Raw genomic sequence first — 55,410 nt, forward strand, 5'->3', positions numbered from 1 at the left:
CACCGGCATTCAGGTTGTGGCGTCGGAACGCTCTCTGCCCTTGTGGCAATGAACGGTTCGATGAAAAAGCTTCAAAAAAAGCTTCCACAAATGTGAACAGGCAGGTATGATAGGCGGCTCGGTAACACGGGGCCATAGCTCAGCTGGGAGAGCGCCTGCATGGCATGCAGGAGGTCAGCGGTTCGATCCCGCTTGGCTCCACCACTTTCGGCATTAGGCCGTCGAAAGTTCTACAACTTGAAGTTTTTCGTGCGTCCCCATCGTCTAGAGGCCTAGGACATCACCCTTTCACGGTGGCGACCGGGGTTCGAATCCCCGTGGGGACGCCAATCTTTGAAACCCCGGCTTCGGCCGGGGTTTTTCTTTGTCTGCGATTCCGCGGTGACCGCACCTCAGAACCGGCGATACATGCCGATCGAGGCTGGCGCGGTCGGCGCAAAGCCAAACTGCGCATACAGCCGATGCGCTTCGCCATCGGCCAACAGACTCACGTACGCCGACGGCGGCAGGTTGCCCTGCATCCAGTCGCTCAGACGCTGCATCACCGCCTTGCCCAGACCCTGACCCTGCAGACGAGGCAGCACGGCGATATCGCAGACCTGCAGATGGCAACCGCCATCGCCGATGATCCGGCCCATCGCTACCAGCTCGCTGCCCTGGTAGGCACAGACGCCGAAGACGGTGTTGGGCAATGCCCGCGTCGCCGCCTCATGCGTCTTTGCGCTGAGGCCGGCCAATGCGCGCAGCTGGCAGTAGTCCTCGACCGTCGGCACCGCCTCGCGGAACTGGATCGTCTGTGGATCATTCATGCAACGTCTCCTTGAAGGTCGGGCTATCCTGCCGCATCCACGTCGCAGCCGCTGCGACCCATCTTCCGGCAGAGTCCCATGTGCTATTCCGCCCTGATCCGCGCCGACTACGCCAAGCTGGTGCGCGAGTTCGGCGCCGTCCTCTCCCTGGAGGAATTCGCCGAACTCTATGCGCATGATCCCGGCAAGAAACGGCCGAAGACGCCGAAAGCCATGGACGATGGATTTGCAGGTGCGCGCACCGAACTAGGCCGCGACATCGTGGCGAAGATCCAGCAATGGCATGCACAGGAGCGGCAGCAGCTGCAGGCCGAACTGGAACGGCAGCTTGAACGTCGCGACATCGCCAATGCGACCCTGGCCACCCGACCCACGCAGAAGGCGCGCAATGACCTGCGCGTTGCCGGCAACCGCATCGACCGCGCGCAGGCACGGCTGGACGACCTGCATCGGGAACAGCTGCTGCCACGTGACAATCGTATTTTCCCCGGCACCTACGCACCGGTGATGGTCAGCGAGAATGGCCGGCGCGTGATCAAGCCCATGCGCTATCAATGCCGGCTGCCGGACAAGCCCGCGCGCAACGATGTGCTCTACCCGGGCACCTACAATGCGCGACGGGACAGCCTGGAAGGCTATTGGCGCGGGGCCTTCGGGCTGCGCCACGGCGTGGTGGTGGTACAGGCCTTCTACGAGCACGTACCACGCCATGCCATTGCCGGCCGCAGCCTGCACAACGACGAGAAGGCACAGGATGTGGTGCTGGAATTCCGCCCCGACCCGCCGCGCGACCTGCTGCTGGCCTGCCTGTGGGCCGAATGGGACGGTCCGGAAGGACGCCTGCTGTCTTTCGCCACCATCACCGATGCACCATCGATCGATGTCGCCGCTGCCGGCCATGACCGGGGTGTACTGCCGATCCGCGCCGAGCATCTGGACGCATGGCTCAACCCGGATCCGGACAACCTGGCTGCACAGTACGCCATCCTCGACGACCGCGAGGACATCCGTTACGTCTACGAGGAAGCCGCCTGAGCGGCTGGGTCAGGCGTTGGCGCTGGAACGCCCAACGGCGCGAACCAAGGCCTTGGACAGTTCCGCCGACAGGTAGGGCTTGATCAGCAGCACGCCGGATTGCATCGCGACCGGCAGTTGTTCAGCGGCCATGCCGGTGGCGAGCACGAACGGCACGCCGCGCGCAGCCAGCGCCGCAGCAACCGGTTCGCTGGTCTCGTTGTGGGCCAAGCGGTAATCCAGCAGGGCCACATCAGGGGCGGCCTCTTCCAGCAAGCGCAGCGCCTCGGCAACGGACGCGGCCAGGCCTACGACCAGAGCGCCGGACTGCACCAGCTGCATCTGCAGCAGGGCTGCACTCATTTCATCGTTTTCGACTACCAGCACCCGCAGGTCCTGCAACGCTGACATAGCGCTATCGCTCCTGTGCCTGTTAAGCCTTGCCAGTATAGCCAGCAGCCAGCCGATACCGACAATTCAACGCCATTTCGGCCCCGTTCGCCCGCGCCTCTATGAACACCCGCCGCGCTCGGGTACACTAGCCCGCTGCTGCCGGTGTGGCGGAATGGTATACGCAGCTGACTCAAAATCAGCCGGGGGTGACCCCATGAAGGTTCGAGTCCTTTCACCGGCACCACGATCAAAGGCCAGGTCCATGACCTGGCCTTTGTCGTTTCCGGCCTTGCCCTGCCCGACCGACGCCGCCGACACTGGAGCGATGGCATCACACCCCACTCCAATCCTTCCCGCAACGTTCCAGGCCCACCTGCGCCAACTGGTCCCGCAGGACGCCGTCGCCTGGTCGAACTACCTGTCGCTGCCGGGCGTGATCGAGCACACCAGCTGGGGCGATGTCTCTGTAGAGGCTCTGCAGCGGCAGATCGCCGACCCTGCGCGCAGCACGCGATGCCGCCGCTGGGCGATCCTCGACAGCGACGACCAGCTGCTCGGCACCGTCGGCCTCAACGACATCGACATCGAGCACCACCGCGCCGAACTGGCCTACGACCTGTCCCCTGACCACCAGGGACGCGGGCTGGCGACCGGGGCGGCGCGCGCGGTCATCGCCTGGGCGCATACCGCACTGGGTTGCGTGCGCATCCAGGCCACCGTACTCGACAGCAATCTGCGATCCATTGCCGTGCTCGAACGCGCAGGCATGCAACGCGAGGGATTGCTGCGGTCCTATCGCCATGTCGGTGGGCAACCGCGCGATTTCTGGATGTATGCGCACACTCACCCGCAGCTGCATGGCGGCCAGGGCGAGGGCCGCGCCGCCCCATAGGCCGGCGCGGTCCTGCGCGCTACACCACCCGCAGCGCCGACGCATGCACACCATGACCATGGCCCGCCCCTGCCCCCGCGTGCACACGGAACCCCGCCACCGTCCGCAACAGTTGCGACGACTGCTCCTCCATGCTGCGCGCAGCCGCTGAGGCCTCTTCCACCAGCGCCGCATTCTGCTGCGTGCCCTGGTCGATCAGATCCACCGCATGGTTCATCTGCTGGATGTCGTCGCTCTGCTGTTGCGCAGCGGCGCTGATCTCGGTCATCAGGTCACTGACCCGGCGCACGTCGACCACGATCTCGTCCATGGTCCGCCCTGCACTCTCGACCTGCGCCGTTCCGGCGCCGACGTTGGCAACCGACGCATCGATCAGCTGCTTGATTTCCTTCGCCGCACCCGCCGAGCGCTGCGAGAGCTCGCGGATCTCGGTGGCGACCACGGCGAAACCACGACCATGCTCACCGGCACGCGCTGCTTCCACTGCCGCGTTGAGCGCCAGGATGTTGGTCTGGAACGCAATGCCATCGATCACGCCAATGATGTCGACGATGCGACGCGAAGAGGCATTGATCACCGCCATCGTCGAGACCACTTCATGTACCACCTGACCACCCCGTGCGGCCACATCGGCGGCGCCGCCCGCCAGTTGGCTGGCCTGGCGCGCGTTGGTCGCAGTGCGCTGCACGGTCTCGGCCAGCCCCTTCATCGACACTGCGGTCTCTTCCAGCGACGCCGCCTGCTGCTCGGTGCGCTGGGACAGGTCGTTGTTGCCTTCGGCGATTTCGCTCGCACCCACCGCAATGGTGTCCGCGGCGAACTTGATCTGACCGATGATTCCGGCCATTGCATCGACCAGGGCATTGACGCCGCCACACAGTTCGGCGATCGGGCCGCTCTTGTCGGCCATGGCGATGCTCCGGGTCAGGTCGCCCTCCTTTGCCGACGCCACCACCTCGCGCGTCTGCGCCACGGCACGCTGCATGGCCTGGCTCTCATGCACCTGCGCGGTGATGTCGGTGGCGTACTTGACGACCTTGAACGGCCGCCCGCCCGCATCGAGGATCGGGTTGTACGACGCCTGGATCCACACTTCGCGGCCACCTTTGCCCAGCCGCCGGTACTGGCCTGCGTCGTACTCGCCAGAGCCGAGCTTTTCCCAGAACCGGCGATACTCGACACTGGCCCGGTAGTCGGGCTCGACGAACAGCGAATGATGCTGGCCGCGCACTTCTTCCAGCGTATAGCCGGTGGCGGCCAGGAAGTTCGCATTGGCGGCCAGGATGCGACCATCCATGCTGAACTCGATCACCGCCTGCGATTTGTCGATGGCCGCGAGCTGCCCCGTCGACTCGGCTGCCTGCTGCTTCTGCGCCGTGATGTCAGTCGCGAACTTGACCACCTTGTATGGTCGCCCGTGCTGGTCAAGCACCGGGTTGTAGGAGGCCTGGATCCAGATCTCACGCCCACCCTTGCCGAAGCGCCGGTACTGTCCTGCATCGAATTCACCGCGGCCCAGCCGCGCCCAGAAGTCGCGGTATCCGGTACTGCGCGCGTCCTCGGGATCAACGAACAGGGAGTGATGCCTGCCCTGGATCTCATCCAGGCGATATCCCACTGCCTGCAGGAAGTTGTCATTGGCCTGCAGGATGGTGCCGTCGAGCGCGAACTCGATGACCGCCTGCACCCGATGCAGTGCAGCAACCTGGGCCTCAAGCTCGACGTGCCGCCGATGCTGCTCGGCCACCTCCGTGGCGCGGCGCTGCCTGCCCAACACCCCCTGCAGCGCGCGCAGGGGAAACCAACGGGTGAGCACTTCGGCCGGCGCCTGAGCACCTTCCATGGAGCCTGAAATAAGCATCGTCTGATCCTCGGTGTCCGGGTAGCGGTTGCGACCCGCCGGGCGGGATGCCCGGCGGCAACTTCGATTGCCTGGGACTGCAGACGCCGGAAGGCGTCACTCGAGCGACTGGCAGAAACGGTACGGCAGCTGCGATCGTCATCAAACAGCGGCGGAGCACACGGCACGGGCCGCCCATCGGAGGCAGCCTCGGGTCCGGCAGCGGGAGCCAGCAGCGGGCTCCAGAGAAGGTATCGGCGGGGCGGCCAACAACTTTAGGGAGCCAGCCCCTGGTCGGCAGCGCGCCGCAGAACCCAGCGCAGCAGCAACGTTGCCAGCACCGCCGGCAGGTAGCCCACACTGCCGCAGACGACCAGCAGCGAGGGCTCCACCAGCGGCCCGCCGCCACCGAAGATCCAGCTGCGGGTGGCGAGGACATACAGCGCGAACGGCACCAGCAGCAACGGTGCCAGGCGCACCAGGTGCCACCGCCATCTGCCTGGCCCGATCCAGCCAGCCAGTGCACCCAGCACGGCACCTGCGGCTACGATGGTGGCGATTTCATCCATGAGGCGCTTCCGGAAGTCTTCCAGCCACCATTCTGGACCAGCGCCGACGGAAAGGGGGATGCAGCAGGCGCGCAGAAGGTTGCAATGACCATCGGGACATCCCCTGCCGGCACGCTGCCGGCAGCATGCGCCCACTTACTGGATTTTTCCTGGGAGGCAGCATGCTTCGACGCTTGAGCGCCATCATCATCCTCAGCCTGGGCAGTGCCGGCGCAGTGGCCAGCGACGCGGGGTTCCGTCCCAACTTCCATCCCGACCAGCTGAAGGGACCACCCGCCGGTCGCCACAACGAAGTACTGGTGCTTGGGACAGCACATCTGTCGGAACTGCCAAAGACCTTCGAGCCGGCCCTGCTGGAGCCCTTGCTGGAGCGTTTGGCACGTTGGCGTCCGGAGGCGATTGCCACCGAAAACCTGTCCGGCCTGCAGTGCGACTTCATGCGTCGCAATCCCAGCCGCTATGCCGAAAGCGTTGAAACCTACTGCTACGACACCGATGAGGCCCGCGTCGCCACCGGCCTCGACGTGCCCAGCGCCAACGCCGAGATGGGACGCCTGCTGTCGGCATGGCCTGCAAGCCCGACAGCAGCGCAGCGTCGGCACCTGGCCGCGGTGTTCCTGGCCGCTGGCGAGCGCGGATCGGCGCAGGTGCAATGGCTGCGTCTGCCTGTGCAGGAGCGCATCGCCGGCGACGGCCTGGATGCTGCGCTGGTGGAGATTCTCGACAAGAGCCTGACCCGCCGCAATGAAACCAACCTGGTGGCGGCAGTCCTCGCTGCCCGCCTGGGGCTGGAGCGCCTGTGGGCAGTGGACGACCATACCGCCGATTCGCCCACCCCGCCCGAGGACGAGAAGGCGGCACGCGAAGCGATGATGAAGGCCTGGGACAACCCGCACGCAAACGCACGGCGCGACGCCGACGAGCCGCTGTATGCAAATGTCGACAAGGTCGGTGGCGTGCTGGACCTGTACCGTGCCTACAACCGCCCCGACGTCGGCTTGCAGGCCTACCAGGCGGACTTCGGCGCGGCGCTGGTCGAGCCCTCCTCCCAGGGCTTTGGTCGCAACTATGTGGGCTACTGGGAAACCCGCAACCTGCGCATGGTCGCCAACATCCGCGAAGTGCTGGGCCAGCAGCCGGGAACGCGTCTGCTGGCGATCGTTGGCGCCTCGCACAAGGGCTATTACGAGGCCTACCTCAACATGATGCACGACGTGCAGCTGGTCAGCTCGGACGAAGTGCTGCGTTGACAGAGGAAACGCTGGGTGCGGTATCGTGGATGGGACTGTCCACTGGAAGGAACCGTTATGAAGAAATGGATCCCTGCCGCATTCGTGGCATTCGGCTTGGCCGCGGCGCTGCAGGCCGCTGCTTGTGACCTCACTCTCGACAACGGCGGCGACCTTGCTGGCGCGGTCGCCAGCGCGCCAGGCAAGAAGATCTGCCTCAGGCCAGGCCAGTACGTCGCCGGCCCAGCGCCTCTGGAGATTCCTGCCGGGACCACCATTGAAGGACTTGGAGCCACCATGGCCGAGGTGGTGGTCTCAGCCTACGGCGCACCACAGAAGGCCATAGGCCTCGGCAGCAACACAATGCTGCACAACTTCACGCTGACGACCGGGGCAGGCGGAAACTTCGGCGTGCTGGCCTACCACCAGGACGGCGTCATCATCTGGAGTCTGGATATCGTCGGCTTCCAGATCAGCGCTGGTGTGGTTGGAGGCAATGGCGTGGAGATCTGGGATACGTTCATGCGTGGAAACGGCATTGCCGGCAATGCGACGGCGGATCCCAATCTATGGATCACCGACTCCCGCGACGTCACGATCCTTTACGGACAGCTCACAGGCCGCAAGGATGGCCCAGGCGGCGATGGTGAGATGGCCATATACAACTCCAGCAACGTCATGATTGACGGCACACGGGTCATCGATTCGGGGGCCAGCGCCATCTATCTAGTGAACTGTGTCGACTGCACCGTCAAGAACTCGGTGATTGAACGGCCAGGAGAATGGGGTATCGACGTCGTGCAAGGGTCACACCGATTCCTCGCCGACAACAACTACGTCAACGGCGCGAACTATGGTGGTGCGGTGTTTGAAACTTCCGGCGGCGCCACCGCAACGTTCCGCTCGAACCGATTTATTCTCAATCGACGCATGGGCGTGGGCAACTGCAACGGCATCAATGCAAAGGGAGGTACTGCAGGCATTCAGTCGATCGGCAATACATCCATGCCGTCGGGCGATCTCTGCTCATTCCCCTGAAGCACGGGCAAGGGGGCAGAAGCCATAGGCGCCTCGTCCCTGCCCGCTTTCCACAGAACGATGCTGGCCACACATATACAGGCCAGCGTCACTACCAGCAACACCAATGCTCCGCCCTGCAGAATGGGCAGAACAGCCTGCGCGCGCAGGTCATCGCGCAGCTGCTCCAGGCGCAGGCAGGCAGCCGAGGTCAGGCACCAACCGACCAGAGCAGGAGCAAAGGCGCGCATCGCCGCCGAGTCGCAGAAGTTCATCTGATCACCTGAGGATGTGGGCGTTGGCGCAGTATTCGCCGCGCCCCTCTCACAGGTTGAGATCAGCCGTCGCCGAGGTCGCTGCCGTCCGCCGGCGAGCCGCCGGGCAGTTCACTGGTTTCGCCCTGCACCTGCACGTTGTTGCGGCCCATCGCCTTGGCCCGGTAGCACTGGGCATCGGCGGCCGCGACGGCCTGGTCCACGCTCATGCCGGCAGCAAGCGGCGCGATGCCGATGCTGGCGCCGATCCGCAGCTGATGCTGGTCCCACGGAATGGACAGGCTGGACAGGGTATGCAGCAGTTCACCACCTATGCGTGCCGCGCGCCGCGGGCTGCACCCGGACAGGATCACCGCGAATTCGTCACCGCCCAGGCGCGCCACCACATCCGAATCGCGTACACCATGACGCAGCACGCTGGCCACGGCCCACAGCACTGCGTCGCCGGCCAGGTGCCCAAAGGTATCGTTGACTGGCTTGAACCGGTCCAGGTCGATATACATCAGCGAAGCCGCCTGGCCCGTCCGCTCGACCCGGGTGATCGCCTGCTGCAGGTGCACTTCGAAGCCGCGGCGGTTACCCAGTTCGGTCAGCGGGTCCATCTCCGCCAGGTGTCTCGCCTCGCGTTCCCGTGCACGCTGCTGCGTATCATCGCGCAACACCCACACGGCGCCGCGCACCTGCCCTTCGTCGTCACGCAACCAGGCCCGGGTGAGATCCACGGGCACTGTCGCCGCCCCCATCCGCAGCAGCAGGTCGGCATGCAGGTCCACGGCATTGCTTTCCGGATCCAACAGTACGCTGACGTCGAGCTGCGATTGCGGTGCGTATTCGGTGGTCAACGACAGCACGTCCTGCACGAGATGCCCGGCCAGCGACAGTGCGCCATCGCCGGCGAGCATTCGCACGGCAGCCGCATTTGCATATTCGATGCGTCCATCCAAGGCAACACTGAGCACCAGGTCAGCGACGGCATCCAAGGTGATGCGGCTGCGCTGTTCGCTTTCGAACAGGCGCTGCTCGCTGCTGCGCTGGGCGCTGACATCCTGGATCTGCGACACGAAATGCAGCGGTTCGCCGCGCTCATTGCGTACCAGCGATACCGACAGCCGCGCCCATATGGTGTTGCCTTCACGGCCCACGTAGCGCTTTTCAAGGTGATAGTGCGTGCGTCGCCCCGCCAGCAGATCCTGCACCAGGGCCAGGTCGGTCTGCAGATCGGCCGGGTGGGTCAACCGCTGGAAATCGACCTGCAGCAGCTCCTCGCGTGGGTAGCCAAGAATGCGGCACAGCGCATCGTTGACATCCAGCCATCGCCCTTCCAGTGACACCAGTGCCATGCCCAGTGCCGCCGAGGTGAACGCACCGGCGAACTTGTCCGCCGCAAGACGTGCCTCGGCGCGGGCCTGCAGGATTTCAGTGATGTCGATGGCCATGCCGACATAGCCGATGCGCTCGCCATCGGCGCCATCCATGCGGCTGATCGACAGGCGCACCTGGCGACGCTGGCCATCCTTGCGCAGCAGCGTCCACTGCCGCGAATACGTCTGGCCGTCGGCGCGCGCACTGAGTGCCTCGAACACGCCGGGAACCTGTCCGTCAACGGTCGCCAGCGGTCGCAGCCACGCCTGCAGTTCAACCGGGTCGTGGAAGGCGTCCAGCCGGCGCCCACCCACTACTTCAGCAGCGGTATAGCCGAGCAGCCGCTGCGCACCCGTGTTGAACAGGGTGATGGTGCCGTGGGTGTCGGTGGCGATCACCGCCACTTCGTCGGATGCATCCACCACTGCCTGCAGGCGCTGGCGCATTTCGGCCGCGTCCTGGCGCGCCCGCTGCAGTTCGGTCACATCGGCATGGGCACCGGCCATCCATAGCGGCCTGCCCTGCCCGTCCCACTCGAACACCCGTCCGCGGTCGTGGATCCAGATCCATTCGCCATTCCTGTGGCGCATCCGCAACAGGCAGACATAGTGGTCGGTGCGGCCATCGAAGTGGTCCTGCAGCGCCGCATCGGACAGCGCCAGATCATCCGGATGGACCAGCGCGATGAACGTCTTCTGGCAGATCGGCTCCAGCTCGTCCAACCGGTAGCCGACGATCTCGGCCCAGCGTTCGTTGACCCGCATCTGCCCGCTCTGGACGTTCCATTCCCAGGTGCCGGCCGCAGTGCCCTCGATGATCATCGCCAGGCGACGGCGCTCTTCGGCCAGTTCCTGCAGCCGGCGCTCCAGCAGTGCGTTGCCGCTGTTGCCCTGATCGGCCATCAGCCGCCTCCCCTGCAGACGCAGCTGCCCGCAGGCCGTGGCGAGGCGCCACAGCGGTCACGGAACAAGGCGGATGGTGCTGACGGCATGGCCTCCCCAGCGACAGCAGGGGCCCAGGCGCCCCTTCCGGCGCAAGTGTGCGCATTGCCGGGGAACATCGACAAGTCCCCCGCCCGGATCGCGCCGGGAGGGGGACGGCGGACTCAACTGCGCTTGGCCCGGGCGAACGCCTCGGCCAGGGCATTGTTGGCCGGCGGCGCGGCCGGTGCCGGGCGTCCGCCGGTGCCCGGGTTGCGCCCCTGGCCACGTCCCTGCCCTGGGTTGCCGGCGTCGCGGCGCGGCGCCTGCCCCTGGCTGCGTTCGTCACGGCTGCCCGGGCGGCTGGTGGCCTGGCCGGGCGTGTCGTCCAGACGACGGGTCAGGGCGATGCGCTTGCGCGACACATCCACCTCCAGCACTTTCACCTTGACGATGTCGCCGGCCTTGACCACGTCGCGCGGATCTTTCACGTAGGTATCGGACAGCGCCGAGATGTGGATCAGGCCGTCCTGGTGCACGCCGATATCGACGAACGCACCGAACGCGGCAACGTTGCTGACCACACCCTCCAGCACCATGCCCTCGCGCAGGTCCTTGATGTCCTCGACGCCATCGGCAAAACGAGCTGCCTTGAACTCCGGGCGCGGATCGCGGCCGGGCTTTTCCAGTTCCTTGAGGATGTCGCGCACGGTCGGCACACCAAACGTTTCGTCGGTGAACTGCTCGGCCTTCAACCCACGCAGGAAACTGCCATCGCCGATCAGCGCCTTGATCGGGCGCGCAGTGCTGGCCACGATGCGCTCGACCACCGGGTAGGCTTCCGGATGCACCGACGATGCGTCCAGCGGCTCATCACCATCGGCGATACGCAGGAAGCCCGCACATTGCTCGAACGTCTTCTCGCCCAAGCGCGACACCTTCAACAGGTCCTTGCGACGCTTGAACGGGCCGTTGTCATCGCGGTGGCGCACGATGTTCTCGGCCACCGTCGACGACAGGCCCGACACGCGCGACAACAGTGCCGCCGACGCCGTGTTGACGTACACGCCGACAGCGTTCACGCAGTCCTCCACGCGCGCATCCAGCGCACGCGCCAGGCGGTACTGATCCACGTCGTGCTGGTACTGCCCGACACCGATCGCCTTCGGCTCGATCTTCACCAGCTCGGCCAGCGGATCCTGCAGGCGGCGCGCGATCGATACCGCGCCACGGATCGACACGTCCAGATCGGGGAACTCCTTGGCCGCCGTTTCCGACGCCGAGTACACCGAAGCCCCGGCTTCGCTGACCACGATTTTCTGCGGTGCGTTGTCACCCAGCGCTTTGATGGCTTCACCGGCCAGCTTGTCGGTCTCGCGGCTGGCAGTGCCGTTGCCGATCGCGATCAGCTGTACGTTGTGCTTGGTGCACAACTGCTTGATCGTCTGCAGCGACTGCTCCCACTGCCGGCGGGGTTCGTGCGGGTAGATGGTATCGGTGGCGACCAGCTTTCCGGTGGCGTCAACCACAGCGATCTTGCAGCCGGTGCGGATGCCCGGATCCAGGCCCAGCACGCTTTTCGGGCCAGCCGGCGCGGCCAGCAGCAGATCCTTGAGATTGTCGCCGAACACCGCGATGGCTTCGGCCTCCGCCTTCTCGCGGGCCTGGTTGAACAGGTCCAGCAGCAGGTGCATGTGCAGCTTGGCCCGCCAGGTCAGGCGGCAGGCATCGAGCAGCCAGCGATCACCGGGGCGCCCCGCATCGCGAATGCCGGCGTTGTGCGCCACGCGCCCTTCAGCGTACTGATGTCCCGCCTCGGCATCCTTGCCCGGGTCCAGTTCCAGGAACAGGATCTCCTCGCGGCGCGCGCGGAACAACGCCAGCAACCGGTGCGAGGGGATCTTCGCCAGCGACTCGGCGTGTTCGAAGTAATCGCGGTACTTGGCGCCCTCGGTTTCCTTGCCCTCGGCAACGCGGGCGCGGATCACGCCCTGCTCGCTCAACCAGCTGCGCAGTTCACCCACCAGCGTGGCGTCCTCGCCCCAGCGCTCCATCAGGATCGCGCGGGCACCTTCCAGCGCGGCCTTGGTATCGGCCACGCTCTTGTCGGCATCCACGAACGTGGCAGCAAAGACCTGCGGATCCCGTGTCGGATCGCCCAGCAGGCCGTCGGCCAGCGGTTCCAACCCGGCTTCGCGGGCGATCTGCGCGCGGGTACGGCGCTTGGGCTTGTACGGCAGGTACAGGTCTTCCAGCCGGCTCTTGGTGTCGGCAGCGAGGATCTCGTTGCGCAGCTCATCGCTGAGCTTGCCCTGTTCGCCGATGCTGGCCAGCACCGCCGCACGGCGGTCTTCCAGTTCGCGCAGGTAGGTCAGGCGGGTTTCCAGGTTGCGCAGCTGGGTATCGTCCAGGCCGCCGGTGACTTCCTTGCGGTAGCGGGCGATGAACGGAACGCTGGCGCCTTCATCAAGCAAACCGACGGCGGCGCTGACCTGGGCGGTCTGGGCACCGATTTCTTCGGCGATGGTCTGGGCGATCTGCTGGGCGAGCTGGCGCTGGGCGTGCTTGGCGTCGTGCATTGTTTCCGGCCTGGGCCGCATTGCGGGAAAGGCCCATTCTTGCAATGCGCGGGCGGCAGGGACAAGGCGTTGACAGAACGGCGGTTCAGGCGGCGGGTCCGGATCGGACGCCGGCATCCTGGCAAGTGGGGCTCGGACTGGCCCCGGGGCTGGGATGCCGGCGCGGACGCGCGATGGTGGGGCGCGTCCTGCCGCGTAGTGCGAAGGTCAGCGGTAGTGGCGGGCGGCACGCTGCATGACGATGTCGTCACGCAGGCTCTCAAGCGCCATCAGGCGGACCTTGCCGACACCCTGCAGTTCCATGAACCGCTCCGTGTAGAACTCCGGCCCCAGCGCGGTATCGGCGCGGGATTTGCTGAAGCCGTAGGGCACCACGCCCTTCTCGCCATCCTTGCTACCACCGACATAAAGAACGATTGCCATGTGATGTCTTCCTCCAAATTGCTACTGCGTACTGCACACGATGAGCGGTACTTGCGAGCCCATCGGGGTAGAGCTTACCGCGACCAAGCTGACTGGAACGTCACGAAGACTAATGACGATCGGTTGCATGCAGATGACTGCGGGATCGCAGCAGAATGCTTACGGATCTTTAACTTCCGGCTAACGAATAGGGGGATTTCCAGCCAACGGCGCAGCCCCTCGTGGCTGGGTTGGCTGGTCGGGGAATGCAAAAGCCGTCGCGCTGGTCGGCCGGGTTGGATTCGCGGGGGACGCCGTGAATCCGTCCCTGGAGGCTTGGCCGCGGCATCCATGCCGCGGACACCCCCGCGAACCCAACCCGCCCGTCCTCTGACAAATTTCTGCGGTCCGCCACCCACGGAAAAGAAAAAGAAGATCAAAAGCAAAAGCGGCTTGGCTGGCCGCTTTTTTGTAGAGCCGAGCCCACGCTCGGCTGCGTTCAAGCCAGTCCGCGAAGCCGAGCGCAGGCTCGGCTCTACACGAGCAAGCGCAGCGCGCGACCCGCTTCTGCTGTTCTTTTTCTTCTCCGTGGCTGGACGCACACGGAAACTATCAGGGGTCGGGCGGGTTGGGCGCGCGGGGGTGTCCGCGGCATGGATGCCGCGGCCAAGCCCCCACGGATGGGTTTACGGCGTCCCCCGCGCGCCCAACCCGCCCGGCCCAATCACATGATTCGCTCTACGCGACCACCCACGAGGGGGCTCCGCCGTTGGCTGCAAACTACGGCCACCAGCCATGCCCGAACCGCGCGTAATGATCAGCCGCACGCTCGAACGGATTGCGCGCGCTGACGCCGCCACACAGCAGATACACCGGCAAGTACAGCGGCCCCAGCACCAGGTACTGGTACACGTGCGCGCGCTCATGGTCATCCAGCCGGATCAACGGCTCCACGCCCCACCCTGCCTGATGTGCATAGGTACGGCAGCACATGCCCAGGTCGTAGCCGGTGTGCAGGATCACGTTGCCGAGGGTGATCGCTCCGCCCGGACCCCACGGCCAATGGTCGAAAACCACCGCACAATCACGACCGCTCCAGCGCATCTTCGCACCACCCAGCAGCCCGGCCAGACCGCCAAGCAGGCCGATCAGGGTATTGGGCACGGTCCACAGCGCGCCCAGCACCTGCAGCGCGCGCAGCCAGATCGGCCAGGGCCGGGACGCGGCGTTCAATCGGCCTCGTTGGGGATCAGCAGCCACAGCAGCAGGTAGATCAGGATGCCCGGGAAGGCGGCCGACGCCAGCGAGATCACCACGTACAGCACCCGTACCAGGGTCGGGTTCCAGCCGAAACGATGGGCGATGCCGCCCATCACCCCGGCGATCATGCGGTCGTTCAGCGAGCGCGACAGGGTGCGCGGCACAGCGTTCATGGCGAGGTCTCCCGGCTGACTGGCTGCGGCCACTGTAGCGCCAGCCGTGTCTACGGCGTGCGTTGGCGCAGCGCCTGCAGGCGCACGCCGAACCACGCCGCCGAGGTCTGTTCGGGCTGGCCGGGGCAGCGGATCCGGTACGCCTTGCCACTCATGCTGCTCTGGCTCGCCGCACGCTCGATGAACTGCTCGGCGGTGTCGACCATGTCCTTCTTCAGCAGGTAGTCGTACTTGCGCTGCAGGTGCGAACGCGCTTCGGCGGGACCGTACCAGCTGCCGTTACGCTGGAACTGGCACTGGGAGCCGTCCAGGCTGCCAATCAGCTGCGTGATCTCGCGGCGCGCTTCGGCGCTGGGCGCGGCGCCGGCAATGCCCGGTGCAAGGGCCAGCGCAAGCGCGACCAAGGGGAAATACTTCATGGCGTGCGTTCCTTCAGCCAGTTGTCGATGGTCGCCGGCACTTCGCGCTGCGCGCGGCCGGAGACGTAGATGCCGATGTGCCCACCGCGGAAACTGGATTCGGTGTAGTCCTGCGTGCCCAGCCGGCCACGCATCGCACGTGATGCATCCGGTGGCACCAGGTGATCCTGTTCGGCGTAGATGTTGAGCACGGGCAGGGTCACTTTGGCCAGGTCCACCGCCTCCTCACCGATATGCACGGTGCCGTTGACCAGTCCGTTGCCCTGGTAGAACTGCTTGATGAACTCGCGGAAGGCCTCGCCCGCCAGATCGGGCGAGTCGAAGATCCACTTTTCCATGCGCAGGAACTCTTCCAGTGCGGCCTTGTCATCGAGGATGTCGAGCAGGCCCACGTACTTCTGCACGTTCAGGCGGAACGGCTTGAGCATCAGGTAGCTGGCATTCATCAGATCGGCCGGGATATTGCCCAGCGTGTCCACCAGCAGATCCACGTCCACCTGCTGCGCCCAGTGCGACAGCATGTTGTCGGCGGTCTGGAAATCGACCGGGGTGACCATGGTGATCAGATTGCCCAGCTTCTGCCGGCGCAGCGCGGCGTAGCACAGCGCGAACACGCCGCCCTGGCAGATGCCGAGCATGTCGACCGGGCCACCGCTGCGCGCGCGCAGCGCATCCACCGCGCCATCGATGTAGCGCAGCAGGTAATCCTCAAGCGTCTGGTAACGCTCGGAACGATCCGGATAGCCCCAGTCCAGCACGTACACGTCCTGGCCCAGCGCCAGCAGCTTCTGCACCAGTGAGCGATCGGCCTGCAGGTCCACCATGTAGGGGCGGTTGACCAGCGCGTACACGATCAGCAGCGGCGTGCGCCGGACCGGTGCGTTCTCGCCGACGAAGCGATACAGCACCACCTTGCCATCGCGCCAGACTTCCTCGCGGGCGGTGGCGCCATAGTCGACATCCTCCACCTGCGGCAACAGCTTCAACCCTTCCATCAGCTTGCGCTGCATGGCCAGGGTCTCCTGCATCAGGTCATCGGCATTGAAGCCCAGCGGTCCTTTCATGGCTTACGACTTCCGCGTGGTGGTGCGCGAGGTGGCCTTCTTTGCTGGTGCCTTCTTCGCGGCAGGCTTGCGCGCGACGGGCTTCACCCTCGCAGGCGCCGGCTGGGCCACCGGGTCGACCGCATCGGTACCGGCAAGCACCGCCACCTGTGCCTGCAGCCGGCGCAGATTGCGCTCGAGCTCGGCGATGCGACGGTGGGCGGCATCCATCTCGGTGCGGGTCGGCAGGCCGATGCGTTCACTCATCTGTTCCACCTCGCGTTGCAGGCCCGCGCGCAGGCGCATCTGCGCATTGCCCAGCGCCGCGTAGATCTGCTGGAACGGTGCAGACATGGCGACCTTGGCATAGGCCTCCTCGGCGACTTCGATCCACAGATCGAACATCGCCCGTGCGCTGGTCAGCTGGCTGCCGGGCTGCTCATGGTCGGCCAAGCGCTGCTCGAACAGGTCGAACGCCTCTTCCAGCGCCTGCTTGATCTGCTCGACATAGGCCTGCGAGTGATGCTGGTACTCCTCCTGCGCGCGCAGCAGGGCCTGCCACCGCGCCTGGTGCTCGCGGCCGGGCCCGAACGCCGGGCTCTGCAGCCAGGGGCCGGCCAGCGTCTGCAACTGCTGGAACCACGCCGCGAACTCGGGCGGAGCAGCGCCGGCATGGGTGCTGCCACGGGCGCCCTGCAGCATCCACTGCAGCATGCCGTCGCCCTGACCCTTCACCGCTTCACGCCAGGCCTGGGCAACTTCGGCACTGCTGGCATCGCGGCCGGCAAAGCGTGCCGCCACTTCCTGCATGGTGCCGTACCAGCTACCAGCCTGTTCGCGGAACCGCCGCACCGCCTCTTCCGGTGCAGCCGCACCGGTCTCGGGCAGCAGTTGACCCCACCAGTCGAACAGGTGCTTCCAACTGCCCGGGTCGTCGCCAGCGGGGGCCCCCTGCACAGTCGCGTGGCGCAGGGCATCGCCCCAGGCACCGAAGTACTGCCGGGCCAGGTTCTCGAAATCGCTGCTGCCGGCGTCGTTGGCCGAGCTGGTCATCGCGCTCCTCCGCAGGGTTGGATCATGGCTTGGGAATGCGCAGGGTCTTGCTGATCATCAGCGACCCGGACAGCGCGAACAGCAGCACCAATGGATGCAGCTGCCAGGGGCCGATCTGCCACTGGCCCAGCCACAGGTCGTGGCCGATGGCATCGGTGCCGGCGGCGATCGCCAGCACAATCACCAGCGCCAGGCTGGTGGGGATCGGTGTTCCCTCGAAGTACTTCACCTTGCCTTCGTCACCGCTCATCGCCTCGGCGGTCACGTTGTAACGGGCCAGGCGGCTGACGCCGCAGCAGACGAAGTAGCTCAGCACCAGCCAGTCCCAGCCGCCTTGCATGCCACAGGCATAGGCCAGCGCTGCGGGTGCGACACCAAAGGAAATGACGTCCGACAGGGAGTCGAGCTCGCGGCCCAGGGTCGAGCTGGACTTGCGCCAGCGCGCGATGCGGCCGTCCAGTGCATCGAAAATGAAAGCCAGCGGGATCAGCGCCATGCCGAACAGCAGATAGCCGCGCTCGCCATCCTGCAGGAAACGCATCGCGGCAAACACCGCGCCGGTGCCGCAGAAAGCGTTGGCGAGGGTGAACCAGTCCGCCAGATGGAACTCGCGCAGCATCGAGAAGTGACGTTTCATGAAGTCTCACGGGGCATCAAGGCCCACAGGGTACCGCGAGCGCCGCCACCGGCAACAGCGTGGGCTGACCCCGCCCTTCACCCGTCACTCACCGATCCTCACCGGCGGTGAATTTTTCGCCACCCATCTTGACAGCCTAGGGGGGTGGCGCCTGCCAGTGCTTATCCACAAAGTTGCCCACGCGTAATCCACACCCCCTGTGGACAAGTGGCTCTCACCGACTGCGACGCTGGACATTTCCTGATCACCTCAAGCCGGGGTTTCCCTACTTCCCAAGCCGATCGGCTGGCGCTATGGTCTGCGGCGGACCCGCCGCCGCCACGTCCGACTCCCCACCCACGGACGATGTTGATGCTGGATGCACGCACCCTGGCCGCGCAGTTGCGGCAGCCCCATGGCGAGGCCGCGCTGGCCGTGGGCGAATCGATGAACCGCAGCAACGGCGCCCTCAACCAGGCCGCAATCGCGTTGCTGGCGGTCGCTCCCGGAGAGCAGGTGCTGGAGATCGGACCCGGCAACGCCGCCTTCGCGCCGCTGCTGCTGCAGGCAAGCGGCAGTCGCTACGTGGGCGTGGAGCTGTCCAGTGCCATGGTCGACGCCGGCAACCGGCATCTTGCCGCCAGCGGCCTGGCCGGGCGTGCCGTACTGCGCGAGGGCGATGCCCATGCCCTGCCCTTGGCGGATGCCTGCGTCGATGCTGCGCTGGCGGTCAACACCCTGTACTTCTGGCCGAACCTGGCGCCTGTGCTGGATGAACTGGCGCGGGTGCTGCATCGCGGCGGCCGGCTATGCCTGGCCTTCGGCGATGCTGGATTCATGCGCAGCCTGCCCTTCGCCGCCGACTTCGAACTGCATGAGCTGGATGCCGTCGAGCTGGCGCTGCGGGTGTCCGGTTTCAGCGTCACGGCATGGCGTTCGCATCGCGAATGCACAGCCGGCAATGACGGCCAGCAGCGGGAAAAGCACTTCCACCTGCTGCTGGCGCAGCGGCGCTGAAGCTCTCCCCGCCGGGCATGGCCCGGCGCTACCGAGGCTGCGCCGGATGGGTAGCGCCGGGCCATGCCCGGCGAGCGCAGCGGCCTCCGGAATGCCTCACAGCCGGCTGAAGGACCAGCTCTGCATGCGTCCATCCCGGTAAGGCATCACACCGTGGAACGGGCGCGGATCGGCATCGAACACCAGCGGCAGGAAGTTGCGGTCGCCCTCCCACATGGGCAGCGTGTCCAGCTTGTCCACGTCCACCCACTCCAGGGTGCCTTCGTGGTTGCCGCCGTGCGGGGCACCCTCGAAGCTGTCGATGACGAACACGAAACCGAACCAGTCCTCGCCGTGCTTGCCGAAGCCTGGCCAACTGATGGTGCCGCGCAGGCGCATGGCGGTGCAGTCGATGCCGGCTTCCTCGGCGATCTCACGGCGCATGCCGGCGGCCACGTCTTCGGTCGGTTCGACCTTGCCGCCCAGGCCGTTGTACTTGCCCAGGTGGTGGTCGCCCGGCCGGGTATTGCGATGGATCATCAGCACCTGGCGACGATCGGGCGAGAGCACATAGCCCAGGGTGGCGACGATCGGGGTATACGGCATGTGCGAATCCGGCGGCGGGTCAGCCGTGGATTATGGCCGATCAACGCACCAGCGACAGGCGACGATCGCCGGCACCCACGGTGTTGCCGTCAGGGTCACGGCGCAGGGTGGCCACGCCATGGCCGCGTTCTGCCAGGTATTCCAGCCATTTGCCGAGGAAGGTGTTCATCCGCATGCGATGGCTGATCAGCTCGGCCGGCGGCGGGTACAGGCCCATCGTGTCCTGCCAGCGGCGGCCGACGTAGCAGTGGGTGGTCTCGGCCTGGCGCGCGTCGCGGTACAGGCGGACGAAGGCCGATGGGTCCGGTTCACCGGTCACCGGGTCGGCCAGGTCGTAGGTCAGGCGCAGCTCCACCGTGTAGCGGTGGCACTCGATCACATCCAGGCGCACATCCAGGCCATCGCCCACCGAGGAGACGTAGCTTCCCGCCACCAGCTCGGCCGGCGCGAACAGGCGCACCAGGTGGCGGTAATTCTCCGCGTACAGCCCCATCAGCCAGCTCAGCCGGCTCAGGCGGGGAATGCGCTCGGTACGGGGCAATGCTCGGGCCATGGGTTGATCCTACACGTTGGCCCTTCAACGTGGGGACAGTTCAACCCGCAGCCAAGCCGCCAGCGGCGATCACCCCTGTAGAGCCGAGCCCATGCTCGGCTGCTCTTCGGCCAGAACCCGGTGGCCCAGCCGAGCGTGGGCTCGGCTCTACAGGGCGCAGTTGAAGCGCCCATTGGCAGTGCCGACCGCTGGCCGGCAGCGCAGCGCGGCGCGAGGGAAAGGATCAATACAGCTCGCGCTGCAGCCCCAGCGTGCCCAGCACCTTGCTGGAGATCTCCTCGATCGAGGTATGGGTGGTGCTGAGGGTCGGGATGCGTTCCATCTGGAACATGACCTCCGCTGCGGCCACCTCGCGCTTGCAGGTGTCCAGGTTGGCGTAGCGCGAATTGGGCCGGCGCTCCTGGCGGATCTGCTGCAGGCGGTCGGGGTCGATGGTCAGGCCGAACAGCTTGCGTCGGTAGTTGCGCAGCCGTGGCGGCAGGCGGTCGCTCTCCAGATCCTCGTCGGTCAACGGATAGTTGGCCGCGCGCACCCCGTAATGCAGGGCCAGGTAGATGCAGGTGGGCGTCTTGCCCGCCCGGGACACCGCCACCAGGATCACGTCGGCGTCGTCGTAATTCACCGCGATGCCATCGTCATGGGTCAGCGCGAAGTTCATCGCGTTGATGCGCCGGTGGTAGGTGTCGAAGTCGACCATGCCGTGGGCCTGGCCGACCCGGTTCAGCCGGGAACTGGACAGTTCGCGCTCCAACGGCTCGATGAACGGGGCGAACACATCCAGCATCAGCGCCCCGCTCTCGGACAGGATCACGCTCAGGCTCTGGTCCACGCAGGAGTTCACCACGATCGGCCGGACCTGGTACCGCTCCCCCGCCGCCTGGATCCGGGCACACGCTTCCCGGGCTTTTTCGGGGTCATCGACAAATGACATCCGGTCGGTAATGAAGCTGAACCCGGAGAACTGGGTCAACAGGCTATGCCCAATGGTTTCAGCGGTGATACCGGTTCCATCGGAAACGTAGAACACCGGACGGATGGTCGACATGCGCGCATTTACCCCCTACGAAGCCTAAAAGGGCCGCCAACACAAGCTTGTGCCGACGGTGGTCTGCCCGGCATCATATCGACTTCTTCCTACGGACGCGGCCATTCAGCCCGCCTCGGGCGATGGCCAAACGGAGCATCGCGCTTGAACGAGAACATCCTGTGGTTGCACGAACTGCGTCTGGCCGACCTGGCCCGCGTAGGCGGCAAGAATTCCTCGCTGGGCGAGATGATCGGCAACCTGGCCGGTCTGGGCGTCTCCGTTCCTGGAGGTTATGCGACCACGTCTGAAGCCTTCAAGGACTTCATCGCGCACAACGACCTGTCCAAGCGCATCTTCGACAAGCTGGCCACACTGGACGTCGAGGACGTCACCGCGCTGACCGCGGCCGGCAAGGAAATCCGTAGTTGGGTGATCGACGCGCCGCTGCAGCCGCAGCTGGACCAGGACATCCGCAGCGCCTACGCCAAGCTGAGCGCCGACAACGGTGGCGGCGACGTGGCTGTAGCCGTGCGTTCGTCGGCCACCGCCGAAGATCTGCCCGATGCCTCCTTCGCCGGTCAGCAGGAGACCTTCCTCAACGTCACCGGTGCCGACGATGTCGTGCACAAGGTCAAGGAAGTGTTCGCCTCGCTGTACAACGACCGTGCCATCGCCTACCGCGTGCACCATGGCTTCAAGCACGAAGACGTGTTCCTGTCGGCGGGCGTGCAGCTGATGGTGCGTTCCGGCGTCGGTTCCTCCGGCGTGCTGTTCACCCTGGACACCGAGTCCGGCTTCCGCGACGTGGTGTTCGTCACCTCCTCGTTCGGCCTGGGCGAAATGGTCGTGCAGGGCGCGGTCAACCCCGACGAGTTCTACGTCTACAAGCCCACCCTGCAGGCCGGCAAGCCGGCGATCCTGCGCCGTTCGCTCGGCAGCAAGGCGATCCGCATGGTGTATTCGGATGTCCCCGGCGAGCGCGTCAGGATCGAGGACACCCCGGCCGAACTGCGCACCACCTTCTCGATCAACGATGAAGACGTGGCCGAACTGTCGCGCCAGGCGCTGACCATCGAAAAGCACTATGGCCGCCCGATGGATATCGAGTGGGCCAAGGACGGTGTCAGCGGCAAGCTGTTCATCGTGCAGGCGCGCCCGGAAACCGTGAAGTCGCGCAGCCATGCCACCCAGATCGAGCGTTTCGCGCTGACCGAAAAGGGCGGCAACGTTCTCGCCGAAGGCCGCGCCGTCGGCGCCAAGATCGGTGCTGGCGTGGCCCGCGTGGTGAAGACGCTGGAAGACATGAACCGCGTGCAGCCGGGCGACGTGCTGATCGCCGACATGACCGATCCTGATTGGGAGCCGGTGATGAAGCGCGCATCGGCGATCGTCACCAACCGCGGTGGCCGTACCTGCCACGCCGCGATCATCGCCCGCGAGCTGGGCGTGCCGGCCGTGGTCGGTTCGGGCAACGCGACCAAGGTCATTGAAGATGGCCAGCTGGTCACCGTCAGCTGCGCTGAAGGTGATACCGGCTTCATCTACGAAGGCAAGCTCGGTTTCGAGCGCACCACCACCGATCTGGGCAACATGCCGCCGGCACCGTTGAAGATCATGATGAACGTGGCCAACCCGGAACGTGCCTTCGACTTCGGCCAGCTGCCGAACGCCGGCATCGGCCTGGCTCGCCTGGAAATGATCATCGCCAGCCACATCGGCATCCACCCCAACGCGCTGCTGGAATACGACCGCCAGGACGCCGCGACGAAGAAGAAGATCGACGAGAAGATCGCCGGTTATTCCGATCCGGTCGGCTTCTACGTGGACCGTCTGGCCGAAGGCATCGCTACCCTGACCGCTTCGGTCGCACCGAATCCGGTGATCGTGCGCCTGTCGGACTTCAAGTCCAACGAGTACGCCAACCTGATCGGCGGCAGCGGCTACGAGCCGCACGAAGAGAACCCGATGATCGGCTTCCGCGGCGCCAGCCGTTACGTCGACCCGAGCTTCTCGGCCGCCTTCGCACTGGAGTGCAAGGCCGTACTGCGCGTGCGCAACGAGATGGGCCTGGACAACCTGTGGGTCATGATCCCGTTCGTGCGCACCCTGGAGGAAGGCCGCAAGGTCGTCGAGGTGCTCGAACAGAATGGCCTGAAGCAGGGCGAGAACGGCCTGAAGATCATCATGATGTGCGAAGTGCCGTCCAACGCACTGCTCGCCGATGAGTTCCTGGAAATCTTCGACGGCTTCTCGATCGGCTCCAACGACCTGACCCAGCTGACCCTGGGCCTGGATCGTGACTCGTCGATCGTCGCGCACCTGTTCGATGAGCGGAACCCGGCGGTGAAGAAGCTGCTGTCGATGGCGATCAAGTCGGCACGTGCCAAGGGCAAGTACGTCGGCATCTGCGGCCAGGGCCCGTCCGATCATCCGGATCTGGCAGAGTGGTTGATGCAGGAAGGCATCGAGTCGGTGTCGCTGAACCCGGACACTGTGGTCGATACCTGGCTGCGTCTGGCCAAGTTGAAGGCCAAGGGTTGAGCCGTTGATGCTTGATGGCTGACGTCGCTTTCATCGACGTCGGCCCATACTGAAGTTGCACGCAAGCCCCGCCTTCGCGGGGCTTGCTGTTTCTGGCGTCCGCGCACGCCATGTTCCTGTCGTACATGTTCCCGTTGCAAAAGGAGTCCGCATGATCGCCGCTGCCCCACCCTCGCCCGCCACGACATCCTGGTTCCATTCGCTCGACTGGGAGCGTCTGCTGGAAACCTACGGCGTGCCGTTGCTCGCTGCCATCATCGTGTTGCTGGTCGGGATGTGGGTCGCACGCCGACTGTCCAATGCGATGCCCCGCGCGACCGCGCGGATGGGTGTGGACCCGATGCTGGGCAGCTTCCTGCGTAACGTGGTCTATGCGGCCTCGCTGGTGATCGTGGTGATCCTGGCCATCGGCACGCTGGGTGTGCAGATCACGCCGCTGCTGGCCGTGCTCGGCACCGCCGGTCTGGCCGTTGGCCTGGCACTGAAGGATTCGCTGTCGAACATCGCCTCGGGCGTGATGCTGGTGACCCTGCGTCCGTTCCGCGTGGGCGACGTGGTGACCATCGCAGGACAGACCGGCACCGTGCGCGAAGTGCGCATTTTCCAGACCGTGATCACCGGTGCCGACAACCAGCACACCACCATTCCGAACACGCTGATCACCGCCGCACCGATCATCAACCTTACGGCAGAGCCCACCCGCCGCGTTGAACTGGTGGTGGGCATCGGTTACGAAGACAACATCCAGCTGGCCCGCGATACCGCACTGGCGCTGATGAAGGCCGACCCGCGCGTGCTGCAGACACCCGCACCGGACGTGGTGGTGTACGAGCTGGGTGCGCACGCGATCAATCTGGGCATCCGCTGCTACGTGAAATCGGCCGATCACTTCGGCACCAAGGTCACCCTGCTGGAGCAGATCAAGCTGGGCTACGACAAGGCCGGCATCAACATCCCGTATCCGCAGCAGGACATGCACCTGTACCTGCATGGCAAGGATGGCGGCGTGGTCGAGGCAGACGCGCTGGTGCGCGACAAGCCGTGATCCATCCTGGTAGTGCCGACCAACGGTCGGCACCCACCCACCAGCATCGGTAGCGCCGGGCCATGCCCGGCGGACGCGGAATCAGGCCTCCACGGCCTCCTCCAGCACCGGATAGTCGGTGAACCCGACCGCACCACCGCCGAAGTACGTCGCGCGATCAGGAAGATTCAGCTCCGCGCCCACGCGCAGACGCTCAGGCAGATCCGGGTTGGCGATGAACGGCCGGCCGAAGCCGATCAGGTCGGCCCAGCCTTCCGCCAGCGCCTGCCCGGCACGCTCGGCGGTGTACTTGCCGGCGTAGATCAGCGTGCCCGGATAGATCATCCGCAGTGCCTGCTTGAACGCCACCGGCATCAACGGCGCATCCTCCCAGTCGGCCTCGGCGATGTGCAGGTAGCCCACACCCAGCTCGCCCAGCAGGTACGCGGCAGCCAGATAGGTCGCCTGCGGGGTGTCGTCCACCGCCCCCTGCAGCGTGGTCAACGGCGCCAGACGCACGCCGACACGCTCGCCGCCAGCGACATCGATCACCGCCTGCACCACCTCGCGCAGGAAGCGCAGGCGATTCTGCAGCGCGCCGCCGTAGCCATCGGTGCGCTGGTTGGCCTGCGAATCGATGAACTGGTTGATCAGATAACCGTTTGCACCGTGCAACTCAACGCCATCAAAGCCAGCGGCCAGTGCATTGCGGGTGGCCTGCGCATAGTCAGCTACGATGCCTGGGATCTCCTCTTCGCCCAGCGCGCGCGGCATCGAGTGCTGGATCATCTCGCCCACGCCGGATTCCGGTCCAGCGCCGGTCGGGTCAACGAAGACCTTCACCCCTTCGGCCAGCAGCGCCGAGGAAGAGACCGGCGCCGCGCCGTCCGGCTGCAGGGCGACATGGGACACCCGGCCTACATGCCAGAGCTGGGCGTAGATGCGACCACCGGCCGCGTGCACGGCATCGGTGACCCTGCGCCAGCCCTGCACCTGCGCTTCGCTGTGGATGCCGGGGGTCCAGGCATAGCCCTGGCCCTGCGGGCTGATCTGGGTGCCTTCGCTGACGATCAGGCCGGCACCGGCACGCTGGGCGTAGTACTCGGCCATTTCTGCGGTGGCGACATTGCCGGCAGCCGCACGCGAGCGGGTCATCGGCGGCATCACGATGCGGTTGGGCAGCGTCAGCGCGCCCAGGCGGTGGGGGGTGAACAACATGGCGGCATTCTCTTGCGGGGGATTGCCGGCAAGGATGGGGATGGCGCTGCGCGCGCAACAGGCGCGTTCGTGCAAAACAGTTGTGCCGCCGAGGCAACGATGCCGCATCCACGCATGGCGTGGATTACAACGTCGGCTCGATCAACACCCCGCCGTGCGCGATGCGGTCATAGCAGGTGCGCACCACTTCCTCGCCGTACTTCAGCTCCAGCCGGCGCACGATGAAATGGCCACGGGCCATGTCCTGGTAGTAGTCGGTGAACATGGTATTGAGCGTCGCGCCGGCTGCCGCACCGACGATCGGCACCGCCTGCGCGGCAAACTTCTCGGTGATCACCACACCGAAGCGCGCGGCGACCTTTTCCACCAGCTTGGCCAGCAGCTTGCCGGCTTCCTTCGGCGCCACGCCCAGGGTCAGGTCGCGTCCCGTCACCACGCGCCCGGCCAGTTCGGCCGACAGGTGGCGCATCACATCGGTGGTGAAGCCACGGGCCAGGTAGTAGCCGGTCTCGCTGGCATCGTCGCGCGGCGAATTGCCGCCCAGCGCGAACACCTCCAGGCAGGCCTGGCGGGTACTGAACTGCGAAAGATCGAAGCCTTCACTGCGGGCAACATCGGCCACCGCACGCATCATGATCGTGGTCGACACCGGCAGCTCGATGAACAGCGCGGCAAAGCCGAACGCACCACCGACCGCGCCGGACGTCGCTGCCGCCAGCTTGTGCCAACGTGTCGAGGCGCCCTTGCCCGGGGTGTTGTCCATGCTCCACAGCGCGGCCTGCACCGATTTGGACAACGCCGCCTGCACCGCACCGTGGATGCGGTTGGAGACCGAGGTGGGAAGCGCCTTCACCGCGAACTCCAGCGGCGTGCCGACCAGGTTGGCCATGCGCGCGGTGATCGTGGGCGCTTCCAGCAGGGCTACCGCCCGCTGCAGGTCAGACCAGTCGCCAGCGTCGTGGGCGATATCACGGGGCAGCAGGATGGGCTCGTTCATGGGCCGATCTTAGCGCCGTGGAGTTGAACGCAGCGTAGTGCCGGCCGCTGGCCGGCAACCCTGCGCCGCCGGCGAGCATCAGGCGGTTGCCGGCCAGCGGCCGGCACTACCCATCAAGAGGTCGGCAGGCCCGACAGCGCGCCCATGAACTGGCGATAGTGGCGCAGTTCGTTTATCGAATCGTGCACATCGCTCAGCGCGGTATGGTTGCTGTTCTTGCCCACGCCCGCAGCCACGGTCGGCGCCCAGCGCTTGGCCAGTTCCTTCACCGTGGACACGTCCAGGTTTCGGTAGTGGAAGTACTTCTCCAGCCGCGGCATCTGCCGGTGCAGGAAGCGGCGGTCCTGGCAGATGGAGTTGCCCGCCATCGGCGACACGCCGGCCGGAATCCACTGTGCCAGGAAGGCCACGGTCTGCGCTTCGGCCTGGCCGAGCGTCGTGGTGCTGTCGATGACACGCTGCCACAGGCCCGAACGACGATGCTGGTTGCGGTTCCACTCGTCCATCGCTTCCAGTGTTTCCAGCGGATGGTGGATGGCGAACTCCGGGCCCTCGGCCAGCACGTTGAGCTGGGCATCGGTGACCACGGTGGCGATCTCGATGATCGAATCGTTGTCGGTATCCAACCCGGTCATTTCCAGGTCGATCCAGATCAGTCGCTCGTTGGCCGCGCCGTTCTCTGCCATCGTGTCGCCTCGTTGCTGGGCAGGCACGAGGCCGGCCGGTAAAGGAAAGTGGCGGCCATCATACCCTTTCGCCACTCAGCCCTCGCCAGCGTGGTCCTCCAGCAGCAGCGGCGGCTTGCCGCGCTTGGCCCGGAAATAGTTGGTCAGGCGGTTGCCCGCCTCCTTGGCCAGCACGCCGGCATGGACCTCGACCCGGTGATTGTGGCGGGCATCACCGACCAGATCGAACACGCTGCCACAGGCACCCGTCTTGGGATCGCTGGCACCGTAGACCAGGCGCGCCACACGGGCATGCACGATCGCCATCGCGCACATCGCGCACGGCTCCAGGGTGACATACAGCGTGCTGCCGATCAGGCGGTGATTGGCCAGCAACCGCCCGCCCTCGCGCATGGCCACGATCTCGGCATGCGCGCTGGGATCATGCGAGGCAATGTTGAGGTTCCAGCCCTCGCCCAGCAGCTGACCGTCGGCACCCACCAGCACCGCACCGACCGGGATCTCGTCGAACTCACGCTGTGCGCGTTCGGCCAATGCCAACGCGTGACGCATCCAGTGCTCGTCGGCGTCGTGCACGGGCACGGCCAGGGTGTCGGTCATGGCGGTTCTCGAATTCGAACAGTTCAGCGCGACCGCAGTGTAACGCAGGCCTCTGTGACCACGTCGACAGCGCCTCGCAGGCCGCCTCCAAACGGCCTCTTCCCTCCAGTTCCGGCCGCTATACTTGTTTGCACTTGCGAAGCACCTTGGACATGCCCATGACCACCCTGCGCCCTTCCGGCGCTACCGATGGCGACGCTCTCGTCGACCTCTGGCGCCGGGCCGTCGACGCCACCCATGACTTCCTCAGTACCGAAGACCGCCAGGCCATCGACGCCGAAGTCGCCGGCTTCCTGCCGCACGCCTCGCTGGTCGTGGCGGTCGACGACCAGGACTGGCCGCAGGGTTTCATGCTGATCGACGGCTCGCACATGGAAGCGTTGTTCATCGATCCCGACGTGCGCGGAACCGGCATCGGCCGCCAGTTGCTGCTGCATGCGGTGGCCCGGCACCCGCAACTGACCACCGACGTCAATGCGCAGAATGCACAGGCTGTGGGCTTCTATCAGCGCATGGGTTTCACTGAAACCGGCCGCTCGCCGGTGGATTCGCAGGGTCGTCCATATCCGCTCATTCACCTTCGCCATCAAGGCTGACCGGCGCCCGGAGCGCCTGCCGTCCCCCGATCAACCGACCGCGTCGAACGCCGGCGAGTAGCGCACCTCGCCCTGCGCCATCGGCGGCTGCAGGCACAGGGCCTGGAAATACGCCGCCGGCACGCCGGGTAGGACCAGACCCGGCACGGCACGGAAGCCGAAGCGCCCGTAGTAGGCCGGCTCGCCCAACAGCACGCAGCCCCGCGCGCCCTTCCTGCGCAGAGCCTCGATCGCGGCCCGCATCAAGGCCGTGCCCACGCCGCGCCCCTGCTGCTGCGGCAGCACCGAAATCGGCCCTAGCCCGAACCAGCCCTGGCTGCCGTCCTGCACGCTGACCGGGGACAGCGCGACATGACCCACCAGAAGGCCCGCATCCTCTGCCACCAGCGACATGCTCAGCTCGCCACGCTCACGCAATGCATCCACGATGTGGTGTTCGGTGTGGCTGCTGTGGACAGCATCGCGGAACGCCATTTCGGTGAGCTTGTGAATGGCGACATGGTCGTCGATGGATTCTGAGCGGATTGCAAGGTTCATGGCAGGCACTTTGTCAGGGTAAGGAAGGTGTGAATTCATGATTCAAGTCACAAATTGATAGTGAGAGCCGCTCGCGACATTGAAACGCCTTGGCGCTATCGAATCGCCTGTGCCGCAGTCGATTCACTGGCATCACCCTTCGCCGAATGCGTCAATAAATCGACACCCTTGTCCAGAGACGGCTGGCGCCAGCTTTCCCGGGCACTCCATAATCGCCGGACCTGTCACCAGGGAAGGATGCATGGACATGGATGTACCACGCCGTATCACGCCAAAGGGAGCGCATGAACGTCGAATCGCTCCTGATGCATGTCCCCCTCGCATCGAAGAGATTGCCGGATATGGCGCAAGCGGCGAGGAAAACCCGACGCGCTACCGGGTCGATCTGCGTGACGCGTTACTCTCAACCATGATCGCTGCGCAGAATCTCGCGCGGAGAGTGGCCTGCTCCATATATCCCTCTATGCCCCAGGGAGGCCGACATTGCGCCCCAAGATGCTTCCGTGCCTTGCTCTGCTTCTATTGACCGCCTGCAACCCGGAGTCCGCCATGAACCAGGAACGTGCCGCTGCCGAAGCCGATGTCGCCCAGGGCGGGCGTGGCCTCGCCAAGCTCAACCCCAGCCCGCGCAAGGCCTATGAACTGGTGCTGCGCCTGAAGGATGCCCCCGGCGATTTCGCGGTGGTCGAGGGCGTCGCGCAGTACGACGTCATCAACGAAGACCAGTGCGGTCACATCGAGCCCGCCACAGGCACCGCAGCGCGCATCACCAGCCAGGAACCGGTGCAGCTGCGCAAGGTTGCCGATGGCGAGTATCGCGGCACGTTGTATGTGGACCGTATGCTGGATGAGGACTACTACGGCCGCGGCGTCTGCAGATGGGAATTCAGCGGAGCCGGTGCCATGCTGAAAGCAACCGGCGCCGAAGACGAAACTCGCTTCCTGACCTTCGTCGATGCCAAGCCGCTGACCGACGGCAGCGCGCATACGCTCTACTATCCGGATCTGGTCTATCCGCGGGCAGATCGCGTTCCCAATTTCCCGGCCAGTGGTGAGCCTGATCGCAGCGGCTATGCCGCCGACCTGCAGGACAAGCTGTTCACGATCAGCCTTTCTGCGAGTGAGGTGGCACCGTGACCATCACCTCCCAGGACTACGCTGCGTTATCCGATGACGCCTACAAGGACCGCGCCGTCGGCCGACGTGCACCCGGCCAGGAAGAGAAGGTCACGCTCAACGGCCATGAGTACAAAATACTCGAGCATGTCGACAACCGGCTCAACGGCTATCAGGGCACCGTCTATCAGCGCGTAGACAGCAAAGAGATCGTCATTGCCCATCGTGGCACGGAGGATATTGCCCGCGATGCGATCCTGACCGATGGCGGCATGGTGGTAGCGCGCACCAATGTACAGGCACCTGACGCGATCGCATTGACCCAGAGAACGCTTGAATCTGCCGCACTCCAGTCTCGCTTGAATGGTGGACATACTCCCCAGGTCACCGTCACCGGCCACTCCCTCGGCGGCGCTCTTGCCCAGATCACCTCGCACCACTTCAACATCAAGGGTGAGACCTTCAACGCCTATGGTGCGGTCAGCCTCAGCTACCGCATCCCCGAAGGCGGCAACACCATGATCAACCACGTCATGGCATCCGATCCGGTCAGCGCTGCTTCGCCCCACTTCGGCCAGGTACGCATCTACGCCAACCCGGATGAGATCAAGAGGTTGTCAGCAGCTGGCTTCAGCAACCACCCGCTGCGCGACCTGATCCCGGATCGTCCAATCCTTGCAGCAGGCAGCTCGTTCGGCGCGCACAAGCTGGGCAACTTCCTCGGCGACGGCTCGGTCCTGAAGCATCCGGATACCCAGCAGCTGGCGAAAGACAACGCCAAGATGATCGAGGAGTACCGCGACGACGTGGAATCACTGCGCAGTGGCGTTACCCGTACTGCACGCGGCATCCCTGGCGGAGCAATCGACCTGTACGACCACATCCGCGGCCCGTTGCAGCCTGGTGAACCGGCACGCCGCGAAGCGGAGAAGAACGGCCATCACACCAGCATGCTGCGCATGGACGATGCCAATCATCTGGGCAATCCGTTATTCAACGACGCGATCCGTGGCGTGCATGCGCAGGACGTGCGCGTCGGCCGCGTGCCGGATGTAATGAGTACGCAGCTGGCTGGCGGCCTGGCCGCCGAAATGCACGCCGCGGGCGGCAAGCGCATCGACGAAGTGGTGATGAACGCCGATGCCTCGCGCAGCTTCGCGGTGCAGGGCCAGGGGGGTGACCCTGCCCATCTGCGTGTATCGGTGGACACGGCCGTTGCGATGAACACGCCGCTGGAGCAGAGCAGCCAGCGCATCGAGCAGCAATCTGCCGGTCAGGCCCTGGCGCGCGAGCAGCAGCTGGAACAGACCCAAGCGACCCAGCGCAGCCTGCACGCCTGAGACGATTGCTGGAATGAAAACGGGAGCCGGCACCGCCGGCTCCCGTCGTATCTGCGGTCGATCAGGGGCTGGAAACTGCCGAGTTCACCGTCGACCCTGCCAGCACGTACGCATCTGGGCCCGAGTCCGGGAAACCGCCGCAGGGCTTGTCGCCCGGCGCCACCGGATCGCACGGCCACTGCGCGCGCGTCACGGTATCGCGCAGCTCGAAGCTCGTACCGTTCCAGACCACGAAGGCTAGGTGCTCACGGTTCCAGTCGCTGAAGCTGTGCGGACCAGTCTTCTGCGGCGATTCCGGGTACTGCACGAACCAGCGCATGGCCGGCCCGTACTGCAACTTGCTGTGATCCAGGATGACCTTGCCTTCGCGGGCGCGGTGACGCGCACGATCGGCCTCGCCGATCGACGGTGCCGCCGGCATTGCCTTTGCAGTGATGTCCTGCGGGACGCCATCGCTGCCCACCTGGTACACACGCTGGCGGACGTAGGCCTGCCCGCAATTGCCAGCTGCGAGCCGGACCGGATCTGCAGTGTTCTCGTTTGGCAGTGCGCCGTCGGCACAGTCGAACGGCGCCGAGACAAGATAGGTGGTCGTGGAAGCATCTGCGCCTTCAAACGAGCGCACCCAGATATCGCCCAGGCGCCCGATGAAGTCCGGACGCTGGCCCATGCCGGCCACGGCCTTGAACCATGCCTTCTGGCGCACTTCACGCTCGCGCCAGCTGCGCGGCAGGTGGATGTCCTGCTCGGGCAATGCCACCAGCAGCGCCGCCAGATGCGGCGGCAACGTGCCCTGGCAGGCACCGATCATCAGATCGCCCTGCGGTGCCAGGCGACCGGCCAGATCGACCGGGCAGCGCGCACCGAGCTGGCGCTCGGCGGCCTGGTCTGGTGCGAGCGGGATGATGGGTGGTGCAACTGGGGCTGGCGGTGGGACGGGGGCCGGGGCCAGTGCGGTGTCGGGCACCTGTGCAGCGGCGGCAACGGGGGCCGGCACCGGCGCGGGAGCCGGCGCGGCTGCGACAGGCGCCGTTGCGGCAGGCGCAGCATTGGTGGAGGCAACATCGGGCGCAGGTGCTGTCGGTACTACCCCGGGCGCTGATGCAATCGCGGGTTCGGCGGCAACGGCTTCCGGAGCGACGCCTGTTGTCGGTGCCGCCTGCGGTGTGGGTGCGGGCGGCATGGTCGGCTCCGCCGCAGGTTCAGGTGCAAGTGCAAGTGCAGCAACCACGCCTGGCACCGGCTCAGGCGCGGCGATAGGTGCCGGTGCCGGTGCAGGAAGAGCATCCGTTGCTGTGACAGCGGGCGTCTGCTCGTCAGCCACTGCGGCGACCGGCGCTGATGCAACCTCCTCGACCGCGGGGACCGCCGGGGCGTCCGGTGCCTGCTGTGCGTGGGCCATGGCGGTGACCAGTCCCAGCGGCAGCAGCCACAACACCGTAGCGCGACCACGCTGGGCCACGTTGGAATGCAGGAAAGTGTTTCGCATGTTGTGTCCTTACAAAGAGATCCATGTAGGCACCCGAGGGTGCTCGGTGTCGTTCGATGGGCCCGCCGGTTTCCGACCTGCAGGCGGTGCCCAGATTACAGCGATCGCGGGCGGTTCTGCTCCTGCTCGCGGGTAGCTGAAGCGGTCTGTTCCTGGCGGGAAGAGGCTTCGGCCGCCAACTGCTGGCTGCTCTGCTCGAGCGGCAACTGGGCGGCGGCCTCACGCTCGACCATCGAGCGCTGCATCGCCGGGTCCCCCATGACGCCCTGCACCGCAAACAGCGCCCTGCCGTCGGTACCGGCCACCACGTGATCGATACGGCTCATCCCTGCCCTTTGTGCGCTCAACGCCAGGGCCCCGGCCGCATTGTCCAGTTCCTGCTGGCTGCGCATGCCACTCTGCGGCCCCAACTGCTGCAGATGACCCCGTGCGTCGGTGAACAACCGGTTGCCGGCATGGGCCGGATCGGACATATCGCGCGCGCGCTCAGGCAACTGTGCAGGTTCGCCCACTTCGCCGCGGGCAAGCCGGTCCATCACGTCCGGGGTCAGCTTCTGCTGCCACGCTTCAAAACGCTTGAGCCGGTCCTCCACCCCGTTGATGGCGCCGTTGATGGCGTAGGTTGCCTCGCGCACGTCCTCGCGCGCGTGTTCCGGCACACGGTTCTGCCATTGCCACACCGCGATGCGACCTGCATGTTCCGGCTGCGATGCCAGCTCGGGCTGGTTGACCAGATCCAGATCCAGCGCGCTGCCGGCGCGCTCGTAGCTTTCCTTGCCGGTCAGCGGCAGATAACCGCGCCCGTGGTACTTCAGCGCATCACCGGGCGCGTCGTTGCCCATCCGGCCGCCATACATCAGCTCGGCCAGGTCATCCGGACGCCCTCGCAGGGCTTCCTGGCGCGCGGACTCCAGCGCCTCGGTGCCATTGCGCCACGCCGCTTCGACCGGGATCTGCGAGATGCCCCGGGTATAGTTGAAACTCTCGTTGAGCCGGCTCAGGCCACGCGACTCGTGCCCTGCCTGGGCCATGAAATTGGCCAGTTCAAGGGGGGAGTCGATGCCGGCTTTCGTCGCCTGCCGCAGCAGTTGCGACTCTCTATCGGTCGACACAGTGCAACTCCTGGATGTTCATCAGCGCGGATTCCTTTCCGCCGGTTGGAGCTTGGCTCATGGAAGCGACACCTCGGCGACACTGGACGGGTCGAAGTCCTCGAACCGCACCCTGCCCAGTTCCGCCACCGAGAAATCCCGGATGTTGGTCGCTTCGGTCTCGATATCCACGACCTTGCGTCTCACCCCATCCACCCAGCACGCCTTGTCCGCCGATGCGTAGCGGAACCGGTACGTGCTGCTCCAGCGCTCGCGGCTGCCGCCGTTGGTGATCACGCTGAAGGTGTCTTCCTCAACCATTGCATACGCAAAAGGGTCGCCCGCCAGGCCACCGCGGGTGGAACACGGCACCAGCTTGTCGTTGCGCGCGGCCAGCTGCCAGCGCCCGCGCCCGTCACCGCGCAGCAACAGCAGCACCCGGTTTGGTCCGTGCTGGCCGGGCACCAGCCCTTCCGGCGTCGGCTGGTCGATGACCAGCAACTGGTACTCGATGCCATCGCCGTTGAGCTCGCCCCTGACGGCTTCGAGCAGGTTCGCACCGGATGGAACAAATGCCAGGGCATCGTCCATGTGTGCGCCAACCCTGTCTTCCATCCCCTCCCACTCCTTCAATGTCGTCTTGCCGATGCCCGCGTTGGTGGCGGGCACGGTGGCGTTGCCCGGCCGCGCCGGTCACCCTGCAGATGCGGATGATAGCTCCGGGAGCACCGTGGCAGCGATGGTGGCAAGCGTCACCCGTCGGACGGGCACACAGGGTCCTCATGGACGGAAAAGCTCCTGCAATCGGTAGCGCCGAAGCGTCATTTTTCTGACGCCAGGAGAGCTTAACGCGAGGACGTCTATTGCGTCGAAGAGCGCAAGCTTGAAATGGAGCCACCAGTCACAAAATCCGGGACCACATCCACGAAGCAAGAGGGACGCGGGCGGCCCAGCGCCCCCAAATCGCCCGTAGCCTCACATGCAGTTGTTGAATACCAGAGGACAGGCTTTCGCATCGGCATCGATACATTCTCCCACTGCCTTTTCCTCCGCTTCGGGCAGCGTCCCGGCCACGGCAGAATAGGTCTGCACAACGTCACTGCCCCTGCTGCGGGCACGGACCACTGCGGCGCACTGGCCAAGCGTGAACGCAGCCACCACTTTGCAGTCACCTGCCCCACACTGGCTGACTGCGGTGTCACGTGCATCACGCTCGTTCAACCCCATATGGATCGCGTAGGCCTTGGGCGCACTGCCTGCAGCGATCGCGCTCCAAGACTGGGCCATGTTGGCCACCATGCGGCCATCCTTTGCGGTTCCCGTGGACACGCCTCGCTTGTCGAGCGGCTTTGCGATGAACTCCGTGGCCCCTGGAAAAGGCTGGAACTTTGGATCCGAAACTTTACCTAGAACGTTCAGTGAAACGCGTTGGATGAAGCGCTCGGCCGCCTTGTAGCCGTACTTTCAGCCAGTGCAGAAAGCCTGCTCTGGCGGACTCTTACAATCGCTACCACCCGCCGCGACGCAAGCGCTGCCGGCGCCGGCCGCAGCCTCCTGCTTGCTGGCGCCATGGCCCAGGTACATTCCGCCGTGCCCGCTGTACGCCGGGGCCACGCACGTGTTGGCAAAGGTGACAATCGGATAGCAGACGCCCTTGCACTGCTTCATGGCGTTGGCCAGTGCATCGTCGCTTGTCTCGTCATTCAGATGGACGTACCACGACCCATCTTCAGTGTTGACCGCCAGCGAACCCCACCAGTCGCGCTTGGCGTCCTTCCTCAGCTGCGCGTTGCGGGCTGCAGCGATGTTCCGCGCAATTTGGTCGGCGATATAGTCTTCTTCGGTGTACACATAGCTGCTGGCTTGCTGGCTCTGCTGCCACTGCACGTAATTGTTGACGTTCTGCGCGTGCTGCTGCATCTGCGCCTGACGACCATTCTGCGCCATCGCCGGCATCACGGCAGCCGCGAGCAGGACAGTGCACAACCAGCGCAAGCAACGGTCAGAAGCAGTATTCACTCTGCACCCCGCACTTCTTCGCACCCGACGCCTGGCAACGATCCATCGCCTTGCGGCTCAATTCGCCAGCTTTAACCGTGCGACCATCACCTGCTTCAACGAAGGTGGCTCGGACGTTGGGCCGGGAGTCTGCATCGCTGGCGATCACCATGCAGTAATGACGAATCGGGAAAGTAGTCAGATCTTCGCATCCGCCCCACTTCTTGCTGCAGTCGCGTCGTGCCATCAGCTTGGCCTCTACCTCCGAACCACCCACAGCGGTTACAACCTGCTGCTTGGCATCGCTAACCGCCATGCCGATATACATTTCCCTGCCTTCAGGAATCTGTGCGGTCATGGTTCCGGGAGGCGGCAACCCCTCCAGGCCAGATTTCTGCTGCGCGATCGCCCCGCCGCTTACCAGCAGCACGGCAACCAGCCCACATCCCATGTGCTTCATGCGCTTCTGCATGTCCATTCTCCACTCGCCGCCAGATCGGGCGCAGATCTTGCGCCACCAGGACGAATACAATAACGCTCGAAACAGAACTATAGTATCGGAACTTTCCTAAAGTGAATCAGAGGGGGAGAAACCAAGCGCAAAAAGGGCTAAGCCCTGCTTGCTGACCAGAAACCCAGCAGCTCGCTTATGCAGATGTGCAGATACGCCCCCCTCGGAGCCAACAACATTATTGAGGATCGTTGCCTCGTCCGGAATCGCATCCAACGCACTGAACCAGACTAACAGCCCCATTAACGCGATCTTTTCCAACCTTCTTTTCATCCCAGGCGCTCAACGCATACCACTACTGCCGAAGAGGAATACCCGGCATTGCGCCCGTCTCGCAGAGCGATAGCCCTCGCGGCGCGAGCAAGGATAACGTGGGAAATTTGAGCCAGCGGCACCTTCCAGGACGCTGCCCGTTCAATTCCGGCAAGAATGATCTCGCGACGGGCTGCGAGCGAAACGGCTCTTTCTGGAACCTCAATACTTTTTAAACAAAGGCTCCGTGCAGTCGCTATAGACGGCTTCGCAGGCACCCGGTTTATCGTTCTCACAAATTCCTTGAGCCAGGCTCTCGGCGCGCTCCAAAGTCGGCCCAGTACCAATTCCCGATCGCCCTTTTCCTGTATGACCACGTGGAATTACCCATGAAACACACTGATTGAAGTAGGTCACACTGACCTTGCAGTCACGGGCACCACTGCTTGAGCATTTGGCAATAGCATCTTGCTCGGCATCTCGCTTGGACAATTTTCCGGTGGAAACGCCAGCATCGGAAGTAGTTGAGGAAACCGCCACTCCTCCCCACGTCCTAATCCATTCGCCGGTTGGCCGCGGAGGCGGCGCAGGCATTTGCTGCGAGCTTCCTCCCCCTGTACTCCCAGGAATAGGGGCACAACCTTGGACCCCTTGCCCACCAATCGGATAATAGCCTGGCGGACACCCGCCCTCCGCGCTAGCGACATTGATCGCGCCACCCATTATCAAAGCAACGAAAAAAAGGCGAAACGCGGAAAATTTCATCGACATACTCATATACGTAATCAAACAATGCGGGGTGTCAGGAGTTACCAGATGGCGCGTTACCTCTGAGTCCTGATGAAGCATGTGTCACCTCATGACTATGAATCTTCGGCATGGCCAGCTGACTAGTTGCTGCGTCTGCCTGATTCGTAGATGGCTTCGCCGGCGTGAACATCCCACCACTCGAACCCGACGAACCCGGAGGCTGACCACTCGGGCCTGGCGACGTCGGCACGGCACTACCGCCTATCTGCGAATATGCCATGAAGGTACCCAGCGTACCCTGGAAGAACATCGCGGCCATTGGGGGCGCAGTCAGAATCAGCGTCGTGAGGATCAACCCCATGCCTCCCTGCTGCAGCGCCATGCTGCTCATGCCCTCTGTCAAGTTGGTACTCAGCAGAGCACCCAGTGCCGCGGCGCCCCAGAAGGAACCCGCAACGCGAGCAATCATTTCCATCGCAATACCGGTCATCGCTGCCAATACCGCCATGGAGAACATCGTTCCAATGCCATAGAACAGCCATCGCTGGAACAATGACTTTGTCTGCTCGAACAACAGACAAAGAATGAACAGTGGCCCAAACCCGATGAACATGGCCATCGCCACCTGATACAGCAGCAACATCGCGCCGGCCGTCACAGCAGGTCCGCCGGTTCCCAAGCCGATGAACCACATGGCTCGGGTCTTGGCGCTGTCCAGCGTGACATCGCCCGCCACATCCAGGACGCTGACCGAAGTCAGGGCCAACTGCATGTAGCCAAGATTGCGGTCAATCAGCTCCTCGGCCGTATCGTCCTTACCCGTCACTACATAGGTGATCTCATCCTGCACGTCCTGGGTCAGGAAAGTCTGCAGATCCCTGCCGAACATTGCCATTGACGTTGCGACAGTAACGATCAAGGCAGCACGCGCCATGTTGGTTGCCAGCGCAGCCATCGAATCACGGCTGCGGCCGGTGACGATGCGGAAACCCTGGATCAGAACCCACAGCGTCATCAACACCAAGGCGATCGAGCCCACCCACGTCATCATGCGACCAAGCACGCCCTCGCCGAAGTTGGCGATCTCATCACGCAGGTAGTCGAGGATCAGCTTGAAGAACACGAAGTCGCCCACCGAAGCGAACATCGTCCCGTGTAGCAGATCGCCAACCACCATGCTCTGCATCATTCCCTGACTCATCACATCACCCGCCCCGCTTCGGGGCCCTGCTGGAGTGCATTACGCACGTGGTTCATCACTTGGAAAGAGCCGCTTTCAGCGTGCCGGCCTTGATCACGCTGCCGAACGGGCTGTTCTCCCCACGAAGGGCGCGCTCGGTGAGGTTTCGCTGACGGGACTGCAACGCCACGATCTGCTGGTCGTAGACCTTGATCTGGTTCTCCCACTTCTTGAAGGCCTGATCCAGCGCCACAGAGGTGCCCATGTTGTTAGAAATGTCCTCCTGGATCGCGGCCTCATTCCTGAATGCGTTGCGGATCCTGCGCAGTTGCCCAAGCATCTGCTCCATGGCCGGCATCGATTGCTGGACCACCTCCACGGTTTCGTTGTACTTCCTGTTCTCCAGAACCTGAATATAGGCGCAGATCGACCGCTGCTGCGCACCGATGTCGCCCCCCGGACTGAGATTCAGTAGTGACATAAGGCCCGACATGCTGACCATCGATCCACCGCCGCATTTTTCAGCGACGTTCCAGTGCTCCGGGATCTTCTGCAGCGTCGGGGTAGGAGGCATCAGCGGAGAAGCGATGATCTGCTGCATGTTCTGCAGCTTCGAGAGCCAGTTATCGATCGTCTTCATGTACTGACCCGCGGTTTCGCTCCAGCGGCCCGCCTCGGTCAAGTACTCACCAGCGGACTTGTATTCCTGCAGGAAGTTCATGATCCAGTTCGCAGGGTCATAGACAGTCATCGCCTGCGCCTGATGGGTTCCGGTACTGAACGTCGTACCCAAGGTCAGCATGGCGGCAAAGATCGGCGCCAAGCGCCGGCGACGCGGCGCGTTCTGTCGGATTTCAGTTGCCATGCCAGTTTCCTTGTGAAGTTCGGTAATGGTGTTCATGCCGCCTCCTCATCGTCCTTATCAGCCCGCTTTCCCGAGCCCTTTCGATTCTTGTAGAAGGTGTCCAGCCACTGGTCTGGGGTCAGCTCGTCGACGGTAACCCGTGCACGCACTGCAGCGGTCTGCAGAACGCGATGCATGACCTCGATGTTATCGGTCGATGCGGAGATGACCGACAGGATGTCATCCATGCCGCGCAGGTTGAGCTGACACACGCTGGACGCGTGACCCTGTTTGACCAGGAAGCATCGCGAGCGTTCGTCCAGCGCAGTGACCACCTTGAACTCGGCCTCGGTCAGCTTCAGGCCGTCCATGTAGTCGCTCTTGCTGGCGTTCGGGTTGGGCAGCAGGATCAGCGTCGCGGTCTGCTCGATCAGCGCTGCGGAGATATCGCTCTTCAACGCATCTTCCGGGCTCTGCGTCGCGAAGATGCCGAGGCCGTTCTGCTTACGGATGGTCTTCTGCTTGTTCTTGGCGAACTCCTTCAGGCCACCTTCGCCGTCCAGGATCTTCCAGAACTCGTCCATCACATAGATTAGCGGGCGACCATCGATCAGCGACTCCAGGCGGTGCAGCAGGTAGTTGATGACCGGCACGCGCACTTCAGGATTGTCGATGATGTCGGTGTAGTCGAAACCGATGATGTTGGCCTTGCTCAGGTCCACGGTATCGACCGGGTTGTCGAACACCCAACCCAGCGAATTTCCCGACGTCCAGCGGCGCATGCGCGCGTAAAGTCCGTCGTCGCCCATGTTGGGCAGGCTCTTCTGGAAATTGGTCATGCTGCGCAGGTGCATCGGCGTGTCGAGCATGCTCTCCACCGCGCGGTAGATGTCCTCTTCCTCGCGGGCGCTGTACTCGCGTTTGCCGGCCAGCACCTTGATCAGGTCAGCCAGGAACTGCACGTTGCCTTCGTTGTTTTCGCACTGGAAAGGATTGAAGCCGGTCGGCGCACCGTTCTCCAGGGCCAAGTAGTTGCCGCCGCAGGCGCGCACGAAAATCTCAGCACCGCGATCCTTGTCGAAGAAGAAAATGGTCGGCGAAGGCTCGTACTTCTGTACCTGGCTGAGCAGGAAGTTGATCAATGCCGTCTTACCGGTACCGGACTTACCAATCACCATGGTATTGGCGATCGCCTTCTCGCCCAGCGAATTTTCCGACGGGTGGGTCGCATGGAAATTGAAATAGTACGGCTGACCGTTGGTGGTCTGCAGAGTGGTGACGCAATCGCCCCACGGGTTGTTGTGCTGTTTGCCGGTGGCGAAATTGTGCAGCGGCGACAGACCCAGGAAGTTCAGCGAGCTGACGTTGGCCAGGCGCGTACGGAAGCGCCAGTTGGCCGGAATCTGCGAGTAGAACGACGAGGTGACAGCCAGATCTTCCTTGGTCGACACGAAACCGGCGTTGGACAATTCAGCGCGCGTCGTGGCGACGTTCTGAGACAGCTTCGCCTGACTGTCACCGTACACGGCCATGATGAAATGATACTCACCCAGCACGAAGTTGCCCGACGACAGCTGATCCATCGCGTAGTCGAGCTCGGCGATCTGACTGACGGCCTTGTCACCCGACGAAATCATCATGCCCTTGGTGCGATCCAGCACCTTCAGCGCATCTTGCCGACCCATCGGACTGAATGAATGGGTGATGACGTACTCATAGTCGAGGTACTTCAGGCCGTTGAGGATGCCGGGGTATGTCCCCTCCGCATACTCTTTGATATTGAGGATGGCGCCAAAGTGATTTACGCCATTTGGAGTATTGATGACGAAGTCACCGGTCTTCGCCGAAAACATATGACGACTGATCGGAAGATAGTCCTTCACCGGAGCGGACAGCACCGGCACCGGCTCGTCGACCCGGTTGATCAGGTAGCCGAACAGCTCCAGCGTTTCGGAGAACACGACACCATTCTTGGCTTCATACATGCCCAGGCGGTACGGCGCGTAGTCGCGGATGACTGCTTCAACGTTGCCGGCCAGCTCAAGCAGCTTTTCCACCGCCTGATCCTGTTCCCCCTGCAGCTTCTCGATGCTGGCCGACTTTTCCACGAAGCGCTTACCGGCCACGACCGGACGATAGATCATCGTCAGGTAAAGCTCGTTCTGCATGATGCGCTGCGATGACAGCATGCCCATGTACTGATCGGACACATCCTGGTTGAAGCGCTGGTTGTAGCGACTCCCCCCCTTGAGTGTGCGGCGGCGACGGATGTCGTGCACCCAGAAGGCGACATTGACGAAATCTGGTGCGCGCAGGGTCTGCAACAGACGGTTGAAGGTATTGTGCCGGTGCTCCAGCTCCCATTCCTCGCGACCGACGAACGGCAGGCCTTCCAGGTACCACGTCAACAGATAGTCCCCGCCCGTGGTTTTGACCACGTTCGGTGCCACGTGTGACGAGAGAGGAACGAACTCGCTGATGGAGGTATCTGGAGAGAACATGCGACTGCTTCCAAAAAAGTGCGCCAGGGAACTGCAAAGTGGGCAGGCGGGAGCGGGCACCCGCCTGCCGATGCCCGTCAATCCGTGCGGGCGGCCTTCTTCCGGTAGTGGTTCGGGCTGAACACCCACATTCCATCGTGGTCCTGCAGGTTGCGCGCCTTGAACTTGAAGAGTAGACGCAGGCCCAGCAGGCGGAAAATCAGCTCATCCCGCTTGGCCATCTGTCGCATGATGAAAATCGCGACTGGAATGGCGAGCAGGAACCAGAAGTTGGTGTAGACGCTCAACAGCAGCAACCCACCTGCCACCATGAAGAATGGCAGGTAGGGAACGCCCAGAAACATGGCAGGGCGAGTGCAGCCGCGGAACAGGACGTTCTTATGCACTGTAGTACTGCAGCACGTTGTTGATGACGGCAGCCGAGCTGCCCGAGCAGTTGCCATCACTGCCTTCACCCAGCAGCATCCGGGCGATCTGGCCGGCAGCACCGATCAGCACGCCACCGATGAGGATCGGCGCGACATCGGCGATGCGCTTGTGGGCGAAGGCGATCTGGTAGCCAGCGAAGATCACGGCAATCGTCACCACGGCGATCGAGGCGATGTTCAGCAGGCCATTGATGTTATTGAAGAAGCCGCAGACCTTTTCGTCGGTGCCGCCGAAGTCGGTGGAGCCGGAAGCAAACACCTGCGGAGCGAATACTGCACCAGCAAAAACGGTGGCCATCAGCAGGGTCTTCAGCGTGCGCTGAGCCTGGACGAGATCGAGATTGGATCGCTTCATGGATTGATTTCCTTGTTGATGGACTAACACAACTGAATCGACCAGCCGGGGGACTGGCCGCACCACGACTTCGTCAGAACACGAAGGCCGCATCCCCTGCGGGAATCTGTTGCACTGGCATCTGTTGCGCCGGCGCGTTGTACATGTTGCCGGACACTGCGGCGGGCGCGCCCTGCGCGCCCCATGGCTGCAGCATGACCGGACTTTCGCCACCGCCGGCGGTCGCGCCGGGCAGCTGCTGCGGCATCATCGGCGGTTGGCCCGCCTGTGCTGCAGCGGTCTGCTGCGGGTAGGCCTGCTGCTGCGGGTAGCCGTTCTCCGGCTGCGCCTGCGGCTGCATCATGCGGTCAACCGAGCCGAGCACAACCCGCGACAGCGCCTGGTCGGCGAGGTTGACCAGACTGCCGCGCGCCATCGCCCCAGTGGACGGATAGACGGTGTAAGCACGCGCCGGATCATTGGAGGGCACATAGACTGGGCCATTGGCCTGGGCAACGATGCGCGCCTGCGCTGGCGAGGCCAACTGCGGATGATGCTCCACCTTGACGCTACGACGTTCGCCACGGCCAACCACGTCGATGGGTAGCGCGCCATTGCTGGCCACCTGCTGCCCACGGCGCATCGAATCAAAGATCTTCTGCACGTAGCCGTGGCGGAAGCCCGTTTCAAAGTTGCCTGAGTAGTAGCAACTGAAGGACTTGCCCCAGTCCTTGCCCGAACGCTTGTAGCACTCTGCAAGAATGCGCGAACCGGCCTGCAGGTTCGGACACTGCTGGAACGCCTTCTCATAGGAGTCCAGACCATACTTGCCAAGATTGTAGCGATTGACCTGGGCCAGCCCGATGGAGAAGTTGTAGCCCTTCTCCTCGAGCATGCGCACGGTGGCCAAGGCCTCATCCAGCGCCTTGGGCTGGCGTACCAGCGCCCCACCAACCACACCGATGGCGTAAGGATTACGAGACGATTCAACGTTGATGACGTGCTGCATCACGTCCATCGAGACGGCCATCTCCGGGCACGCCATCATTTCCAATCCTGGCAACATTGCTCAAGCCTCCTGCCCCTGGGCGCGCCCAGGATTGAAATCGATGCCGGTGATGTAGCGGGCACCAGCATGCGCCTTGATATGCACGACGATATCGATGGTCATCATCAACAGACGCTTGATGACGTTGAATTCCAGACCTGAGCCCTCGGTTGACGCTTTCACCATCAGCGCCAACTGGTCCCACGTCTGCTCCGGGCTGCCGGCGTGGCAGCTGGTGATCGAACCGGGGTGACCCGAGGCGCAGTTGCGGATGAAGTAGAACGCTTCATCGCCACGCAGCTCGGCCAGGATGATGCGCTCGGGCTTCATGCGCAGACAGGCTTCCATGCAGCTCTTGGCCGTGACGTTGCTGGCGCTCTGCCCGCCTTTCGAGTACAGCAGGTGCACCACATTGGGCTGGGTCAGGAACAGCTCGCGCGCGTCCTCGATCGTGACCAGACGCTCGCTGTCCGGAATGTGGTTGACCAGCGCCTTCATGAAGGTGGTCTTGCCGCTACCGGTCGCGCCAGAGACGACGATGTTCTTGCGATACATCACCGCGCGACGGAAAAACTCGGCGTACTCGCGGGAATGGCGCAGTTCCAGCAGCTCGCGGTCCTGCTCACTGACGCTGCCATCCTGCTCGAGAATCTGGTTGAAGAAACCATCCTCGTGGTACTGCGCAAGCGATTTGGTGTGCTTTGACGGCAAACGAATGGTGATCGAAACCTTGCCGGCATCACATGCCGGCGGGATCACGAACTGCGCGCGCTGCCCGGTTGGGAAGGTGAGCGACACCACCGGATCGGCATCGGTGATGCGCTGGCCCGTGTTGCTCTCGTTGACAACCGCGGTGCAGAACTGCCGCGCCCGCTCGAACGTCAGACTCGGCACGTCCATGCGCTGCCACCCTGACCGCGTCTCCAGGTACAGCTCACCCGGACGGTTGATGCAGATTTCCGTCACTTCGGGCGAATTCATGTACTCGGCGATGCCCAGCACTTCATACTGATAGCGCAGGAAATCGCTGGAGACGAGGGCGAGGGGTGACACTTCGGCGTCCATGGTCGTATGGGTTACCTGCGCGGGTTCAACACATTGGCGAAGTCGACGTCCTTGGCGACGTAGACATTCACGATCGTGCCTTGGTTGATCGTTACGGTCGGCTGACGACGACCTTCGCTGAGAGCCTCATTGGCCAGTCGCTCCATGGTGCGCGCCGTGGCACTTTCATACGGCGAGCGGACAGCAAACCCATTGCTTGCGACGGTCGTCGACTCCGGACCGTGCTCTGCAGCGGCGTATTTGAAGGCGTCGGCAATCAGGCTGATCATCAACGCCGAGGCGATGCGACTGCCCCAATGTGCGCTGTACTGGCCCGGATGACCTGCACCGCCAAGCTGGTCGACGCCGGGGCTGGACATGGCCACGTCGATGCCATTGGGGGTGGTGATGCGATCCCAGATGACTTCCACGCGCTTGCCATTCGGGCCACCGCCATATGCGCCATAGATCTTCGACCCCTTCGGCAGCAGCAGGTTGCGTCCATTGATCGAATAGACCGGCTCGGTCACCAGGCAGGAGGTATAGCCCGCGATGTCGGTGATGATGCGGGTTTCCAGCACGCACCGCAGGTAAGTACCACGAACCAGCAACGCATCAGGGCTGCGGATGAATGCGGCATTGGAGACGTCTTCAACATCCGGGCCGCGGCGCACTTTCTGCTGTTGCTGGGCCTGCGGGTTTGCCGCCTGCATTGCAGCAATCATTGCCTGACTGTAGTCGGCACCCTGCCCCGGCGGCTTGCCGGAAGCATCGCCTGAGCTAAATCCGGCACTGCTGCCGATACGACGATCCAGCAGCGACGGCCCGCGGGGTTCATCGCTCTGCCGCAAGCGCGCACGGTCTGCATCCTGCAGACTGACCATCGGAATATCCGGCTGCGGCGCAGGAGGCAGCATCGGAATGGGATCGGCAGGTGCAACGGGCGCCGGTGCATTCGCCGTCGGCCCAACCGTTGGCAGATCCGGTGTGGACACGCGGGATTCCTGGCGGTTGCCTGGCGTGGCGTTCTTGTCGTCCTGCCCCTTGCGGAACAGCAGGAAACCCATGGCGACGAGCAGCACCACAATGCCACCAAGGAACATAAGTGCCTTGCGGTTCAGGCGCTGCTCTTCGGCGGAGCGCAACTGCGGTGCAGCGGCATCGAGGTTGGGCGCAGCTTCTGCCTGCTGAGCACCGAAGTAAGGGTTGGTCGGCGTTTCGGCCGGACCCTGCCCACCATAGGGGCCATGCCCTTCGTCGCGTCCGTTGTTGGGATCGTTTCCGGGAGTGTTCTGCTGGCTCATTTCTTCACGTTCCTTCGCAGACCAACGACATAGTCGCCGTGGCGGATGACCAGGTACGGGTAGGTCCCGTGGACGATCAAGGTGTTGCCTTCTACAGTGGTGTTGACGACGAAGTCCTCGCCGTATTCCTTTTCACGGCCGAACACGGCCGGGAAGATGCCGGTTTTGTATTCAGGTGAATTCGGCAGCTTCAGGTACGTGAAACGACCGTCGTCGTAGGCGTTGACCGGAATCAGCCACCCCATCTTCTTCGCCTTGCTGGTCGAATAGGAGTAGTTGAAGTTGTACTGTCGATCCTTGGCCAACTCGGTACTCAACAGCGGTTGCGCCTCTTCCTCCACGGCTTCCTGAGCAACACCGAACACGGTGTCGTTGGGATAGCTGAAGGCGATCTTGTACTGCACGCCGGCACGACGGGCCTGCTCAAGCTGACGCCAGTCTGTCGCTACGACCTTCAATTCGAAGATGTAGGAATGAGTCTCGGTGCGAACCATCATGTTGGTGTCGACGTCGACGTTCTTCGGCTTGATGTAGAACACATTCTCGCGCCGGGTCAACTCCCACCCATTACTGAAACCGGTGCTGTAGTCGAGGATCTTTTCGCTCGGGCTCAGCTCGATCTGGGTGGTGAGACCCAGGCCGGTGCGAACCGGATAGATGCGATCCTTCTCATACTCGTAATGGTCTACCGCCTGCGCCATTGCCGCGTTGGAGAAAACCAGCGACAACAACGACAGCAGCGCCAATGCGCTCCCCCTGACTTTTCGACTACTCATCGGTTGCTTGCTCCATCAGCATTTCCGGTGGACTGATTCTGCACTGGCCTCATGGCCGGTTGACCGGGCACGGTCTGCCCTGGCGCTGCTTGCCCCTGCGTAGGCTGCTGCATGGGCTGGCCCTGCATTGGCTGCCCCTGCATGGGCTGGCCAGGCATCGGCGGGGTGATCTGTACATCGCCTGGCACCGCCAGTGGCTGTCCCGTTGCCGGATCGATCATGGTCGCCGCTGCCGGGTTGTTAGGGTCATACACGCCCTGTTGTGCCTGCGCGGCCTGCTGTTCGGCCTGCTGCTGCAACTGCGCATCATCCGGACCCGGCACGCCGCGCGAGTAATCATTGTCGCGGCGATACTCAAAGACCTGCATGCCCAACGGATTCAGAATGCGCTGCTGTTCGTTCAGCGCAAGATTCGAGTCATAACGGAACCGCAACGTGATCAACTGATTGTCCAGGTAGGACGTCGTCGCCTTGTTCTTGTCATAGACGCTGCGCTGGATTCGCACCGAGGCCCCGCGGAAACCACCGTTAACCTGGGCCTCCAACGGTGTAATGCTGAGAATCTTCACCCGGATGGCACGATCCTTGCCATACAGGGTCACCGGGCTCTGTGGGTTGTTCGGGGAATAGAAGGCACGGATGGCGGCGCTGGTGCGCGTGTCGGACATGACGTGCACCAGTGCCCAGTCACGCAGGCCCATGACAGCGAAATCGTAGGATTCGCGTGCCATGACGTACTGGGCTACGTTGCTGCGATTGATCGCATCGCTCGCGGTGATCGACTGCCCTTCAAAATTGCCGGTCAGGCGCGCAACCGTCGCCGTGCCCGTATAGGCATCAGCCATCACCAGGAAAGGCACTTTCTCCTTCAGTGGCAGCATGTAGTAGTAGCCACCGGCCAGCGCCAGCGACATCAGCAACGAACCGGTGGCGACCCACCAGGCACGACGCTCGCTGCGCCGGGCCATGTCGGCCACGGTGATCTCGTAGCTGACCGCCTTGGCGACCGACTGCTCGACCTTGGGACTGTTGCCTGCATCCTTCTTGCGGAACATGGGTTCTTCCGTACTGCTGAAACATCAATGGGCGCGACGCCCCTGCGCCAGGCGCGGGGTGCGGCACGTTCGATGATTTCGACGCGGTCTCAGCTGCCGCTGCTGGCTTGAGGATCCTGGGCCGACGCGGTTGGCGTCGATCCAGCGCTCTGCACGACGATCTGGTTGCCGACGATGGAGACGGAAACGCCCTGCGCCGCATAGGCCGCCGTGAGATCGATCACGGCCTGCTGTGCGTTGGTGGTATCGATCTCCGACACCGCGCCATACAGGGTGAAATCCGAACTGAGGCGATAGTCCAGCGTGCGACCGGAATCCTTGGCCCAGCGCTCGAGCATGGCCTTCAGCGTGCGATCCATCGGCGACGCCTGATAGACATAGCTGGAGTACAGCGGAATCTCGGTCGGAGCCGTCGCAAAACGGTTGACCGGCTTCCAGCGCCCTCCGAAGTCGGGTGCGGGCTTGGTAGCACAACCTGCCACCATCAACGCCGCCACTGCGGCGATGGACATTTTTGCAATAAACGCCTGATTCATACGGGCTTCACTTTGACGTACGAAAAAGCAGTCCCGATGTTGGTCCCTTGGTCGTCCGGCACTGCGCGATGCACGCCGGAAACGTAACGAATGCACTGCTTAACAGCACATGGGCACGGTTCCCCTGCAGCTCGAAAGCTGCCAACCAAGTCGCGTGAAGCAACCTCATCCGAGGCCCCTCTCACGCACCCTCACCAACGTCGGAACCATCCCTGTTCCCATGGCTGAAACTCCTGGCCACTCTGAAAGCATGACGAATCACACAGATTCGCAAGCCACGCATAGAGTCGCACAACTACGCGTCAATTCGATGTCAGACAAATCTGAATTTTGACCAACGTATGGCGCTTCTTTGACGCGCTTCACTAATTCACTTCCATGAATGCGTACATCCGTCACACTTTCAAGTCTGCAACTTAGACATCAAGCATCGGCACGTCAACCTTTGGCAGTAGTCGTGACGTGAAATAGCGGTCCTTGTAATAGCGAATCTTGTCGCATTTGACCGGATGCGGAATGCCTTCGTACAGGAAGACCTCCTTGTCCGGCCCCATCGCCTTGAGCTCCTGCGGCAGCATCAGCGCGCGGCGCTCCTCGGTGAAGCTGTGGGTCTTTTCGCGCGCGTGGGTGACGTTCTTCTTGCGGATGGTGGTGTAGCCCAGCATGTCCGAATAGTCATTGGCGTCCTGCTGTTCGCGCGGGGCGTACAGGATCTGCAGCGCATGGTTGGTGATGATCGTGCGCGAGACTTCACGGCCATAGGTGGCATCAAGCTGCGACATGCTCTGGATGATCGGCAGCAGGCGCACGTTGTAACCGGCCATGTAGGACACCGCCGAGGCGATGATTTCGACCTTGCCGATCGAGGTGAATTCGTCCATCAACAACAGGCACTGGTACTTCAGGTCCGGATTGGACTTGGGTAGTTCCTTGGTATTGAGGTTGATCAGCTGGCTGAAGAACAGGTTGATGATCAACCGGCTTTCGGCCAGCTTGTTGGGCTGGATGCCGATGTAGATGGTCATCTTCTTCTTGCGCACGTCGGTGAGCAGGAAGTCGTTGGTGCTGGTGGCCTTGTCCAGCACCGGGTTGATCCAGGGATTCAACGGTTCCTTGAAGGTGCCCAGGATCGAGGCGAAGGTCTCGTCGGCCTGGGACAGCATGTTGGCGAACGCCGAGCGCGCGTTGCTGCTCAGGAATGGACGCTCGGACAGGCTCTTCAGGAACTTCTTCAGGTCGCTGCCATCACCGGAGGACAGGCGGTAGACCGCGCCCAGGGTCGGCGTGCCCTGCCCGCCCGGGAAGCCGCTGCTGCGCTCGTCATCCCAGTTCTCGAACAGATACAGGGTGAAGGCAATGAAGGCATTGCGCGCCTGGCTGATCCAGAACTTCTGGTCTTCCGAACCGTCGGGATAGAGCATCGCACCGATGCTCATCAGGTCCGACACCCGGAACGCCGGGTCATCGGAGACGTAGCTGAGCGGGTTCCAGCGATGGGTACGGCGATCTTCGGCGAACGGGTTGAACAGGTAGATCTCCTGGCCCTGGCTGGCGCGCCAACCACTGGTCAAGTCGAAGTTCTCCTGTTTGATGTCCAGCACCACCAGTGATTCGCCGTACTCCAGCAGGTTCGGGATGACCACGCCGACGCCCTTGCCGGAACGGGTCGGGGCGGCCAGGATCACGAACTGCTGACCGTCCAGCCGCACCAGCTTGCCGCCATGGCTGCCGACCACGATGCTCTGCCCGCTCTTCTTGAACATGCCATGCTTGGCCAGATCGGCGCTGGTGGCAAAGCGCGCGTCACCGTGCAGTGAGCGTTTGTCCTTCTTCAGCAGCACGACCAGGCCGACGATGGCCAGCACCAGCAGCGGCAGACCAAAGCCGAGGTAACCGGCCCATTTGATCTTGCCCACGAACGGGGCAACCTGCGGCTGGCCGATGGCGTGGAAATACTGGTAATAGGTATTCCAGGTGAGCAGCTTGGTATCCAGACCAAGCAGCAGCAGCGTCAGGTAACCGGAAAGCACGAACCCGAGCAGCAGGGTCGCCAGCGTGATGATGGCGATGAGCAGATACTTCTTACTGGACAACACCCGAATCCTCCATGATGCGCCCCATGGGCGCGACGGCTTAGCGGCGGCGTCGCTGCGACGCCTTCTTCCGCAGGTTGACTTCATTCTCCAGCCCGGGCTCCACGCCCTCTTCCCGCACCAGTTCCTCAAGGTACCGGCGCGCATCGGCCAACGACATCAGGTCGGTCAGACGCTCCCCATCGTCGACGATGACCGCATGGCCGACCACATCGCCGGGAGCGTACACCGGCTCGTGGGTCACCGCTACCAGACGGAAGCGGCCGCGTAGTTCCAGCTGATGGGTGTATTCCTGCATGTCTCATCTCCCTGATGGAATCCAGATGCCATTCCTGCAGCGTCCGATGATGCCTGCACGGCCGTGGTGGCGGCATGCACACGACCCGTACGACAATACACGCTCGGGACGGAGAGATCGCGATGGACTGGGTGGCACGCGCACGCACGCTGGCAATGGAGGCCCATGCCGGCCAGGTCGACAAGGCAGGACAGCCCTACACCGGTCACGTCGGCCGGGTGGCTGCTGCCGTGCGTGGCGATGATGACGCCGAGGTGGTGGCCTGGCTGCATGATGTAGTCGAGGACTGCCCTGCCTTCGCTGAGCAGGTAAAGGCCTTCCCAGACCCGTTGCAGCACGCGGTGCGGTTGCTCAGCAGGACGTCTGCGGCGGATGCAGCCACGTACTACGCGCGGATAGCGGCTGATCCGCTGGCGCTGAAGGTCAAACTGGCCGATATCGCCGACAACGCGGATGAAACGCGCTTGGCATCATTGGATGCCGCCACCGCCGAGCGCCTGCGCGACAAATACCGACAGGCGCTGGCGGCGCTTGGCCAGCAGGCAGCGCGGGCAGCACCACCCATCGAACACTGATTTACCCCCAGCCCGGCTGATGCCTGTTGCGGTGCAGCAGTACAATGTGGCGCTTCCCCGCCCCTTTGCGCCCCCGCATGAGCCCCAATTCCCCCCTGGCCGCTCGGCTGACGCCGCGCCAGCGCACCCTGATCATCCTCGCCCTGTCATTGGGCGGCTTCGCCATCGGCACCAGTGAATTCGCCAGCATGGGCCTGATGCTGGAGATCAGCCGTGGCCTGTCGATCAGCGAAACACAGGTCGGCCACCTGATCAGCGCTTACGCCATCGGCGTGGTGGTGGGTGCACCGATCCTGGCCTTCGTCGGCGCCAGCTTCCCGCGCCGCAAGCTGCTGCTGGCGCTGATGGGGTTCTACGCCGTCGGCAATCTGGCCAGCGCGTTGGCACCGAACTACGGGACGATGCTGGTGGCGCGCTTCGTCGCTGGCCTGCCGCATGGCGCCTACTTCGGCGTGGCGATGCTGGTGGCGGCCGCAATCAGCCCGGCCGGCCAGCGCGGGCAAGCAATGTCGCGCGTGCTGCTCGGCCTGTCCGTGGCGATCCTGATCGGCAATCCGCTGACCACCTGGCTGGGCCAGCAGCTGAGCTGGCGCACCGCCTTCGCCCTGGTCAGCGTGCTGGCCATCGCCACGGTGGCGATGATCGCGCGCTTCCTGCTGCCCGACCCCGATGAGGTGCGGACCTCGCCGATGCGCGAACTGCGCGCGTTCAACACCACCCAGGTGTGGCTGGCGCTGTCGATCGGCGCGGTGGGCTTTGCCGGCATGTTCTGCGTGTTCACCTATCTGGCACCGACTCTGGTGCAGGTGACCGGCGTGGCCGAATCGTGGATGCCGCTGGCGGTGGGCGTGTTCGGCATCGGCGCGATCATCGGCAACATCGCCGGTGGCTGGCTGGTCGACAAGTTCCACTTCAAGGCAGCCGCCGTGGTGCTGCTGTGGTCGATCGTGATGCTGCTGCTGTACCCGCTGGCCGCTGAGTCGGTGTGGACCATCGGCCCGATGATCATCACCGTGGGTACGATGGGCGCCCTCGCTGCGGTGCTGCAGACCCGCCTGATGGACGTGGCCGGCGAAGCGCAGACCCTGGCCGCCGCCTCCAACCATGCGGCGTTCAACACCGCCAATGCGCTCGGCCCGTGGCTGGGCGGCATGGCGATCAGTGCAGGCCTCAGCCCGGCCACCACCGGTTACGTGGGTGCGGCGACTGCGGTCGGCGGCCTGCTGCTGTGGTGCGTGTCGGTGATGCTGGAGAAGAACCGCAAGGCCGCTGTTGCCGGCAGCCGCTGAAGGCCCAGCTTCTCATCGCCTCGGTGATGCCCCACCATCTGCGCAGATCGGCCGCAACCGGCGGCCGAGGGTCTTGCTCAAGGATGCTCCGTGGCAGTCACTCCCCATAGACGCGAGAAGCTGCTCGACGACCTGCTTTCGCTGGGCCGCAACTGGGCCCTGGCCATCGCCATCGCCGGTGCCGGCGCGGCGGTGCACTACAGCGAATCGGTCTACGAGGCTGGGCTCTGGCGCGGGCTGCTGCCAACGCTGTGTTTCCTCGTCAGCGTGGTCTGGATCGTGCTGAGCATCATCCGCTTCGACCTGACGCTGCAGCAGCACGTCGAACGCAGGCGCTCACGATGGCTCAGCCGCCTGCTGTATGTGGTGCTGCTGGGTGCTGGCATCACGGCGGTGTTCTTCGTGATGGAGCTGGCCGGGAACAACCATATCGCCAAGATGTGCGACTCGGTGGCAAACGAACCTGGCAGCCGCATCCATCGCTCTGAGGAGTGCCAGCGGCTGTTCAAGCACCGCGCCGAGTACCGGCGTCGCCTGGAAGCGGCGGACGGCGAGTTCGACTGAGGCGACCACGCTGCGCGTGCGGTAACCACAGTGCAGGCTGACGAACACGCGGCGTAGATCCGCCTTGCTGCAGAGTTGCGCACGCCAGCTCCCCACGCGCGACACAACCCTCATGCACCGCCAGATTTCCCCCACCTGCCACGATGCGATTGCCCTGCGGGCCGGCGCGCTGGGCAGTGTGCTGGGCGTGGCGCTGTTCAAGGCCTTTGCGTTGTCCACCGCAGCGGCCGGCTCGATGATGACGGTCGGGCTGTGGCTGCTGGGATGTGTGCTGCTGGCGGCCTGGGCGCTGGCGGCCTGCCTGACCTGCCTGGCCCTGAGTCGGCGCGTGTTCGTGTTGATGCTCGCGCTGTCGACGGTGTTCCTGATCTGCATTGCCTGAGCGGCAGCCGGCAGCTTCCGAGTATTCCCACAATTGTTATTCAATAACAAGTGCTGCCAGTCGGCTTGCGCGTGCGTCGGGTCACGGATTGAATTCGATGGCCAGATCGGCCCCTTTCCGAGACCCTCATGCACCTCCTGCAGCCCCTGTTCCGCTCCGCCCTCGGTGTTCTCGCACTCGCGTCGATCAGCGCCTGTGCCACCTATGATGATTCGGCCATGCATGCCGCCTGCCAGGAGTCGCCGCATGTGAAGGACCTGCCGCCGGAGGTTGCCGCCCGCGAAAGCCGATGCAGCAAGAGCGTTGAGGTGTGGTCGAGCGAGCGTAAAGGCAGCGACCAGCCGCTGGACCTGAGCGGGAAGAAGAAGGACCTCTGAAAGAGGGCGGCGCAGCCCTGTGCGGACTGCGCCGGAACTCACGCAATCGCTTCCCTGCCAACGGGGCACCCCCATTGCCGTACGGCCTGCGCCAGTCCTGCCGCATCGGCACCATCACTGGCCCAGGCGACAATGCCATCCGGACGAACCAGCAGCGCGGACAGGCCCAGCGAATCCACAGCCGGCTGCGCGAAGGACAAGATGCGGGCTCGTTCGACATCAACCGCCGCGGACAACGAGGCAGCAGCATCGAACACCAGCAGCACCGCCTGCCCTGCCCGCAGCAGCTCTCCCATGCGACGACCATCGGCCAGCAGGAAATCCGGTGTGCTGCGGCCGACCAGCGGATGGGCCTGACCCAGATCCAGCTGCTGGCCCACGCCCCACACGCGCTCGGCAAGATACGTGGCGCCATCACGTGTTTCTGCCAGATCGGCCACGATCGCAGCCAATGCGCGTGAGCCCGCGCCCGGGCGCATCAGTGCGACCTGCGCGCGCGACCACTCCAGCACTCGCGCGCCGATCGGATGGCGTTCGGCCTGATAGGTATCCAACAGCGCTTCATCTGCGTCGCCGCGCACGACGGCGGCGAGCTTCCAGCCCAGATTCATCGCATCCCCCAGGCCCAGGTTCAGCCCCTGCCCGCCCAGCGGTGAATGCACATGCGCGGCATCGCCGGCCAACAGCACGCGGCCACGACGATAGGCGGTGGCCTGCCGTGCGCCATCGGTCCAGGTGGTGGCCAGCTGCAGTGTGGTGATCGTTGCGTCGCGGCCGGAGATACGCCGCAGCAGCGCCTGTGCCGTATCGCGGTCGAGTGGCTGGCGATGGCCGGCGCCGCCGTCGAAATCAGCCAGGGCGATGGTGCCCGGCGGATTGAAATTGCACATACCCTGCGCGGTGGTGTGACGCCCCGGGATGAGTACCGTCGGATCTTCCAGCTCAACGCTGAGCGAGTGGCCGGTGAACTCCGGATCGGTGCCGGCGAA

59 protein-coding genes and 3 tRNA genes (1 of these 62 running past the window's edge) are annotated in these 55,410 nt (G+C 64.1%); 18 read left to right on the forward strand and 44 right to left on the reverse strand.

Going from position 1 to position 55,410, the window contains the following annotated elements; genetic code table 11:
• Window positions 1–128: 128 nt before the first annotated feature.
• Together HFK18_RS18545 and HFK18_RS18550 are read left to right on the forward strand one after the other, a co-directional pair.
• A tRNA-Ala gene (locus HFK18_RS18545) sits at window positions 129–204 on the forward strand.
• A 49-nt stretch (window positions 205–253) separates the two neighbouring features.
• A tRNA-Glu gene (locus HFK18_RS18550) sits at window positions 254–329 on the forward strand.
• 63 nt (window positions 330–392) lie between these two features.
• On the opposite strand, the gene HFK18_RS18555 is transcribed toward HFK18_RS18550, so the two are convergent.
• Entirely contained in the window at window positions 393–809 is a 417-nt protein-coding gene (locus HFK18_RS18555; protein ID WP_100552850.1) for a GNAT family N-acetyltransferase, read from the reverse strand.
• Between the two features lie 78 nt (window positions 810–887).
• On the opposite strand from HFK18_RS18555, the gene HFK18_RS18560 reads away from it, so the two are divergent.
• Entirely contained in the window at window positions 888–1,844 is a 957-nt protein-coding gene (locus HFK18_RS18560; protein ID WP_180167385.1) for an SOS response-associated peptidase family protein, read from the forward strand.
• A 9-nt stretch (window positions 1,845–1,853) separates the two neighbouring features.
• Here HFK18_RS18560 and HFK18_RS18565 read toward each other — a convergent pair whose 3' ends face one another.
• Entirely contained in the window at window positions 1,854–2,234 is a 381-nt protein-coding gene (locus HFK18_RS18565; protein ID WP_100460341.1) for a response regulator, read from the reverse strand.
• A 140-nt stretch (window positions 2,235–2,374) separates the two neighbouring features.
• Between HFK18_RS18565 and HFK18_RS18570 the strand changes: the two genes are divergently transcribed.
• A tRNA-Leu gene (locus HFK18_RS18570) sits at window positions 2,375–2,460 on the forward strand.
• Between the two features lie 81 nt (window positions 2,461–2,541).
• Window positions 2,542–3,108, forward strand: coding sequence for a GNAT family protein (locus HFK18_RS18575; RefSeq protein WP_180167386.1), 567 nt, complete (start codon window positions 2,542–2,544; stop codon window positions 3,106–3,108).
• Between the two features lie 19 nt (window positions 3,109–3,127).
• On the opposite strand, the gene HFK18_RS18580 is transcribed toward HFK18_RS18575, so the two are convergent.
• Window positions 3,128–4,969 carry a methyl-accepting chemotaxis protein gene (locus tag HFK18_RS18580; protein WP_180167387.1) on the reverse strand — a complete coding sequence of 614 codons (1,842 nt, stop codon included), beginning with the start codon at window positions 4,967–4,969 and terminating at the stop codon, window positions 3,128–3,130.
• A 254-nt stretch (window positions 4,970–5,223) separates the two neighbouring features.
• Complete coding sequence (locus HFK18_RS18585; RefSeq protein ID WP_180167388.1) at window positions 5,224–5,517, reverse strand: hypothetical protein; 294 nt, start codon at window positions 5,515–5,517, stop codon at window positions 5,224–5,226.
• Between the two features lie 161 nt (window positions 5,518–5,678).
• Between HFK18_RS18585 and HFK18_RS18590 the strand changes: the two genes are divergently transcribed.
• Both HFK18_RS18590 and HFK18_RS18595 read left to right on the forward strand, forming a co-directional pair.
• Window positions 5,679–6,767 (forward strand): DUF5694 domain-containing protein, encoded by a 1,089-nt coding sequence (locus HFK18_RS18590; protein WP_180167389.1) that lies wholly within the window; start codon window positions 5,679–5,681, stop codon window positions 6,765–6,767.
• Window positions 6,768–6,824: 57 nt separating this feature from the next.
• Complete coding sequence (locus HFK18_RS18595; protein WP_180167390.1) at window positions 6,825–7,784, forward strand: right-handed parallel beta-helix repeat-containing protein; 960 nt, start codon at window positions 6,825–6,827, stop codon at window positions 7,782–7,784.
• Here the strand turns inward: HFK18_RS18595 and HFK18_RS18600 are convergent.
• The 10 genes from HFK18_RS18600 to HFK18_RS18645 all read right to left on the reverse strand — a co-directional run bounded on the left by HFK18_RS18600 (window position 7,730) and on the right by HFK18_RS18645 (window position 17,886).
• Entirely contained in the window at window positions 7,730–8,038 is a 309-nt protein-coding gene (locus HFK18_RS18600) for a hypothetical protein (RefSeq protein ID WP_223880108.1), read from the reverse strand. The two genes, HFK18_RS18595 and HFK18_RS18600, sit on opposite strands and share 55 nt — an antisense overlap.
• A gap of 62 nt (window positions 8,039–8,100) precedes the next feature.
• Entirely contained in the window at window positions 8,101–10,302 is a 2,202-nt protein-coding gene (locus HFK18_RS18605) for a PAS domain S-box protein (protein WP_180167391.1), read from the reverse strand.
• A gap of 203 nt (window positions 10,303–10,505) precedes the next feature.
• On the reverse strand, window positions 10,506–12,899 hold the full coding sequence (locus HFK18_RS18610) for a Tex family protein (protein ID WP_180167392.1): 2,394 nt from the start codon (window positions 12,897–12,899) through the stop codon (window positions 10,506–10,508).
• Window positions 12,900–13,106: 207 nt separating this feature from the next.
• A complete protein-coding gene (locus HFK18_RS18615) occupies window positions 13,107–13,322 on the reverse strand; it encodes a hypothetical protein (protein WP_025879252.1) in 216 nt (71 codons plus the stop codon).
• A gap of 759 nt (window positions 13,323–14,081) precedes the next feature.
• Window positions 14,082–14,534: a hypothetical protein gene (locus HFK18_RS18620; RefSeq protein WP_100552859.1), complete on the reverse strand. Its 453-nt coding sequence runs from the start codon at window positions 14,532–14,534 to the stop codon at window positions 14,082–14,084.
• Window positions 14,531–14,734 carry a PspC domain-containing protein gene (locus HFK18_RS18625; protein ID WP_089235996.1) on the reverse strand — a complete coding sequence of 68 codons (204 nt, stop codon included), beginning with the start codon at window positions 14,732–14,734 and terminating at the stop codon, window positions 14,531–14,533. Before HFK18_RS18625 ends, HFK18_RS18620 begins: the two co-directional genes overlap by 4 nt.
• Window positions 14,735–14,784: 50 nt before the next feature.
• Entirely contained in the window at window positions 14,785–15,153 is a 369-nt protein-coding gene (locus HFK18_RS18630; RefSeq protein WP_180167393.1) for a YfeK family protein, read from the reverse strand.
• Window positions 15,150–16,217 (reverse strand): class III poly(R)-hydroxyalkanoic acid synthase subunit PhaC, encoded by a 1,068-nt coding sequence (locus tag HFK18_RS18635; protein WP_180167394.1) that lies wholly within the window; start codon window positions 16,215–16,217, stop codon window positions 15,150–15,152. Before HFK18_RS18635 ends, HFK18_RS18630 begins: the two co-directional genes overlap by 4 nt.
• Window positions 16,218–16,220: 3 nt before the next feature.
• Window positions 16,221–17,249, reverse strand: a complete 1,029-nt coding sequence (gene phaE, locus HFK18_RS18640) for a class III poly(R)-hydroxyalkanoic acid synthase subunit PhaE (RefSeq protein ID WP_180167395.1) — start codon at window positions 17,247–17,249, stop codon at window positions 16,221–16,223.
• 22 nt (window positions 17,250–17,271) lie between these two features.
• A complete protein-coding gene (locus tag HFK18_RS18645; protein ID WP_025879258.1) occupies window positions 17,272–17,886 on the reverse strand; it encodes a phosphatidylcholine/phosphatidylserine synthase in 615 nt (204 codons plus the stop codon).
• Between the two features lie 345 nt (window positions 17,887–18,231).
• On the opposite strand from HFK18_RS18645, the gene HFK18_RS18650 reads away from it, so the two are divergent.
• Window positions 18,232–18,882 carry a class I SAM-dependent methyltransferase gene (locus HFK18_RS18650; protein WP_180167396.1) on the forward strand — a complete coding sequence of 217 codons (651 nt, stop codon included), beginning with the start codon at window positions 18,232–18,234 and terminating at the stop codon, window positions 18,880–18,882.
• A gap of 96 nt (window positions 18,883–18,978) precedes the next feature.
• Here HFK18_RS18650 and HFK18_RS18655 read toward each other — a convergent pair whose 3' ends face one another.
• The 3 genes from HFK18_RS18655 to HFK18_RS18665 form a co-directional block, all read right to left on the reverse strand.
• Entirely contained in the window at window positions 18,979–19,467 is a 489-nt protein-coding gene (locus tag HFK18_RS18655) for an 8-oxo-dGTP diphosphatase (protein WP_100552866.1), read from the reverse strand.
• A 40-nt stretch (window positions 19,468–19,507) separates the two neighbouring features.
• Window positions 19,508–20,020 (reverse strand): DUF1249 domain-containing protein, encoded by a 513-nt coding sequence (locus tag HFK18_RS18660; protein ID WP_025879261.1) that lies wholly within the window; start codon window positions 20,018–20,020, stop codon window positions 19,508–19,510.
• A 223-nt stretch (window positions 20,021–20,243) separates the two neighbouring features.
• Window positions 20,244–21,065 (reverse strand): pyruvate, water dikinase regulatory protein, encoded by an 822-nt coding sequence (locus HFK18_RS18665; RefSeq protein WP_089236004.1) that lies wholly within the window; start codon window positions 21,063–21,065, stop codon window positions 20,244–20,246.
• A gap of 144 nt (window positions 21,066–21,209) precedes the next feature.
• Between HFK18_RS18665 and ppsA the strand changes: the two genes are divergently transcribed.
• Both ppsA and HFK18_RS18675 read left to right on the forward strand, forming a co-directional pair.
• On the forward strand, window positions 21,210–23,588 hold the full coding sequence (gene ppsA, locus HFK18_RS18670; protein ID WP_089236005.1) for a phosphoenolpyruvate synthase: 2,379 nt from the start codon (window positions 21,210–21,212) through the stop codon (window positions 23,586–23,588).
• Between the two features lie 151 nt (window positions 23,589–23,739).
• Complete coding sequence (locus tag HFK18_RS18675) at window positions 23,740–24,633, forward strand: mechanosensitive ion channel domain-containing protein (protein ID WP_180167397.1); 894 nt, start codon at window positions 23,740–23,742, stop codon at window positions 24,631–24,633.
• A gap of 81 nt (window positions 24,634–24,714) precedes the next feature.
• Here the strand turns inward: HFK18_RS18675 and HFK18_RS18680 are convergent, their stop codons facing one another.
• The 4 genes from HFK18_RS18680 to tadA form a co-directional block, all read right to left on the reverse strand.
• Window positions 24,715–25,830, reverse strand: a complete 1,116-nt coding sequence (locus tag HFK18_RS18680; protein ID WP_180167398.1) for an alkene reductase — start codon at window positions 25,828–25,830, stop codon at window positions 24,715–24,717.
• 124 nt (window positions 25,831–25,954) lie between these two features.
• Window positions 25,955–26,827 (reverse strand): EcsC family protein, encoded by an 873-nt coding sequence (locus tag HFK18_RS18685; protein ID WP_180167399.1) that lies wholly within the window; start codon window positions 26,825–26,827, stop codon window positions 25,955–25,957.
• Between the two features lie 113 nt (window positions 26,828–26,940).
• On the reverse strand, window positions 26,941–27,513 hold the full coding sequence (orn, locus tag HFK18_RS18690; RefSeq protein WP_180167400.1) for an oligoribonuclease: 573 nt from the start codon (window positions 27,511–27,513) through the stop codon (window positions 26,941–26,943).
• Window positions 27,514–27,588: 75 nt separating this feature from the next.
• The gene (gene tadA / locus HFK18_RS18695; RefSeq protein WP_180167401.1) at window positions 27,589–28,113 is read right to left on the reverse strand and encodes a tRNA adenosine(34) deaminase TadA; all 525 of its coding nucleotides are present in this window, start codon (window positions 28,111–28,113) and stop codon (window positions 27,589–27,591) included.
• Window positions 28,114–28,271: 158 nt separating this feature from the next.
• Between tadA and HFK18_RS18700 the strand changes: the two genes are divergently transcribed.
• Complete coding sequence (locus HFK18_RS18700; RefSeq protein WP_180167402.1) at window positions 28,272–28,709, forward strand: acetyltransferase; 438 nt, start codon at window positions 28,272–28,274, stop codon at window positions 28,707–28,709.
• Window positions 28,710–28,739: 30 nt separating this feature from the next.
• On the opposite strand, the gene HFK18_RS18705 is transcribed toward HFK18_RS18700, so the two are convergent.
• On the reverse strand, window positions 28,740–29,246 hold the full coding sequence (locus HFK18_RS18705) for an N-acetyltransferase (RefSeq protein ID WP_180167403.1): 507 nt from the start codon (window positions 29,244–29,246) through the stop codon (window positions 28,740–28,742).
• A 483-nt stretch (window positions 29,247–29,729) separates the two neighbouring features.
• On the opposite strand from HFK18_RS18705, the gene HFK18_RS18710 reads away from it, so the two are divergent.
• A complete protein-coding gene (locus tag HFK18_RS18710) occupies window positions 29,730–30,383 on the forward strand; it encodes a hypothetical protein (protein WP_132824819.1) in 654 nt (217 codons plus the stop codon).
• Window positions 30,380–31,702 carry an XVIPCD domain-containing protein gene (locus tag HFK18_RS18715; RefSeq protein ID WP_180167404.1) on the forward strand — a complete coding sequence of 441 codons (1,323 nt, stop codon included), beginning with the start codon at window positions 30,380–30,382 and terminating at the stop codon, window positions 31,700–31,702. The genes HFK18_RS18710 and HFK18_RS18715 overlap by 4 nt, the downstream gene beginning before the upstream one ends.
• 61 nt (window positions 31,703–31,763) lie before the next feature.
• Here HFK18_RS18715 and HFK18_RS21970 read toward each other — a convergent pair whose 3' ends face one another.
• The 21 genes from HFK18_RS21970 to HFK18_RS18820 form a co-directional block, all read right to left on the reverse strand.
• Window positions 31,764–33,191 (reverse strand): hypothetical protein, encoded by a 1,428-nt coding sequence (locus tag HFK18_RS21970; protein ID WP_257216306.1) that lies wholly within the window; start codon window positions 33,189–33,191, stop codon window positions 31,764–31,766.
• 95 nt (window positions 33,192–33,286) lie between these two features.
• A complete protein-coding gene (locus tag HFK18_RS18725; RefSeq protein ID WP_180167405.1) occupies window positions 33,287–34,303 on the reverse strand; it encodes an XVIPCD domain-containing protein in 1,017 nt (338 codons plus the stop codon).
• 57 nt (window positions 34,304–34,360) lie between these two features.
• Complete coding sequence (locus HFK18_RS18730; protein ID WP_180167474.1) at window positions 34,361–34,897, reverse strand: hypothetical protein; 537 nt, start codon at window positions 34,895–34,897, stop codon at window positions 34,361–34,363.
• 360 nt (window positions 34,898–35,257) lie between these two features.
• A complete protein-coding gene (locus tag HFK18_RS18735) occupies window positions 35,258–35,581 on the reverse strand; it encodes a DUF4189 domain-containing protein (protein WP_100436493.1) in 324 nt (107 codons plus the stop codon).
• 165 nt (window positions 35,582–35,746) lie between these two features.
• Window positions 35,747–36,301, reverse strand: coding sequence for a DUF4189 domain-containing protein (locus HFK18_RS18740; RefSeq protein ID WP_180167406.1), 555 nt, complete (start codon window positions 36,299–36,301; stop codon window positions 35,747–35,749).
• Complete coding sequence (locus HFK18_RS18745) at window positions 36,285–36,752, reverse strand: DUF4189 domain-containing protein (protein ID WP_180167407.1); 468 nt, start codon at window positions 36,750–36,752, stop codon at window positions 36,285–36,287. Before HFK18_RS18745 ends, HFK18_RS18740 begins: the two co-directional genes overlap by 17 nt.
• A gap of 96 nt (window positions 36,753–36,848) precedes the next feature.
• Complete coding sequence (locus HFK18_RS18750; RefSeq protein ID WP_180167408.1) at window positions 36,849–37,052, reverse strand: hypothetical protein; 204 nt, start codon at window positions 37,050–37,052, stop codon at window positions 36,849–36,851.
• Between the two features lie 213 nt (window positions 37,053–37,265).
• Window positions 37,266–37,892, reverse strand: coding sequence for a DUF4189 domain-containing protein (locus HFK18_RS22050; RefSeq protein ID WP_306669844.1), 627 nt, complete (start codon window positions 37,890–37,892; stop codon window positions 37,266–37,268).
• Window positions 37,846–38,982, reverse strand: coding sequence for a type IV secretion system protein (locus HFK18_RS18760; protein WP_180167476.1), 1,137 nt, complete (start codon window positions 38,980–38,982; stop codon window positions 37,846–37,848). Before HFK18_RS18760 ends, HFK18_RS22050 begins: the two co-directional genes overlap by 47 nt.
• 67 nt (window positions 38,983–39,049) lie before the next feature.
• Window positions 39,050–39,874 (reverse strand): hypothetical protein, encoded by an 825-nt coding sequence (locus HFK18_RS18765; protein WP_218946796.1) that lies wholly within the window; start codon window positions 39,872–39,874, stop codon window positions 39,050–39,052.
• Window positions 39,871–42,318 carry a VirB4 family type IV secretion/conjugal transfer ATPase gene (locus HFK18_RS18770; RefSeq protein ID WP_180167478.1) on the reverse strand — a complete coding sequence of 816 codons (2,448 nt, stop codon included), beginning with the start codon at window positions 42,316–42,318 and terminating at the stop codon, window positions 39,871–39,873. The genes HFK18_RS18765 and HFK18_RS18770 overlap by 4 nt, the downstream gene beginning before the upstream one ends.
• 77 nt (window positions 42,319–42,395) lie before the next feature.
• Window positions 42,396–42,704, reverse strand: coding sequence for a VirB3 family type IV secretion system protein (locus tag HFK18_RS18775; RefSeq protein WP_025878714.1), 309 nt, complete (start codon window positions 42,702–42,704; stop codon window positions 42,396–42,398).
• Complete coding sequence (locus tag HFK18_RS18780; RefSeq protein ID WP_180167409.1) at window positions 42,697–43,101, reverse strand: TrbC/VirB2 family protein; 405 nt, start codon at window positions 43,099–43,101, stop codon at window positions 42,697–42,699. Before HFK18_RS18780 ends, HFK18_RS18775 begins: the two co-directional genes overlap by 8 nt.
• Before the next feature lie 73 nt (window positions 43,102–43,174).
• Complete coding sequence (locus HFK18_RS18785) at window positions 43,175–44,146, reverse strand: lytic transglycosylase domain-containing protein (RefSeq protein WP_180167410.1); 972 nt, start codon at window positions 44,144–44,146, stop codon at window positions 43,175–43,177.
• A 3-nt stretch (window positions 44,147–44,149) separates the two neighbouring features.
• Window positions 44,150–45,193: a P-type DNA transfer ATPase VirB11 gene (gene virB11, locus HFK18_RS18790; RefSeq protein WP_180167411.1), complete on the reverse strand. Its 1,044-nt coding sequence runs from the start codon at window positions 45,191–45,193 to the stop codon at window positions 44,150–44,152.
• Between the two features lie 11 nt (window positions 45,194–45,204).
• On the reverse strand, window positions 45,205–46,476 hold the full coding sequence (locus tag HFK18_RS18795; protein WP_180167412.1) for a TrbI/VirB10 family protein: 1,272 nt from the start codon (window positions 46,474–46,476) through the stop codon (window positions 45,205–45,207).
• Window positions 46,473–47,252 carry a TrbG/VirB9 family P-type conjugative transfer protein gene (locus HFK18_RS18800; RefSeq protein WP_180167413.1) on the reverse strand — a complete coding sequence of 260 codons (780 nt, stop codon included), beginning with the start codon at window positions 47,250–47,252 and terminating at the stop codon, window positions 46,473–46,475. Before HFK18_RS18800 ends, HFK18_RS18795 begins: the two co-directional genes overlap by 4 nt.
• Complete coding sequence (locus HFK18_RS18805; protein WP_180167414.1) at window positions 47,249–48,307, reverse strand: type IV secretion system protein; 1,059 nt, start codon at window positions 48,305–48,307, stop codon at window positions 47,249–47,251. Before HFK18_RS18805 ends, HFK18_RS18800 begins: the two co-directional genes overlap by 4 nt.
• Before the next feature lie 89 nt (window positions 48,308–48,396).
• Window positions 48,397–48,843, reverse strand: coding sequence for a hypothetical protein (locus tag HFK18_RS18810; RefSeq protein ID WP_180167415.1), 447 nt, complete (start codon window positions 48,841–48,843; stop codon window positions 48,397–48,399).
• 416 nt (window positions 48,844–49,259) lie between these two features.
• On the reverse strand, window positions 49,260–50,939 hold the full coding sequence (locus HFK18_RS18815; protein ID WP_180167416.1) for a type IV secretory system conjugative DNA transfer family protein: 1,680 nt from the start codon (window positions 50,937–50,939) through the stop codon (window positions 49,260–49,262).
• Between the two features lie 37 nt (window positions 50,940–50,976).
• Entirely contained in the window at window positions 50,977–51,234 is a 258-nt protein-coding gene (locus HFK18_RS18820) for a hypothetical protein (RefSeq protein ID WP_099820666.1), read from the reverse strand.
• Between the two features lie 122 nt (window positions 51,235–51,356).
• On the opposite strand from HFK18_RS18820, the gene HFK18_RS18825 reads away from it, so the two are divergent.
• From HFK18_RS18825 to HFK18_RS18845, 5 genes are all read left to right on the forward strand, one after another.
• On the forward strand, window positions 51,357–51,809 hold the full coding sequence (locus HFK18_RS18825) for a phosphohydrolase (RefSeq protein WP_180167417.1): 453 nt from the start codon (window positions 51,357–51,359) through the stop codon (window positions 51,807–51,809).
• A gap of 77 nt (window positions 51,810–51,886) precedes the next feature.
• Window positions 51,887–53,098: an MFS transporter gene (locus HFK18_RS18830; protein WP_180167418.1), complete on the forward strand. Its 1,212-nt coding sequence runs from the start codon at window positions 51,887–51,889 to the stop codon at window positions 53,096–53,098.
• A 90-nt stretch (window positions 53,099–53,188) separates the two neighbouring features.
• Window positions 53,189–53,662 (forward strand): hypothetical protein, encoded by a 474-nt coding sequence (locus tag HFK18_RS18835; RefSeq protein WP_180167419.1) that lies wholly within the window; start codon window positions 53,189–53,191, stop codon window positions 53,660–53,662.
• A 112-nt stretch (window positions 53,663–53,774) separates the two neighbouring features.
• On the forward strand, window positions 53,775–54,044 hold the full coding sequence (locus HFK18_RS18840; RefSeq protein WP_180167420.1) for a hypothetical protein: 270 nt from the start codon (window positions 53,775–53,777) through the stop codon (window positions 54,042–54,044).
• 128 nt (window positions 54,045–54,172) lie between these two features.
• Entirely contained in the window at window positions 54,173–54,421 is a 249-nt protein-coding gene (locus HFK18_RS18845) for a hypothetical protein (protein ID WP_180167421.1), read from the forward strand.
• Between the two features lie 38 nt (window positions 54,422–54,459).
• Here HFK18_RS18845 and HFK18_RS18850 read toward each other — a convergent pair whose 3' ends face one another.
• Window positions 54,460–55,410 carry the 3' portion of an FAD-dependent monooxygenase gene (locus HFK18_RS18850; RefSeq protein ID WP_180167422.1) on the reverse strand. 585 nt of this gene lie beyond the right edge of the window, so the window shows 951 of its 1,536 coding nt (coding positions 586–1,536); the start codon falls outside the window, past its right edge — the gene reads right to left on this strand; its stop codon occupies window positions 54,460–54,462.

The sequence above is a fragment of the Stenotrophomonas sp. SbOxS2 genome, assembly GCF_013416715.1.
GTDB classification, from domain to species: Bacteria; Pseudomonadota; Gammaproteobacteria; order Xanthomonadales; family Xanthomonadaceae; genus Stenotrophomonas; species Stenotrophomonas lactitubi.

Bases quoted from the DNA above. Each gene is read 5' to 3' on its own strand.
- HFK18_RS18555 (WP_100552850.1), bottom strand. From the start codon at position 809: ATGAATGATCCACAGACGATCCAGTTCCGCGAGGCGGTGCCGACGGTC.
- HFK18_RS18560 (WP_180167385.1), top strand. From the start codon at position 888: ATGTGCTATTCCGCCCTGATCCGCGCCGACTACGCCAAGCTGGTGCGC.
- HFK18_RS18565 (WP_100460341.1), bottom strand. From the start codon at position 2,234: ATGTCAGCGTTGCAGGACCTGCGGGTGCTGGTAGTCGAAAACGATGAA.
- HFK18_RS18575 (WP_180167386.1), top strand. From the start codon at position 2,542: ATGGCATCACACCCCACTCCAATCCTTCCCGCAACGTTCCAGGCCCAC.
- HFK18_RS18580 (WP_180167387.1), bottom strand. From the start codon at position 4,969: ATGCTTATTTCAGGCTCCATGGAAGGTGCTCAGGCGCCGGCCGAAGTG.
- HFK18_RS18585 (WP_180167388.1), bottom strand. From the start codon at position 5,517: ATGGATGAAATCGCCACCATCGTAGCCGCAGGTGCCGTGCTGGGTGCA.
- HFK18_RS18590 (WP_180167389.1), top strand. From the start codon at position 5,679: ATGCTTCGACGCTTGAGCGCCATCATCATCCTCAGCCTGGGCAGTGCC.
- HFK18_RS18595 (WP_180167390.1), top strand. From the start codon at position 6,825: ATGAAGAAATGGATCCCTGCCGCATTCGTGGCATTCGGCTTGGCCGCG.
- HFK18_RS18600 (WP_223880108.1), bottom strand. From the start codon at position 8,038: ATGAACTTCTGCGACTCGGCGGCGATGCGCGCCTTTGCTCCTGCTCTG.
- HFK18_RS18605 (WP_180167391.1), bottom strand. From the start codon at position 10,302: ATGGCCGATCAGGGCAACAGCGGCAACGCACTGCTGGAGCGCCGGCTG.
- HFK18_RS18610 (WP_180167392.1), bottom strand. From the start codon at position 12,899: ATGCACGACGCCAAGCACGCCCAGCGCCAGCTCGCCCAGCAGATCGCC.
- HFK18_RS18615 (WP_025879252.1), bottom strand. From the start codon at position 13,322: ATGGCAATCGTTCTTTATGTCGGTGGTAGCAAGGATGGCGAGAAGGGC.
- HFK18_RS18625 (WP_089235996.1), bottom strand. From the start codon at position 14,734: ATGAACGCTGTGCCGCGCACCCTGTCGCGCTCGCTGAACGACCGCATG.
- HFK18_RS18630 (WP_180167393.1), bottom strand. From the start codon at position 15,153: ATGAAGTATTTCCCCTTGGTCGCGCTTGCGCTGGCCCTTGCACCGGGC.
- HFK18_RS18635 (WP_180167394.1), bottom strand. From the start codon at position 16,217: ATGAAAGGACCGCTGGGCTTCAATGCCGATGACCTGATGCAGGAGACC.
- phaE (WP_180167395.1), bottom strand. From the start codon at position 17,249: ATGACCAGCTCGGCCAACGACGCCGGCAGCAGCGATTTCGAGAACCTG.
- HFK18_RS18645 (WP_025879258.1), bottom strand. From the start codon at position 17,886: ATGAAACGTCACTTCTCGATGCTGCGCGAGTTCCATCTGGCGGACTGG.
- HFK18_RS18650 (WP_180167396.1), top strand. From the start codon at position 18,232: ATGTTGATGCTGGATGCACGCACCCTGGCCGCGCAGTTGCGGCAGCCC.
- HFK18_RS18655 (WP_100552866.1), bottom strand. From the start codon at position 19,467: ATGCCGTATACCCCGATCGTCGCCACCCTGGGCTATGTGCTCTCGCCC.
- HFK18_RS18660 (WP_025879261.1), bottom strand. From the start codon at position 20,020: ATGGCCCGAGCATTGCCCCGTACCGAGCGCATTCCCCGCCTGAGCCGG.
- HFK18_RS18665 (WP_089236004.1), bottom strand. From the start codon at position 21,065: ATGTCGACCATCCGTCCGGTGTTCTACGTTTCCGATGGAACCGGTATC.
- HFK18_RS18675 (WP_180167397.1), top strand. From the start codon at position 23,740: ATGATCGCCGCTGCCCCACCCTCGCCCGCCACGACATCCTGGTTCCAT.
- HFK18_RS18680 (WP_180167398.1), bottom strand. From the start codon at position 25,830: ATGTTGTTCACCCCCCACCGCCTGGGCGCGCTGACGCTGCCCAACCGC.
- HFK18_RS18685 (WP_180167399.1), bottom strand. From the start codon at position 26,827: ATGAACGAGCCCATCCTGCTGCCCCGTGATATCGCCCACGACGCTGGC.
- orn (WP_180167400.1), bottom strand. From the start codon at position 27,513: ATGGCAGAGAACGGCGCGGCCAACGAGCGACTGATCTGGATCGACCTG.
- tadA (WP_180167401.1), bottom strand. From the start codon at position 28,113: ATGACCGACACCCTGGCCGTGCCCGTGCACGACGCCGACGAGCACTGG.
- HFK18_RS18700 (WP_180167402.1), top strand. From the start codon at position 28,272: ATGACCACCCTGCGCCCTTCCGGCGCTACCGATGGCGACGCTCTCGTC.
- HFK18_RS18705 (WP_180167403.1), bottom strand. From the start codon at position 29,246: ATGAACCTTGCAATCCGCTCAGAATCCATCGACGACCATGTCGCCATT.
- HFK18_RS21970 (WP_257216306.1), bottom strand. From the start codon at position 33,191: ATGCGAAACACTTTCCTGCATTCCAACGTGGCCCAGCGTGGTCGCGCT.
- HFK18_RS18730 (WP_180167474.1), bottom strand. From the start codon at position 34,897: ATGGAAGACAGGGTTGGCGCACACATGGACGATGCCCTGGCATTTGTT.
- HFK18_RS18735 (WP_100436493.1), bottom strand. From the start codon at position 35,581: ATGGTGGCCAACATGGCCCAGTCTTGGAGCGCGATCGCTGCAGGCAGT.
- HFK18_RS18745 (WP_180167407.1), bottom strand. From the start codon at position 36,752: ATGCAGAAGCGCATGAAGCACATGGGATGTGGGCTGGTTGCCGTGCTG.
- HFK18_RS22050 (WP_306669844.1), bottom strand. From the start codon at position 37,892: ATGCTTCATCAGGACTCAGAGGTAACGCGCCATCTGGTAACTCCTGAC.
- HFK18_RS18760 (WP_180167476.1), bottom strand. From the start codon at position 38,982: ATGATGCAGAGCATGGTGGTTGGCGATCTGCTACACGGGACGATGTTC.
- HFK18_RS18765 (WP_218946796.1), bottom strand. From the start codon at position 39,874: ATGAACACCATTACCGAACTTCACAAGGAAACTGGCATGGCAACTGAA.
- HFK18_RS18770 (WP_180167478.1), bottom strand. From the start codon at position 42,318: ATGTTCTCTCCAGATACCTCCATCAGCGAGTTCGTTCCTCTCTCGTCA.
- HFK18_RS18780 (WP_180167409.1), bottom strand. From the start codon at position 43,101: ATGAAGCGATCCAATCTCGATCTCGTCCAGGCTCAGCGCACGCTGAAG.
- HFK18_RS18785 (WP_180167410.1), bottom strand. From the start codon at position 44,146: ATGTTGCCAGGATTGGAAATGATGGCGTGCCCGGAGATGGCCGTCTCG.
- virB11 (WP_180167411.1), bottom strand. From the start codon at position 45,193: ATGGACGCCGAAGTGTCACCCCTCGCCCTCGTCTCCAGCGATTTCCTG.
- HFK18_RS18795 (WP_180167412.1), bottom strand. From the start codon at position 46,476: ATGAGCCAGCAGAACACTCCCGGAAACGATCCCAACAACGGACGCGAC.
- HFK18_RS18800 (WP_180167413.1), bottom strand. From the start codon at position 47,252: ATGAGTAGTCGAAAAGTCAGGGGGAGCGCATTGGCGCTGCTGTCGTTG.
- HFK18_RS18805 (WP_180167414.1), bottom strand. From the start codon at position 48,307: ATGTTCCGCAAGAAGGATGCAGGCAACAGTCCCAAGGTCGAGCAGTCG.
- HFK18_RS18810 (WP_180167415.1), bottom strand. From the start codon at position 48,843: ATGAATCAGGCGTTTATTGCAAAAATGTCCATCGCCGCAGTGGCGGCG.
- HFK18_RS18820 (WP_099820666.1), bottom strand. From the start codon at position 51,234: ATGCAGGAATACACCCATCAGCTGGAACTACGCGGCCGCTTCCGTCTG.
- HFK18_RS18825 (WP_180167417.1), top strand. From the start codon at position 51,357: ATGGACTGGGTGGCACGCGCACGCACGCTGGCAATGGAGGCCCATGCC.
- HFK18_RS18830 (WP_180167418.1), top strand. From the start codon at position 51,887: ATGAGCCCCAATTCCCCCCTGGCCGCTCGGCTGACGCCGCGCCAGCGC.
- HFK18_RS18840 (WP_180167420.1), top strand. From the start codon at position 53,775: ATGCACCGCCAGATTTCCCCCACCTGCCACGATGCGATTGCCCTGCGG.
- HFK18_RS18845 (WP_180167421.1), top strand. From the start codon at position 54,173: ATGCACCTCCTGCAGCCCCTGTTCCGCTCCGCCCTCGGTGTTCTCGCA.